The sequence below is a fragment of the Catenulispora yoronensis genome (genome assembly GCF_039531695.1).
Taxonomy (GTDB): domain Bacteria; phylum Actinomycetota; class Actinomycetes; order Streptomycetales; family Catenulisporaceae; genus Catenulispora; species Catenulispora yoronensis.
Genome location: NZ_BAAAQN010000067.1, coordinates 1 through 57,671, shown reverse-complemented (window position 1 = coordinate 57,671; position 57,671 = coordinate 1). Strand labels below are relative to the sequence as shown.

Below are 57,671 nucleotides of genomic sequence, written 5' to 3'. Positions count from 1 at the left end.
GCCTTCTTGAACGGCTCCGGCTCCCAGCCGTCGATCGCGATGGTGACCAAGGCGCCGAGCCGCGCGCCATGGTCCAGCACGCGGACGTTCGGCAGTCCGGCGAGCAGCTTGCGCAGGTCGGAGGACAACCGGGCGGCGCGGTCGGCGATCGCGGGCAGGCCGATGTCGCGGGCGTAACGGACGGCCTCGGCACTGCCGATCACGGCCGCGTACGGCATCTCCCACTCCTCGAAGCGGCGCGCCGTCGCAGCAGGCTGATATTCCTCGGCGGAAGTCCATCGCGCCCCGTGCATGTCGATGAACAAAGGCTCGTAGCCCTGTTCCAGAACACGATCGGAGGCGTAAAGGAAACCGGTCGCCCGAGGGCCACGCAGGAATTTGCGGCAGGTCGCAGTCAGGAAGTCGCAACCGATTTCCTGGACGTCGACCTCCAATTGCCCGACCGATTGGCACGCGTCGACAAGATAAAGCAGATCGAGCTCCCGGCAGTGCCGGCCGATCTCGGCCACCGGTTGTATGAGCCCTGAGTTAGTGGGAATCTGCGTGGCGGCCACCAGGCGCGGCCGCTCGCCGCGCATCAACGCGGCCATCGCCTCGACGTCCACGCCGCCCTCCGGCAGGTCCGGCGCGTGCACGATCCGCACCCCGAACCGCTTGCGCAGCGCCAGGAACGCGATCTGGTTGGAGATGAAGTCGTTGCGGGTGGTGAGGACCACGTCACCCGGCTGGAACGGGATCGCCGAGAGCGCGTTGGCGTAGGCGTGGGTAGCGCTTCCCGCGAAGGCGATGTTGCGCGGCGCGGCGTTGAGCAGCGCGGCGGTCTGGATGTGGAACTCGGCCACCTGCTCGGCCCGCGCCGCCGCGGCCTCGTAGCCGCCGATCTCCGACTCCAGCCGGAGATGGTCGATCATGGATTCCAGCACCGGCGTCGCCGGCAGACCGCATCCGGCGTTGTTGAAGTGGATGACCTTCTCGCAACCCGGAGTCTGCGCGCGTAGCGTCTCGATGTCGAGTAGCGGTTCTGCGTTACTGGCGAAAGCGCTATTCTTCCTTCTCATGTCAGACGATAGCACTCCCGCAGTGTTGGCGGGTCGGCTGCGGACCCTGATAGCCGAGCTCTCCGTCGGCGACCGGTTGCCCAGCAGCAGAGAGCTGATACGGCGGCATGGCGTGAGCCCGGTAACGGTCACGCGTGCGATAGCGCTTCTCGCCGCCGAGGGGCTCGTCACTACCCGGCCCGGCAGCGGAACCTATGTCGCGTCGCGGCGCGGGACGAGCGGGTCCGGCGGCCACGGCGGCTTCGGCAGCTTCGGCGGGGACGACAACCCCGCCGGCCCGGCCTTCGGCTCCCGGTTCGGCGGCGACACCGCCTGGCAGACCGTCGCGCTCGCCGACCGCGCCGTCGACACCCGGCCGGTGACCGACGTCCTCGGACCGCCGCCGCCCGGCACGCTCCGGCTCGACGGCGGCTACCTGCACCGCTCCCTGCAACCCACCCGCGCCCTGGCGGCCGCGCTGGCCCGGGCCGCGCGCCGCCCGGACGCCTGGGACCGCACCCTCGGCAACGGCCTGGAACCCCTCAGAGCGGTCTTCGCGCGGGGCGTGGGCGCCGGAGCGGGGCCGGAGGACGTCGTCATCACCGCGGGCGGCCAGAACGCCCTCTCCACGGCTTTCCGGGCCGTCGCGGCACCCGGCGCGGCCATCCTGGTCGAGTCGCCCACCTACCCCGGCGCGATCGCCGCCGCCCGCGCCGCCGACCTGCGCCCGCTGCCGGTCCCGGTCGACGAGCACGGCCTGCGCCCGGAACTGCTCGCCGACGCCTTCGCGCTCAGCGGCGCGCGGCTGCTGTACTGCCAGCCGACCTACCAGAACCCGACCGGCGCCGTCCTCGCACCCGACCGGCGACGGCAGATCGTGGAGGTGGCGCGCGCGGCCGGGGCCTTCATCGTCGAGGACGACTTCGCCCGGCTGCTGGGCCACGGCGGGCCGGTGCCGCCGCCGCTGCTGGCCGAGGACCGCGACGGCACCGTCGTGTATCTGACGTCGCTGTCGAAGCCGGCGGCGCCGAGCCTGCGGATCGGCGCGCTCATCGCGCGCGGGCCGGTGATGGAGCGGCTGCGCGCGGTGCGACACGTGGACGACTTCTTCGTCTCGCGGCCGTTGCAGGAGACCGCTGTGGAGCTCACCAGCGCCCCCGGATGGGTCCGCCATCTACGAACCCTGTCGGCGGCTCTGCGGGAGCGCTGTGCGGCCCTGGCGGCCGCTCTGGAGGCCGAGATCCCGGAGTGGACGGTGTCCCGGCTCCCCGGCGGAGGCCTGCACCTGTGGGTGCGGCCGACGCCGGGGGAGGACGACGCCGTGCTGGCGGCGGCGGCCCGCCGGCACGGCGTCTCGGTCAGTCCAGGGAACCGCTACTTCGCGACGGAACCGCCGGGACCGTTTCTGCGGCTGGGGTTCGCGGCTGCGGCGGACCGGACGGAACTGCGGGAAGCGGTGCGACGGCTGGCCGCGGCGCGGCGGGAGTCGGCGGGGTAGCGGGAGACGGCGCGGTAGCGGCCGGCGCCGCGCCAGCCTTCGCGCCGACCCGGAACCCGGCCGCGACCAGCACCGCGCTGATCCCGATCGCCGCCGCGGCCCAGACCATCCCGGCGTGCATCGCGTGGACGAAGGCCAGGTCCGCCTGGTGCCCGAGCCCGACCGGTCCGTGCTGCGCGGCGATGTGGCGGGCTTGCTCGGCCGACGTCTCAGCCTGCTGCCTCAGGGGCGCGGGCAGTTCAGCCGTCGAGCCGTGGAGCGCCCGCCGGTAGACGATCGACAGCACCGTGCCGCCGATCGCGATGCCGAGGACGCTCCCGGTCTGCCGCATGGTGGCGTTCACCGCGCTGCCGGACCCGGCCTGCTCCAGCGGGAGCGCGCTTAGCACCGCCCCGGTCAGCGGCGCGATCGTCATGCCGATCGCCGCCGCCTGCACGACGGCCAGGACGATGTAGAGCGCGATCGAGGTGTGCAGGCCGAACCGGGAGAACAGCAGCATGGTCACGGTCGACACCGACAGCGTCGTCCCCGTGACCAGGCGCACCGACGTGCGCCTGGCCAGGCGGACGGCCAGCGGCCCGCCGACGACGACCCCCAGCGCGCCGGGGATGCCGATCAGCGCGGCGTGCAGCGCCGAGTAGCCGCGCACGCCCTGAAGGTAGAACGCGAAGTAGTAGCCGCCCGCGCTCATCGAGAGGAACAGCATGGTCAGCGCGATGTTGCCGGTGGCGAACTGGCGCCGCGCGAACAGCCGGGGGTTGAAGCTGGGGTGCTTCAGCCGCAGCTCGACGACGACGAAGGCGGTGGTGAGCACGGCGCCGCCCAGGACCGCGCCCCAGACCGCGGGCTCGCCGAGGGTGCCGTCCTGCCCGGCCCGGATCAGGCCGTAGGAGAGCAGGCCCAGACCGGCCGTGGACAGCGCCAGGCCCGGGAAGTCCAGGCCGCGCCGCTGCGGCGGACGGGAGTTCGGCACCGTGCGGGCGATCGCGACCAGCCCGACGGCGACCACCGGGACGTTGATCAGGAACACCGAGCCCCACCAGAACCGGGCCAGCAGCAGCCCGGCCAGGACCGGCCCGGCGGCGATGCCGACGCCGGCGAAGCTGCTCAGCACCCCGAACGCGGCCGGGCGCCGGGCGGGCTCGAAGGTGAAGCTGATGGTGGCCAGCGTCGCCGGGATCAGCAGCGCGGCGCCCAGGCCCATGACCGCGCGGGCGGCGATCAGCTGGCCGGAGTCCCGCGAGTAGGCGGCGGCGACCGAGGCCAGGCCGAACAGCGCCATCCCGGCCAGCAGGGTGTTGCGATGGCCGAAGCGGTCGCCGAGGGCGCCGCCGGTGAAGGTGACGGTGGCCAGCACGAGCGTGTAGGAGCCGGTGGCCCACTGGAGCTGGCCGGGACTGGCGCCCAGGCCCCGGGCCGGGTCGGCGAGGGTCTCGTAGACGGTGGTCAGTGCGGTGCCGTCGATCCAGATCAGGACCTGGGCGAAGATCAGGACGGCCAGGATCAGGCGCTGGTGGTGTCCGTTCGGCGGGCTTTCGGGCATGACGGGACGACCCCCCAGGATCGGTTGCCGGTGGCGATGGCGCAGGTGACGGTGGGCGCGGGCCGATGGCTCACGCTAGGATCGACAGGTACCTGTCGGATATCAGCCTGACAAACTCGTCAGGTACCTGTCAATCAAGAATGCGGAGTGCCCTGATATGTCCTTGTCCGAGAAGGCAGGCGACGACGGAGTCGTCACTTTCCTGATCCGCCACACGTGGCTCGGCATGCGGGCCGCGATCGAGGACGAGCTCAGCGGGTTCGACCTGACGGTGCCGCAGTTCGCGACGCTGATGATGCTCGACCGCAGGCCGGGGATGTCCGTCGCCGAGGTGGCGCGGGCCTGCGGGACCACCCGGCAGGCCGCGAACGAGATGGTGGCCGGGCTCCAGGCGCACGGCCTGGTGGTGCGCTCGCCGCACCCCACCGACCGCCGGGCGCACCAGCTGCACGCCACCGAGGCCGGGCTGGAGCTGTACGGCAAGGCCAAGCCGGCGGTGCGGCGGCGCGAGGAGGCCTTGGAGGCCGGGCTCGACCCGGAGCTGCGGGCGTCGGCGCGGGAGTGGATGCTGCTGCTGGCGGCGGCGTGCGGGTTCCAGGAGCTGGACTGAGAATCAAGGCTCTGAGGTCAGAGCCTTGATTCTGAGCGGTGCTGTTCGGTTCCGGCCTTGGGCCCGGTTTCGGGCCCATTGCTCAGTGCTCGGTCGCCGAGCCCAGCGATTCTTTGCTGATGGCCCCCATCGACACCGCTCCGATCCGGCCCTGCGGGTCGAACTCGACGGTCGCGGTGGTGCCGCCCGGCAGGTCGGCGTAGACCGTGTCGCCCTCCTGCCGCCACGGCAGCTGGAAGTGGTGGAAGTACCCGGCCACCACCTCGAACGCCGACCGGTTGAAGAACTGCGCGCCGGACATCAGCAGCCGCGGCAGCGCCAGCGGGTCCGGACCGGCCACCGGCACCTGCGGATCGTCCGGCACCATGTACAGCCGCCCGGTCTCGTTGGCCTGCACGCCGATGTAGCCGTCGGCCCGCAGCACGCCCATCGCGCCGAAGGCCAGCATCTCGGCGGCGTACCGCGGGTCGTCGAACCCCGACAGGTCCACCAGCTCCTCGGAGAACTCCGGCACGCCCTGCTCCCGGCCGAAGCCGCGCAGCGCCTCGGCCGCCGCCACCACCGGCAGCTTCCCGAACCCGGGGTTGGCCCAGCCCCACAGCCAGGAGGCCTCGGCGGTGTCGAAACTGCCGAGCACGCTGATCCGCAGCTCCCTCCCGGACTGCCGGTACCGGCGCTCGTCCAGGTTCACCGTCCACGGCCCGATCGGCAGGAACTCGTTGAACTCCTCGATCTGGCGCATGCCCCAGGCCGCGTGGGGCTCCGCCATACGGAGGAAGGCATCGCTGAACGCAGAAGTCACGTGTCGACAGTAGCGGGGCTCGGCAGTTTCTGTCGGGGCGATGTCTCAAGCAGCGAGAACACGCGCAGGTGAACGCCTTGATCTTTGCCTTCGGCAGGTGAGGTCGGCCCGGGTGCCGCGGCCGCCGCGGACCGCACGCTGAACGAGCCGCCGGTCGGATCAGGATCCTGCGACCCAGAGCCGCCGGGAAACCCGCGTGCTACGAGCCCTCGGCCTCCGGCAGCGTCGCCGCGATCCCGGCGATGATGCGGCCCAGCGCGCGCTCGAAAAGCACCTGTGGATCGGACTCGTGCGGCGTGCGGGCCTCGAACACGATGCGCCGGACGTAGGGCAGCTCGCCGGACTCGACGAGGGAGACCACGTACGGCTGCCAGTCGGGATGCATGTTCGCGTGGTCCTCGGCGCCGGCGGCCGCCATCGCGCGGGCCGTGTAGTACTCCTGCTGCGCGTGGCCGACGGCGAACGTCCGCACGATCTCGGCGACGTCCATCATCTCGTCGATGTCCAGGCCCAGGCCGTCCAGGCCGGCCAGCGTCACGTCGACCATCCGCATGATGGTGGGCCCGAAGATCGGCCCGCGCATCATCACCTCGGCCCACCAGGGGTGGGCCAGCACCAGGCGGCGCAGGTTGGCCGCCATCCGCCGCATGGTCCGGTCCCAGTCGGGCTCCGGCATCGCCTCCCAGTGCCGCCAGTCCTGGCGGAGCACCTCGTCGGCCATCAGCAGGTGGAGCTCGTCCTTGTTCCGGACGTAGCGGTACAGCGACATCGGGCCGGCGCCGATCTCGGTGGCCACCCGGCGCATCGACGCCGCGTCCAGGCCCTCCGCGTCGGCCACCGCGATCGCCGCCTTCGCGATCTGCGCGCGGCTGTAGCCGGGGACCCGGCCGCGGCCGGTGACCTCGGGCCGCAGCCAGATGACGGCGTCGTCCTGATCGCGCATCCGTCCATCGTAGTCATTGCGTACGGCGCACGCATAAGCTACGGTCCATTGCGTACGACGTACCCATAGGAGGGCTGATGCCGGAGACATTGCTGGAAGCGGAAGGCCTGCGCAAGCGGTTCGGGGCGACCCAGGCCCTGGACGGCGTGGACCTGACCGTGCCGAACGGAGCGATCATCGGCCTGCTCGGCCCCAACGGCGCCGGGAAGACCACGATGCTGCGCATCCTGTCCACCCTCACCCGCCCCGACGCCGGCCGGGCGCGCGTCGCGGGCTTCGACGTGGTCCGCGACGCGGCGCGGGTCCGCGCGACGATCGGGCTGGCGGGCCAGTCCGCCGCACTCGACGAGAAGCTCACCGGCTACGAGAACCTGCTGATGTTCGGCCGGCTCTCCCGGCTGCGGGAACGCGACGCCAAGGCGCGCGCCGCCGGGCTGCTGGAGCACTACGACCTCGCCGGCGCCGCTGGCCGGCTGGTGTCGACCTACTCGGGCGGGATGCGACGCCGGCTCGACCTGATCAGCAGCCTCATCGTGGCGCCCCGGCTGCTGTTCCTGGACGAGCCCACCACCGGGCTCGATCCCCGCAGCCGCAACGAGATCTGGGAGACGGTCCGCCAGCTCGTCGCCGACGGCACGACGGTGCTGCTGACCACGCAGTATCTGGAGGAGGCCGACCAGCTGGCGGACCGCATCACGATCGTGAACCACGGCCGCGTGGTCGCCGACGGCACCTCGCACGCGCTGAAGGCGGCGATCGGCACCCGGGTGCGCGTCGTACTGCGCGACGGCGCCGATCAGGCCCGGGCCGTGCGGCTGCTCAGCGCGGCGACCGGTTCGCCGGCCCACGCCGGGGCGACGGCGCACGAGGTGGAAGGGGCCTGCGACCCGACGCTGAGGATCCCGGCCATCGTCCGCGAGCTCGACGACGCGGGGGTCGTCGCGGAGGACGTGACTTTGCAGACGCCGAGCTTGGACGAGGTGTTCCTGGCTCTTACTGGGAGTGGGAGCGGGGGCCGGAGCGGCGGCGCGGGCGAGAGCGGGAGCGGTGGCGCCGGCGACGGCGCGGGCGACGGCAGCCACAACTTCGTGTCCGCCCCGACCCCTGACCCGACAACCGTCCCCAGCCCGGAAAGCCTGAGCCGATGACTGAAAACGCCGTCCTCCCCCTCACCGCCGACACCCCGCTGCGCCGCGCCGCCCTGGCCCTCCGCGACGGCCGGGCCATCGTCCAGCGCAACCTCGCCCAGCTCCGCCACGCCCCCGGCGAGATCGTCGGCGCCGTACTCTTCCCCATCATCATGGTCGTGATCTTCGGCTTCATCTTCGGCAGCGCGATCACCGTGCCCGGCGGCGGCAACTATCGCGACTTCCTGATGCCCGGGATGTTCGCGATGACCGCCACCTTCTCCGTGATCGTGACGATGAACAAGGTCGCGGCCGACAACGGCAAGGGCGTGATGGACCGCTTCCGCTCCATGCCCATGGCCCGCTCCGCGGTCCCCTTCGGCCAGACCGGCGCCGACCTGGTCATGTCCACCGTCGGCTTCGCCATCATGGCGATCGTCGGCCTCGTCGTCGGCTGGCGCACCCACGACGGAACCGCCTCCGCCCTCACGGCCCTCGCCCTCATCCTCCTGTTCGCCTACGCCCTCCACTGGGTCGGCGTCCTCCTGGGCCTGATGTTCAAGAACGAATCCACCGCCGACCGCATGACCCCCCTGGTCTTCCCAGTGACAATGCTCTCGAACGCCTTCGTCCCGACCAACGGCATGCCCACCTGGCTCCGCGTAATCGCCGACTGGAACCCGGTCTCCGCCCTGACCCAGGCAACCCGCCACCTCTTCGGCAGCCCCGGCACCGTCACCAGCCACGCCTGGCCGATGCAACACCCGGTCCCGGCAGCACTGCTGTGGGCAGCGGCGATCCTCGTGGTGTGCGTCCCGGTCACTGTGCGCCGGTATCAGCACGCGGGTCGGTAGGCCGGCCGGTGGGCCGGTAGGCGGGGAAGGGATCCGGCGCCGCCGGGGGCCGGATCCAGGGACGGCGGTCGCGCGTGTGCGAGATCGCCGTCCCTGGCGTCGTGTAGGTAGCCGATTGTTCTGGCGGCGGGAGACTGGCTGGCCTGAGGAGTTGGTCTGCTTCCCAGTCCTGGCGGAGGGTCATCCGTCCCGTTCGGCTGGCGGAATATCTCTCGTTGCCAGGTTCGCGACATTCGTTCTGCTGAACGTGTGTACCGAGAACGTGCCAGATTGCTGCTCATGCTGGGACAGCCAGCAGATCTGGTGGAATTAATTCGTGGCACGGCAGGTGTCGTCCTGCTTGCATGTCGTCGTGGCTTTGGGCAGAGAGGAACTCCTCGCAGCGCACGATTCCACCTTGCGCGACCACGCCCCCGCACATCCGCGGCTCGGGACCGTCGTCGAACGGATCGGACCGCTGATCCTTACCCACTGTGGCACTCGCTGCATCGTCGAACACCCGGCCCTGGACGCCGAGGCATCGGCGTCAGCCGCGCAGCTTGTTGCGCAGGTACAGGCGTCCGCAGCTGAGCGTGTGGAACCACTGGAGTGGCGCGTGTTCGCCCACGACAGGGCGGCATCGCAGTTGGCCGAAGCGCTCGACGGGGCAGGGTTCACTGCGGGTTGGGAGCGTAGCGTCCTGGTCGGTGAGGCTGCCGAACTCGACTTGCCCCAGCCTGCAGCGGAGTGCAAGGTCGCCTCGTTCCGTTGGGAAGAGGCGGAGGCTCGGCAGGCACTCGAACTGTCTGCCCGCTCCGGCCCGCACCGGGTCCCCTTGGAGGCCTGGCACACGATGCGCTCCACTCCGAATTGGGACGTCGACATCCGCGTGCTTATCCACCGAGGCAGGGCGATTGCCGCCTGTTGGCTGGAGAACGTCAGGGATACTGCGTTCGTAACGGTCGGCGGCCTGACCGCGCCCCGATCTGAACTACTGGCGGAGCTTCCCCTGTGGCGGCTCCGGAAGCCGACCAAGAAGTTCCTCGTCGTCGATGCTGACGGCGACTTACGCGACGCCCTGCTTGCCGCCAGCTTCTGTGAGGTCACGACGGTTCAGTCGTACCACTGGGCCCCACCGGGCGAGCCCGCTGCAGCCCCACCCGCAAGACAGTCTCTCAACGACGCCGAGTACCTGCACATCGCGCGTCGCTGTGAGGCTCGCATCGGCTTCGACTACGCCAGCGGGAGCGGACGGTACAGCGTGCCAATCGACTCGCGTACCTGGTTCTATGGCATGTTCGGCGGATCCGGCGATCCGGTGATCGCGGCCGCCGAACGCGTCATCGAGCTTGGCCTGCGCGCCTGTGTCCCGCCAGGTGAGTGGGTGTACGAATACCGCCCCTATCTCAACGGCTGGGAGTTCGACCCGCATCGCGTGGGTAATCCGGGGCAGCCACGCTGGCCTGGAAACGCCCTCGCCGACCGCGAGTTCCAGTTTCTCACCACCGCTGACGCCCGCCTGGGCACCTTCGGTCAATACGCCGAACAAACTCTCGTCGTCTTCGGCAACGACCTCATCGAGCAAGTCGGGGAGGAACTGGACCGCCTGCTCGGCGGCGGAGCCTGGACGTTCGACTGAGCCGACTGAGCCAACCGGGGCGGCTGGGGCGGACGGCCATAATTCGGCTGCTGCCGAGAGTCTGGTGCGGCGTCTCGCGCCCGGCTGGGATGTCGATCCTGGCCGAAGGCACTGATCATCTGGACAGCGCCACCTTTTTCAGTTCAGTGGCGGATCCGCCTACGCCCCGCCATCAGAGCTGGGAATTCGCCACCCGAAATGGGTCCCTACAGACCCCTACAAGCCACCTCTCAGCTCTGCGCCATATCCACAAACCGCGAGTAATGCCCCTGGAACGCCACCGTGATGTTCGCGGTCGGGCCGTTACGGTGCTTGGCCACGATCAGGTCGGCCTCGCCCGCGCGCGGGGACTCGCGCTCGTAGGCGTCCTCGCGGTGCAGCAGGATGATGACGTCGGCGTCCTGCTCCAGCGAGCCGGACTCGCGCAGGTCGCTCATCATCGGCCGCTTGTCGGTGCGCTGTTCCGGGCCTCGGTTCAGCTGGCTGATCGCGATCACCGGGACCTCCAGCTCCTTGGCGAGCAGCTTCAGCGACCGGCTGATCTCCGAGACCTCCTGCTGCCGGTTGTCCGGCCGCTTGGAGTTCGCCGCGCTGTGCTGCATCAGCTGCATATAGTCGATGATCACCAGCTGCAGGTCGTGCCGCTGCTTCAACCGCCGCGCCTTGGCCCGGATCTCCATCATCGACATGTTCGGCGAGTCGTCGATGAACAGCGGCGCCTCCGACACCGGTCCCATCCGACGCGCCAGGCGGGCCCAGTCCTCGTCGGTCATGGTGCCGCTGCGCATGTGGTGCAGCGCGACCCGCGCCTCGGCGGACAGCAGGCGCATGATGATCTCGTTGCGGCCCATTTCGAGGGAGAAGATGACGCAGCTCAGGCCGTTCTTGATGGAGCAGCTGCGGGCGAGGTCCAGGCCGAGGGTCGAGTTGTGGGTCGGGATCCACGATCGGCCCGCCAGGTAGAGGTGGTCCTCGTTGTCGACCTCGACGCAGCGGACCGGGACGGACGCGATCGGGCGGACGTCGACGATGTAGCGCCGGCCAGTGGTCGGGTGGTTCCGGGCCGTCAGTCGCACGGCCTTGCGCGTCAGCCGGAACACCTGGTCGGCGGGCGTGAAGGTCACCGTGTACGCGGTGGACGTCGCCTCGCTCCGGCCGGCGACGCGCTTGGTCGTCAGGGTGGCCCGGTAGCCCAGGCTGAGGATCAGCTCGTGGGCGTCGGAGGCCAGCCGCCGGTTCGTCACCGAGAACTGCACGGTGCCCGTCCGGTTCACGTAGCCGTCGCTGTCCAGCAGCCCGGCCAGCAGGGCGCGTCGCTGGCGCACGGACGCCCGCAGGTACGCCGCTGGGATGTGCTTGTCCCCGAGCACCCCCATCGACCGCAGCAGGCCCTGGACGGTGCCGTGCGCGTTGTGGCAGGCCTGGCACCGCCGCAAGCCGCTGGAGGGCTGCCCGCAGTCCGGGCACGACGGTGCCGCGACCGGAGCGCTGAGTGACCGCGCGCGTCCGCCGCAGACCTTGCCGCAGATCCGGACCTGCGAGGTCTTCGGCACGAAGGTGACCCCGCACACCGCGCACGCGCGCTCGGTGGTCTCCGCCGCCGGGAACCGCAGCGAGTAGGCCAGCGGCCCGTTCGCCGTGACGACGAAGCCCTCGGCCTCCAGGTTCGCCACCACTTCCGGGTCGGCCGTGGTGAACCGGGCGGCATCGGTGTGCCCGTCGCCGAGCCAGATGCCGAGCGCGTAGGGCGACAGCGGCAGGTCGGCGTCCGGCAGCTCCACCGCCGCGGCCACGGGTACCGAGTGGTTCAGGCGCGGCTCCGCGGTCTCGCAGCGCAGAGTCCTGGCGATCTCCTCGGTGGTCTTCACCGATCCGGTGGCCCGTGGCGGCCGGGGTCCGCCCGCGCCGACCAGGGCGTGGGCTTCCTGGGCCGCACGCCGCGAGGCCCGGGTCTCGGTGAACCACTGGTGCTGCGCGTCGGCCACGATCACCGAGCCGTCGGAGAACTCGACCTCGTAGCAGGGTCGGCCGGTCATGACCTCGGTCGCGGCCACCACGCGGGTCGGGCGGCCGTCCGCGCCGAGCAGCCGGTCGCCGACGCGGACCGCGCCCATCGTGGTCCAGCCGGCCGGCGTCGGCAGCGGCGTGTCCAGCGCCAGGGCCTTCCCGATGGCCGGCCGCGCCGCGATGATGATCATCTGTCCCGGGTGCAGGCCGTTGGTCAGGGCGTCCAGGTCGTGGAAGCCGGTGGGGACGCCGGTCATCTGGCCGGAGCGGTTGGAGATGGACTCGATCTCGTCGAGGGCGCCTTCCATGGCGTCCGCCAGGGGGACGAAGTCCTCGCTGGAGCGGGCGTCGGTGACGTTGTACATCTCCTGCTGGGCGGCGTCGACGATCTGCTCGACGTCGCTGCCGTCGGTGCTGTAGCCCATCTGGACGATGCGGGTGCCGGCCTCGACCAGGCGGCGGAGGATCGCGCGTTCCTTGACGATCTCGGCGTAGTAGCCGGCGTTGGCGGCGGTGGGGACCGAGTTGATCAGGGTGTGCAGGTAGGGTGCGCCGCCGATGCGGTTGATGTCGCCTTTTTTGGTCAGCAGGGCGGCGACGGTGACCGGGTCGGCCGGCTCGCCGCGGCCGTAGAGTTCCAGGACGGCGCCGAAGACCGCCTCGTGGGCCGGCTTGTAGAAGTCGTTGGCCTTGACGACCTCGATGACCTCGGCGATGGCGTCCTTGGACAGCAGCATGCCGCCCAGCACCGACTGCTCGGCCGGGATGTCCTGGGGCGGGGTGCGTTCGAAGCCGCCCTGGTAGGCCTCGTCGGCGGTGTACGGGAGGTCGTCGATGCTCATGTCCCGCCTCCCTTGCCCGTGCCGTGCCCGCCATGAAACCGAGGTTGGTCCGTACGCCTCACCGTGGGTCCACGGTACGGCGGGGGACTGACAGTCGGGCCTCCAGCCTCCACGGTACGTACTCCGGGCCCGAATGGTCGAGACGGCCGTCCACACCCCCTGTGGATAACCTGTGGAAAACTTGGGGAAAGCTGTGGAGACACGCCGATGAGCCTGGGGACAGAGTGTGGAAGCCCCCTGTGAATAATGCCGCCGGCGGTTGATCGTGGAGTCCTGACGTGCACGGGAGCGTCGCCAAGTTGTCCACTGCCTGTGGAGAAAAATTTTCCGGCAAGAATCTTGCTGGGGGTCCGGTCCTTTGCTAGTCGGCGCCGGCCGTCCACAACCGGCAATGCCCGCCGATGCCGGCCCCCACACCTGGGGAAGGCCCCCGGCGGCGCCGGACCCCGGACCGCGGCGCCGAACGCCCGGCGCCGGACCCCCGGCGCCGGACACCCCGCCGCCCGATATCCGCCCGGCCCGCCCCTAAACCGCCTTCCCCGTCATCCGGTCCAGCAGGTTCCGCGTGGCGCCCTGGATCCGCGAGTCGACGAACCCCGGCGTCGACAGCCCATGGTTCCAGTAGAACGTCCCGGCGTTGAACACCCACGCCCCGGAGTCCCTCTGATGCAGCACGGTGTGCGCCGGCATCTTCGCCGGCTTGTCGTTCTTCCCGTTCCCGGTGAACGGCGACACCGCCAGATACGTGACGTCCGGCCCGTCCTTCCCCGGCCACACCTGGTCGGCCTCCCCGGCCACCAAGTTCGGGATCCGCTCCCCGTCCCGCACCCCGGTCCCGCGCCAGAACCAGTGCCCGGCGGAGTCCACCACCAGCGGCTGCGGCTTGGCGTCGGTCACCACCGACTTGTACATCGCCCCCAGCAGCGACTGCTCCGGCTGCCCGATCACCCGCCACAGGTTGGTCTGCACCTCCCGCGACCGCGCCCCCGGGTCGGCCCGCTCCTTGTAGCACGTCACCTGCCGGTGCTGGGCGCCCTCCGCCGACGCGTCCAGCCGGATGTGCCAGTACAGGTTGTTCGCGGCCATGAACGCCGCGCTGACGCCCTTGTCCAGCGCGGCTTCGAGCGCCGAGCGCATATCCGACGACCAGTACTCGTCGTGCCCGGAGAACACCAGTGCCTTGTACTTCGTGGGATCGATCCGCCCGGCGTGCAAATCGATGCTCGAAGCGTACGAAACGGTATAGCGCTGCGCTTCTACCCAACTCACGAATGCATAGTCAAGGTCGAAATATGTCGGAATCCCGTCACCGACATAAGGCCGGTCGAACGAAACCCGGGTCGAGCAGATGTCCGTCGACCCGTATTGTCCGGTGGGCGTCCAGGCATGGTAAAGACTTGATCCGATCTTCTCATCCCACGGATACATGTTGTATGCCTGGTAAGTGGTGAACGGCAACACCACCAGCAGGTCCGCACTCTGGCGGTCGTCGCGCACCACGAACGGCGCGACGCTCCGGAACTTGGCCTCGTTCTCGAACGTCGCCACGTACAGCCCGCTGGTCCAGTCCGCCGGCACCTCCAGCCGCCACGACGCCGTCCACGGCGCCAGCACCGTCCGCGTCGGCGCCACCACCCGCGGCAGGTCCTGTGTCGTCCCGGCCAGCGCCGGGCTGGTGGCGACCAGGTCCGAGGCCCGGTCGCGCGGCGTCTGCCCGAGCCGGAACACCTTGACCGTGAACTTCTGCGCCGGGCTCACCGTGACGTGGAAGTCGATGGACTCCCCGAGCCCGACGCTGGTCGCCGACGCGTACCCCTTGATCTGCTGCACATGGTCGTTCGACGGCTTGAACCCGAAAGCGCCGGGCCGCCAATTCACGTCGTCCCCGGCCGGAAGCGGCGTGGCCGGCGCTATCGGCCGTTCCGGCGGAGCGCCCTCGTGCGGGTCGTAAGGCTGGCTCGACGAGCCGTGGTTCTCCAGCAGATAGGCGCCGCCGGCCACGGCCGCCGTGCCCAGGCCGCTCAGTATGAGCAGCGATTGCCGGCGGGAAGGGTGATGCACGGCCCGAGTAAATCAGTATCGCGACATCTGGGTAAACGGACGAAAACAACAATCGCCCCACAGCGCGAAGCTGTGGAGCGACTGTTACAAAGCCAGAACCCGGTTGTCGCGAAAGACGCCCGGAATCGGCCTCAGTTGGCGACGACGGTGAGTTCCACCTTCGCCTGGACCTCCGGGTGCAGCCGCACCGAGACGGTGTGCGCGCCGACGGTCTTGATCGGGTTCCCGATCTCGATCCGCCGCTTGTCCACGTCCGGGCCGCCGGCCTTCTTGACCGCGTCGGCGACGTCGGCGACGGTCACGCCGCCGAACAGCCGACCGGACTCGCCGGCCCGGGTCGCCAGCCGGACCCGCAGGCCCTCCAGCTCGGCCTTCAGCTCGTTGGCGTGGGCCAGGTCGCGGACCGTGCGGACCTTGCGGGCCTTGCGGATCAGCTCGATCTGCTTCTCGCCGCCGCGGGTCCACGCGATCGCGTAGCCGCGCGGGACGAGGTAGTTGCGGGCGTAGCCGCCCTTGACCTCGACGACGTCGCCGGGCTCGCCGAGCCCGCCGACCTCATGGGTGAGGATGAGCTTCGTGGTAGCCATGATCTCTCCTCCCCTTCCTAGCGGGTGGTGCTGGTGTAGGGCAGCAGGGCCATCTCGCGGCTGTTCTTGACCGCCACGGCGACGTCGCGCTGGTGCTGGGTGCAGTTGCCGGTCACGCGGCGAGCACGGATCTTCCCGCGGTCCGAAATGAACTTCCGGAGCAGCGTGGTGTCCTTGTAGTCGACGTACGTGACCTTGTCCTTGCAGAAACCGCAAACCTTCTTCTTAGGCTTGCGGAGAGGCGCCTTGGCCATTGGATCTCTCCTGGTTTTACTTCTGTGCTACGAGTTCAAAGGGTCCGTTCGAGGGACCGAGCACTTAGAACGGGGGCTCGTCGTTGCCGTAGCCGCCCCAGCCGCCGTCGCCGCCGCCGGACGCCCAGGGGTCGCCGCCCCCGGAGTTCCCGCCGCCGCCACCGCCGCCGGAGTTGCCGGCATTGCCGCCGTTGCCGCCGCCGCCCCAGCCACCGCCGGAGTTGCCGCCGCCACCGCCGCCGCCGTTGCCGCCGCCGGAGTTGCCACTCCAGCCGCCGCCGTTGCCGCCACCGCCGGAGTTGCCCCCGGAGCCGCCGCCCCAGCCGCCGCCGCCACCGCCGCCACCACCCGGGCCGCCGGGCCGGTTGGCCTTGGTGACCTTCGCCGTCGCGTACTTCAGCGACGGGCCGATCTCCTCGACCTCCAGCTCGATGACCGTGCGGTTCTCGCCTTCCTTGGTCTGGTACGACCGCTGGCGCAGCCGTCCGGAGACCACCACCCGCATGCCGCGGGTCAGCGACTCGGCGACGTTCTCCGCCGCCTGGCGCCAGATCGAGCAGCGCAGGAACAGCGCGTCGCCGTCCTTCCACTCGTTGGTCTGGCGGTCGAAGGTGCGGGGCGTGGACGCGACGGTGAAGTTCGCGACCGCCGCACCCGACGGGGTGAAGCGCAGCTCGGGGTCGTCGGTCAGGTTGCCGACGACGGTGATGACGGTATCGCCTGCCATGCTCAGGTCCTCAAACGTGAGAGCGGAGTGTCTTACCGCTGGTCGGGACGGATGACCTTGGTGCGGACGACGGTCTCGGACAGGTTCGCCTGACGGTCGAACTCCTTGACGGCGTCCGGCGTGGCCTGCACGTCGACGACGGCGTAGATGCCCTCGCTGACCTTCTTGCCGCTCTTGGTCTTGATCTCGTAGGCGAGCCGGCGACGGCCCCAGACGTCGTTCTTCTCGATGCTGCCGCCCAGGTCGCGGATCACCTTGAGGAATCCGTCGAGGGTCGGGGTGATCGAACGCTCGTCGAGGTCCGGGTCCAGGATGACCATGACTTCGTACTGACGCATATGCGTAACCCACCTCCTTTGGACTATGCGGCCACGGTCTCTCCGTGGCAGGAGGGTTTTGCGCGTCTCCGCCGAGTCGGTGCCCGCTCCTGGTAGCTCGCCTGGCGGCACGCTACTCGGGCGGACTGACACACTCGGGGAACGGTCAAGAGTACCCCGGCGCGTCGTCCGGATTGAAATCCGCGTCGGATCATCGCAAGCTGGGTACTGGTGCGATCACCGTCAGTGATCCGTTATGCACAGGTGAGCGAGGTGGCAGGCAATGACACAGACGACCCCCGGCGCCGGCACCGGCGACTACGGCCCCGAGGTGGCCGGGCACCCCGGATCGACGGCCGCCGACTACGCGCTGGACCCGCACGAGCGACCCGGGTTCCACATCGGCTCGCACACTCAGGAAATGGCCCTTTCGGCCGCCGCTGTCGTGCTGGCCGTGATCGGCGCGGTGCTCATCGCCTGGCCCGCCGCGCACATCGTCGGCGGCTGGGTGTCGCTGGCCGGCATCCTCGTCGGGCTGTACGCGCAGCTGACGTCGGACACCACCTACGAGCGCATGGTGAACGTGTGCGCGATCGGCCTGGCGGCGGTGGCGTTCGCCTTCCACATCCACCACGGCGGGCTCTGGTAGCCCTGTCGGCGGCCGCGGTGTCGGACCGAGCCGTTAGCGTGGACGGCATGGCTATGCGCATCGGCTCCCACGTCGACCAGGAAGACCCCGTCGCCGAGGCGGTGGCCCGCGGCGCGGACACCGTCCAGATCTTCCTCGGCGACCCGCAGTCGTGGAAAGCGCCGACCGTCGCGTATCCCGGCGGCGCGGCCGCGCTGAAAGCCGCCGCCGAGGCCGCCGACCTGAGGCTGTACGTGCACTCCGCCTACGGCATCAACGTCGCCTCGCTGAACAACCGGATCCGCATCCCCAGCCGCAAACTGCTCCAGCAGACCGTGACGCTGGCCGCCGAGATCGGGGCCCACGGCGTCGTCGTGCACGGCGGGCACATCACCGCCAAGGACGATCCCGACGCCGGCTTCGAGAACTGGCGCAAGGCCGTGGACCAGTTGGAGCAGCACTGCCCGGTGTTCATCGAGAACACCGCCGGCGGCGACCACGCCATGGCCCGGCGCCTGGACGCGATCGCCAAGCTCTGGGACGCCGTCGGCCACAGCGGCGTCGGCGTGTGCCTGGACACCTGCCACGCCTTCGCGGGCGGCATCCCGCTGGAGTCCGCGGTCGCCGACATCAAGGCCATCACCGGCCGCGTCGACCTGATCCACGCGAATGACTCGCAGGGCGCCTTCGACTCCGGTCTGGACCGGCACGCCAACTTCGGAGCCGGCGAGATCGACCCGGCGGACCTGATCGCGCAGGTGATCACCGAAGCCGGCTGCGACGCGATCTGCGAGACCCCCAACGGGACCGAGGCACAGGCGGTGGACATCAAGTTTCTCCGGGAGCGCGTCGCATAAGGTGGCCCCATGGTCTTGAGGGTGCGGACACTGAGCCGCGAGGAGCATGTGGCGTTCATCGAGGAGCGCGCGGCCGAGAAGAACGCCGCCACTTCCGTCAGCTTCCTGCAATGCCCGTCCTGGGGTGACCTCAAGACCGACTGGCGCGCCGAGTCCGTCGGCTGGGTCGACGAGGGCAGCGGCCGGGTGGTCGGGGCGGGCCTGGTGCTGTACCGGGACCTGCCGATCCCCAAGCGGGACAAGCTGCCGGTGCTGCGGCGCTCCCTGGCCTACCTGCCCGAGGGGCCGATCCTGGACCTCACCGAGCCCGAGGCCGGGCAGGCCCTGAAGGCGCTGCTCAAGCACCTGCGCAAGCAGCGGGCGTTCACCGTGAAGATGGGCCCGCAGCTGGTCTCGCGCCGCTGGAACGCCGAGACGCTGAAGAAGGCGATCGCCGACACCGAGAGCGCGAAGGGCGGCGTCCGCCTCAAGGACATCAAGCCCGACTTCGAGGACCCGGCGGCGCTGCGCGTCATCGAGGCGCTGCGGGCCACCGGCTGGTCCCGCAAAGAGTCCGACGGCGCCGGCTTCGGCGACTTCCAGCCCCGCTACGTCTTCCAGCTCCGGCTGGTCGACGACGCGGGCGAGCCGCGCGCGCTGGACGACGTCCAGAAGGGCTTCAACCAGCTGTGGCGCCGCAACATCAAGAAGGCGGAGAAGAACGGCGTCGAGGTCACCGTCGGCGGCTACGACGATCTGCCGGAGTTCCACAAGCTCTACGAGGTGACCGCGCACCGCGACCACTTCACCCCGCGCCCGCTGGCCTATTTCCAGCGGATGTGGAAGGCGATGGAGGCCGAGGACCCGCGCCGGCTGCGGCTGTACCTGGCCCGGCACGAGGGCGAACTGCTCGCCGCCACCACCCTGGTCACCGTCGGCGACCACGCCTGGTACTCCTACGGAGCCTCGGCCGACCACAAGCGGGAGCTGCGGCCGTCCAACGCCGTGCAGTGGCGGATGCTCAGCGACTCGCACGCCGCCGGGTGCAAGGTCTACGACCTGCGCGGCATCAGTGACACGCTGGACCCGGAGGACCACCTGTTCGGCCTGATCCAGTTCAAGCTGGGGACCGGCGGGCAGGCCGTGGAGTACCTCGGCGAATGGGACTACCCGCTCAATCCGCTGCTGCACCGGGCTTTCGAGCTCTACATGGCGCGGCGCTGAGCTCCGCTCGATCGGCCCGACCGCACAGCTCGACTGCACAGCTCGACCGCTCGGCTCGGCTGCTCGGCTCGACTGTTCAGCCCGATTGCACAGCCTGACTGTTCAGCCCGACTGTTCAGCCCGACCATCCGTTCTGCTCGTTCTGTCTAAGGAGTCGGCACCTTGTCGCTGACGTTGCACGTCGCCACCGACCGCTGGCGCGCCCACCAGGACGGCGTGCTGGCCCGGCACCCCGACCTGGTGCCGGTGGTCAAGGGCGTCAACGGCTACGGCCTGGGCCTGCCGGACCTGATGGAGGCGGCCTCCGAGCTGGCCGCCCGGGGCGTGGACATCACGGCGGTCGGCACGGCCGCCGAGGCCGAGGTCGCCAAGAACCACTACTCGGGCCGCCTGCTGGTGCTGATGCCGTATCTGCCCGGCGAGGAAGTGCACGACCTGCCGGACCGGGTCATCCGCACCGCGGCCGGCGTCGAGGCGCTGGAGGCCCTGGCGGGTCGCCGGGTCGTGGTGGACCTGATGACCGCGATGCGCCGCTTCGGGCTGGACAAGTCCGAGATCCCCAAGCTGGCCGAGGCGCTGGAGTCCGACCAGGTCCGCCTCGAAGGGTTCTCGGTCCACATGCCGCTGAACCGCGTCGGCGGCGGCCGCGGCGGCCGGGATTTTGTCCGTGAGGTCAGCGACTGGATAGACGCGCTGGTGGCGGCCGCCATCCCGGTGCGGACCCTGTACGTCAGCCACCTGTCGCCCGAGGAGATCAGCACTCTGGCCAAGCGCTACCCCGGCACTGCGGTGCGTCCGCGCATCGGCACCGAGCTCTGGCTCGGTGACCGCAAAGCGTTGCAGGCGCGCGGCACGGTGCACAGCGTGCAGAAGGTCAGCAAGGGCGACCGGTTCGGGTACCGGCAGAACAAGGTGCGCGGCGACGGGTATCTGGTGGTTGCCTCCGGCGGCACCGCGCACGGTGTCGGCCTGGAGAACCCGAAGAACTTCCCCCGCGGCCTGGGCGGGCTCGCGCCGCGCGCGAAGTACGTGGCGCGCAACGGCCTGGCGCTGCTCAACCGGACGATGTCGCCGTTCGCCTGGCAGGGCAAGACGTTGTGGTTCGCCGAGCCGCCGCACATGCAGGTTTCGGTGTTGTTCGTGCCCGCCGGGGTGACGCCGCCGGCGGTCGGGGACGAGCTGGCGCTCGAAGTGAGTCCGGTGATGACGCACTTCGACCGGGTCGTCTTCGATTAGGCCTAACCCAGCACCACGATCCCCTAGGCCTAACCCAGCACCACGATCCCGAGCGGCCGCTCTCCGACGTCCAAGCGCTGGGTCGCGCCAGTGCCGAGGTCGACGACGGTGATCCCGTTCCAGTAGCCGTCGCGGGTGAACCCGCCGCTCACGTACGCGGTCTGCCCGTCATGGCTCACGGCCACGTCCTCGTGCGCCCCGTCGAGTTTGTAGACCTGCTCCTGGCCGTCCGGCCCGCGCACCGTCAGCGATGCCGGTCCGTCGACCGTGCCGTCGCTCCCGGTACCGACGACCAGCAGCCGGCCGTCGGCGGCCAGGGCGGTGCCGTGCTGGTGCGTGCCCGCGGTCATCGGCTCCACCCGCACGCCGCCGGTGGCCGGGTCCAGCACCGCCAGGCGCTCGCCCTCGAAGGGCAGCAGCAGGCGGCCGTCGGCGCGGACCTCGGCGTAGTGCGGCTTCAGCCAGCCGCCGAGGCCGCCGGCCGTGCCGTACGGCGCCACGGTCATGCGGCGGGCCGCCAGGTCGGTGGTGCGCACGGCGGTGACGTCGTAGGAGTCGTGGTCCACGGCGTAGGCCTCGGCCCCGTCGCGCGCCATGACGACGTCGAACGGCCGCCGTCCGGTCGCCGCCTGGCCCACGATCGCGTTCGTCCGGGCATCGATCGCCACGAGGACGCCGTCCGCGCCGGGGACGTTGACGCCGACGAACACGCGGGAGCCGTCGGGCGTGATCGCGATACCCATGCCGCCGCCCCGGTACTCGCCGTACGTGGCGCGCCCGGTGTCGACGCCGTAAGGGATTCTCGCGAGCAGCTTCCGTTCCCGGGTGTCGACCACCGCGACCGCCTCGGCCGTGGCCACCCACGCCCGGCCGTCCGGGCCGACCGCGACGCCGTAGGGAGCGGTGCCGACTTCCACGGTGCCGGTCGCGCCGCGCGCGGGGTCGACGAAGGTGACTGTGGTGCCGCCGAAGTCGGCGACGAGGAGCGCATCGGTGTCGGAGGCCGAGGCCGGCTCGGAAACAGGGGAGGTTGGTGCGCTCTGAGCGCTTTGAGCGCTCGGCGTGGCCGGTGTGACCGGTGTGGTCGACGAGCATCCGGCCACCAGCGCGGCAGCGGCCAGCAGCGGCACCACGCCCGCCAGCAGCCGACGCCTGCCGTTCGCGATGCGCATAGTGACCACCTCCCGGGCCTGTCGAACGGATAACGCTGTCTTCCAGCATCACCCAGCCCGACCCCGGCTTGGATCATCCGATCGGATGATCCCCGGATATGAACCTACCCCCGCACCCGCCCCAAGAAGTTCGCCATCGCCCTGGTCACCCGCTTGTCCTGGTACGTCGGATGCCCCAGCGCCAACGGCCACAGGAACGTCCCCGCCGTGAACACCCAGGCCCCGCTCGGCGCCCGGTACACGCTGGTGTTCTGCACGAACCGCGTCCCGTTCGAGATCGTGTAGGGCGAGGCCGTCAGCAGCGCCTGCTCCTCCGCCTTCGCCCTCGGCATCGCCTCGAACAGCGAGTCGGCCTCGCCGCCGAGCAGGCCCGGCAGCTCGTCGCCGTCCTTCAGCCCGGTCCCGGCCCAGAACCAGTGCCCGGACTCGCGGACCACGAGCGGCAGCCGGCCCTTGATGATCCCGCTGTACTGCACGCCCATCAGCTGCTGTTCCGCCCGCGGATGCCCGTCGCCGGCCCGCCACATGCCGGTGGGGAAGTCCTCGACATGCGGGTCCTCGAAGCCCTTGTAGCAGGACATGGTGCGCGTGGCCTCGTCGTAGCGGACGTGCCAGTAGGCGTTGTTGGCGGTCAGGAACGCCAGCGAAGTGCCCGCCGTAACGGCCTCCTCGGCGTGCCGGTACATCTCGGTGGACCAGTACTCGTCGTGCCCGGCGAAGATCAGGCCCTTGTACTTCGACGGATCGATGCGGCCCGCGTGCAGATCCAGGCCGGTGGCATAGGTGAGGTCGTAGCCCACGCCCTCGGCCCACTGGATGAACGACTGCTCGCGGACGAAGCCGTCCGGCAGACCGTCCGCGAAGTAAGGCCGCGCGAACGACACCTGCGTGGCCCGCGCCGGATTCGAGATCCAGCCTCGCGCATCGGCCGAGAACTTGGCCTTCAACGCCGGGTCGCCTTCGGCGTCATCTTTGCTGACGTAGCCGTAGTAGACGTTCCGGCCGGTGGCGCCGTCGCGCGGCCACCAGTTGTACGCCTGCCAGCTCGTCGACGGCAGCACCACGAGGAAGTCGGCCGTCGCGGCGTCGTCGCGGACCACGAACGGGACGTAGTTCCGGAACCCGTCGGCTTTGTCGAGCACTGCCACGTACGTCCCCGAGACCCAGTCCGCGGGCACATCCAGCGTCCACGCCACCGGCCACTCCACCGCGATCCGCCCGGTCTCCGGATCCGGCGTCGGTACCGGCTGCGGCCCGGCCTCCAGGCGCGGCGACACCAGCACGCGCCGCCCGGCGGCGCCGCCGTAGTACCCGAGCCGATAAACGGAGACAGTGAAAGCCCCCGCCGGCTCCACTGCCACATGGAAGTCGATCGACGACCCCGCGGCCACCGAATCGGTCGACGCGTAGCCCTTGATCTGGCGCTCGTAGTCGGTCGCGGCCCGCGACTTCCCCGCGCCCATCCGCCAGTCCGCCGAACCCGGACGCGCGTTCTCAGCCGTGACCCGGTTGCCGTCGGCCGGAAGCACCGCCGTCGGCAGCCCCGCGCGCGGATCCCCGAGCTTGCTCGGCCCGGCCTTCACATGAGCGGCACGCAACACGGCGCGCGCGGCCGAGGCCGTGTTGGTCTTCTTGGCCAGATCGCGCAGGAATCTCGACGGGCTCGACATGCCGTCGATCGTAGTTTCTCGCCGCCGGACTCGTCGCGGCGGCCCGCGTCCGCGACGGGCACCGGACCGTCGGCGGCCGTGCCGGCCCGGACTTCAGCCCGCCCACTGCCCGGACAGGAACAGCACCGCGACCCCGACCATGATCGGCGCGGCACAGCACAGGTAGAGTGTCTTCACCACCGGCCGGCGCACGGCCCAGGCCGCGAGCATCGTCCACAGCGGCCACCACAGCAGCATCGCCCGGGGCACCGACATGAACCAGGTGGTGGTCCCCAGCGCGAACAACGACAGGCCGACGTAGACGGCCTCCGGCCAGCGGCGGCGGACCAGCAGCACCGCGGTCAGCGCCAAGCCCGCCACGACCGCCAGCAGTTCCAGCTGGAACACCCAGGCGGTGTGGCCCTCCTGCGTGCCGCCGAACGCGGCGCGCCAGGTCTGGTCCCAGGCCGACTTCGGGTCCTTGAACGTCCGGAACCAGCCCGCTGCCTGCGCGTGCTGCCAGGCGAGCCAGTCGCCGGTCTCGCTGTGCAGATAGAGCATGTAGCCGGCGGCCGGGAGCACCGGGACCACCAGCAGCGGCAGCTGTTCCCGGCGGCGCCGGCCGGGTCCGGCGAGCAGGAACTCCAGCGCGATCGCCGCGGCCAGGAACAGCCCGTTGATCCGCACGGCGCTCGCCCCGGCCGCCAGTACGACGGCCAGCACCCACCTGTCCCGCCGCGCGGCCAGCCACGCCGGGAACGCGAACGCCACGAAGAGACTCTCGCTGTAGCCGGCGGCCAGGAACACGGCCGCGGGCGCGAGGGCGAAGAACAGTGCGGCGTTCGCAGCACCCTGAGCACCTGCGCGCTCCGGCTCCGGCTCCGGCTGCGGCTCCGGCTGCGGTTCCGGCTGCGGCTCCGGTTCGGCAGCGGCGCCGGAATGCTCGCTGGAACCCTCGCCGGAACGCTCGCCGCGCTTCCGCGCCAGATTCTCGTCCCCCGCGAGCTTCCCCAAAGCCACCACGGCGACGGTCCCGGCCACCAGCGACACCAGCAGCCCGGCGGCGGTCCAGTTCCACACCACCAGGTGCACGAACCACATCGCTGTCGGGAAGCCGGGGAAGAACGCCACATGTGTGGATTCGGTGCCGGCGCCGAAATAGCCGTCCCGGGCTATGGAGACGAAGATCCCCGCGTCCCAGCGGTCGAACCGCGCCAGCCACGGCCCCGGCGGCTCCGGGCCGCCGGCGAACAGCCAGGCGGCGATCCATGCCAGCACGATCAGCCCCAGCCGGGACGGCCCCCACACCGCCAGCGCAGCCCGGCCGTCCGCGCCCAACAGGTGCTTGAGCCCTGATCCGGCTTCAGCTTCCGGTCTCGCTCCTCGCTCCGCTGCGCGCCCTGCTCCCCGCTCCGCTGTGCGCCGCGTTCCCGGCTCCGCTGTGCGCCCCGTTCCCCGCTCCGCTACCGACCGCGTCCTCGGGCGGACCGGTATGCCACTCGGTTCGCCGGGCGCACCCGGTTCGTCCGGCTCGCTCGGTTCGTTCGGGACGGCGGACGCGACGGCGGCGGAACCCCCGCTCACGTCCTCATTCCGGGCTCACACCGAGGCCAGTTCGGGCTCGCCGACCGCCCCGTGCTGCGCCCGGTGCGACCGCGGCTGCGCCCACGCCCACACGTCCGGGCTGTCGGAGAGCGCGCCGCCGGCCGGGTCGTCGTCGACGCCGTCGGCGCGCACCGGGTCCCGGCGCGGGTCGAGCACGTCCCGGATCACCTGCACCATCAGGTACAGCACGCCGGCCAGGTGCAGCAGGATCGCCCAGACGTAGAAGTTGTCCGGCAGGCCGCGGGTGTTGCCGTTGGACGGCCCGGACTGCCACACCAGGTAGTACCAGACCGCCAGGTAGTACACGACCTCGCAGCACTGCCACACCAGGAAGTCGCGCCAGCGCGGCCGGGCCAGCGCCGCCAGCGGGATCAGCCAGAGCACGTACTGTGGCGAGTAGACCTTGTTCAGCAGCACGAACACCGCGATGGTGAGGAACGCCAGCTGCGCGAACCGCGGGCGGCGGCGGGCCATCAGGCCCAGCAGCGCCACGCCCAGCCAGCCGGCCAGCACCAGGGCGATGATCACCACGTTCTTGTTCGGCGGCTCCCAGTCCCACCAGTGGCGGATCGCGAACCACGGCGAGCCCAGGTCGATCGGGCGGTTGTCGTTGAAGGTGAAGAAGTACTTCCAGCCGTGGTAGGCGAAGATCATCACCGGGGCGTTCACCGCCAGCCAGGTCACCACCGCGGCGCCGGCCGAGGTGCTCCACTGCCGCATCCGCCCGGCCCGCCAGCACAGCACCAGCAGCGGGATCAGCAGGAACACCGGGTACAGCTTGGTCGCCGACCCCAGGCCGAGCGCGATCCCGGCCACCACCGGTTTGCCGCGGGCCCAGGCCAGCATCCCGACCGAGGCCAGGGTGACCGCGATCAGGTCCCAGTTTATGGTTCCGGTCAGCAGCAGCCCCGGGGCCAGCGCGAACATCGCCGCGTCCCAGGGTCTGCGTCCGGCCAGCCCGATCACCGCCACCACGCAGACCAGTGAGAACGCGACCAGGAACCAGGTGGTCACGTTGTAGAACCAGCGCACCTGGTCCGGCGTGTTGTCACCGAGCTGCCGGGCCAGCAGCGCCGCGGTCTCCATGGTGGCCCCGGCCACGACCGGGTACTCCAGGCCGTAGTTCCCGGTCGCGGTGTCGGTCTGCCGGTAGGGCGTGAGCCCCTTGTCGAAGCCCCGGCCGTAGTACATGTACGGCACGTCGGTGTAGCACAGGTGGTTGTACTGCTGCTTGCCGCCGGCGTTCCACGCCGACTTGTAGCACGGCGAGCGCTGGGCCACGCCCAGCCCCAGCGTCAGCAGCGTGAGCAGCACCAGCACCCGGGCCACCGTCGTGATCGCCCGCCGGGACCCCACGCGGGGCCGGAGGGCGCGCACGCCCAGCGGTCCGCCGAGCGCGTCCGAGGCGGCGTTCACCACCGGATCGTCGAGCGAGGGGGCGACAAGAATGGGTGCCAGGGCGTCCCGGCCCGTCGGATCCCCCGACGAGCCGGCCGCCTCCTCGTTCACGTCCGAACTCACTCGGACATCGTGCCCTACCGGGCCGTTCCCCGTCTGCATGTCCCGGCAAGATTCCCGGCGCGCTACTGGCCCGTGGTCGACGTCGGCGGACCGCCCGACGTCGAGGACGAGGTCGGTGCCGACGACGAGGACGACGAGGACGTGTACCACTCACAGCCCGGTTCGCCCGGATGCGCCTTGCAGTACCGGGACGAGGACGTGCTCGGATTCCCGGTCGGCCCGGTCGGGGTGCTGGTGTTCTGCGTCCCGGTCGCGGTCGGCTGGGTCGGCTGGGTGTCGGTGTTCGTCGGCGGCAGCGGCACGCACATCTGCGCCCCGGGGTCCCACTTCCCGTTCGGCCCGCAGTCCTGCGGCGGCGGCGCCGGCTGGTTGCTGCTGGTGGTCGGGGTCGGCGTGGGCGTCGGGGTCGGGGTCGGCACCACCACGCCCTGGCAGTTCGGCTCCGAGCCGGTCGGCGTGCCGGGCAGCGAGCTGCCGCCCACCGTGCCGGGCGCCACGGACTGCCCCAGGGACACCAGCTGGCTGACGCCGGAGCAGACCGGGGCGTAGGGCGCGAACGGCGGCGCGAAGTTCTTGCTCCGGCCCATCTCGATGGTCATGAACTTGGACCAGACCGTGGTCGGCCAGTCCATACCGTTGATCCGCTTGCTCTGGTCGTTGTAGCCCAGGCCCTTGATCGACTCCAGGGTCTTGCCCGGGGTCTGCCGGAAGATCGTCACCGCCGTGGACAGCGTGCCGGAATACCCGGTGAACCACGCCGAGTGGTTGCTGTCGGTGGTACCGGTCTTGCCGGCCAGGTTGCCGCCCGCGGCGTCCATGACCTTGCGGGCGTCGGTGTTGCCGTACGCGGTGCCGCCGGGCTTCAGCACGCCCTGCAGCGCCTCGGTGACGCCGGCCGCGGTGTTGGCCGAGATCACCTGCTTGTTGATGGTGGCGCCGCGCCGGTCGGCCGGCGGCGTCCAGACCACCTTGCCGGTGCGCTGGTCGATGATCTCCTTGACCTGGATCGGCTCGTGCGAGACGCCGCCGTTGGCGAAGGCGCCGTAGACGTTGGCCATCCGCATCGGCGTGATCTCGGCGGTGCCCAGGGTCAGCGAGGCGACCGGCAGGAAGTCGGTGGTGTTCTCCTTGATGCCCAGCGCCTGCGCCATGTTGTAGACCGCCGGCAGGCCGACCGCCGGGTCCAGCTCCAGCGCGGCGAAGACCGAGTTCAGCGACATCGCCATGCCCTCGCTCAAGGTGGCCACGCCGTTGGGCGCGGCTTCCTCGTCCTCGTTGGGCGGCCAGAGTTCTTCCTTGTGCGTCTTCTCGTTGAGGAAGGTGATCGGCTTGGTGGCGCCGGGCAGGAACAGCGGCACGGTGTTGCTGCCGGGCTTGGTGCTGTCCAGGGAGAACTTGCCGGACTGCAGCGCGGTGGCCAGGGTGATCGGCTTGAACGTCGAACCGACCTGGACGCCACCCTGCAGGGCGTAGTTGAAGGCGTCCTTGCTGTAGTTCTCCTCGCCGTCGGTGCCGGTGTAGAACGACTTCAGGTAGCCGTTCTTCGGGTCCACCGAGGCGAAGGCCAGGTGCACGTCGTGGTCGGAGGTGTGCTTGGGGTTCAGCTTGCCGCCCCCGCCGCCGGAGGTGCCCTTCCACAGCGCGTCGGCGGCGGTGACGGAGTCGTCCATCATCTGCTTGTTGTAGGTGGTGACGATCTTGTAGCCGCCCTTGGACAGCGTGTCGATGTTGGCGAACTCCGCGGTCTGCTGGTCGCTGCCGCCGTAGGTGTTGAGCTGCGCCGTCAGATAGGCCGTGGCGGCGTCCTTGAGGTAGCCCTTGTAGCCGGACAGGTCCTCGGACTTCTGGTCCACGACCTTGGGCAGCTTGTCCTGGAACTGGTCGGTGACCGTCTTGGGCTCGAACTTGTAGTCCGACATGTTCTTCAGGATCGCGTTGTAGCGGCGCTTGAAGCGGTCCATGGTCTTGGGGTTGGCGGCCTGGGCGGCCGGGTTGGCCAGCGCGTGCGAGAAGTTGCTGGGGTCGTTGACCAGCGCGGCCAGGAAGGCGGCGGCGCCGACGTCGCTCTCGCTCACGTCCTTGATCGGCTTGCCCAGGTAGAGCCGGGACGCGGCGTCGATGCCGTAGGCGCCGCGGCCGAACGAGATCTGGTTCAGGTAGCCCAGCAGGATCCGCTGCTTGCTCCAGCTGTGGCTGAGCTTTATCGAGATCAGGACCTCGTTGATCTTCCGGGCCAGGGTCTGGTCCTGGGTCAGGAAGGCGTTCTTGACGTACTGCTGGGTGATCGTCGAGCCGCCCTGGGTGTTGCCGCTGCCGAACAGGTCGTTCAGCGCCGAGCGGGCCACGCCGGAGAAGGACACGCCGGGGTCGGTCCAGAAGGAGTAGTTCTCCGCGGCCACGAAGGCGTTCTGGACCACCTTCGGGATCTGGTTTATGTCCTTGACCTCGAAGTAGTTGATGCCGATCGTGGTGATCGGGGTGGCGCCGTCGTCAAAGGTGAAGATCGTCGGGTCGCCCGCGGCGATGCTGTTGTGGACGTTCGGGATCGTGGTGTTGGCGTAGGCGTACGCCACCAGTCCTATGACGCTGAACAGGAACGCCAGGAAGACCGAGAGCAGCTGCTTGATGGAGGGCATCCAGTGCCGCCACCCGCGCTTGCCGTAGCGCGGGTAGTCGATGAACTTCATCCACCAGTCCTTGGGCGGCAGGCCGCCGTCGGCGCCCGCGCGGGCGCCGCGGGCTCCGCCGCGGGCGCGACCGCGCCGACCGCCGGGCGCCCCGGTGCCGCCGGTGCCGCCGGAGACCGTGGCGTGGTCGCCGCCCCGGTCGTAGTGGTCGCCCTGGTCGTACTGGCCGTACTGGTCGTCGTGGGCGCCGCGGCCGTCGCCGCCGTCGTCCCAGTCCTCGTCCCGGGCACCGCGTCGGCCGCCGCGTTTGGCGAACACCCCTGAGAGCTGGTCGGCCAAACCCTCGAGCTTGTCGCCGACACCGCCGGCGCTGGCCGAACGACGGCCGCCGCCGCGCGACCCGCCTGCTCCGGCACGTCGACTGCCGTGCTCGCTCATCCCTGAAGTCCGCCTCACTGAAGTTCTCGGTGCAGCTTCGCTTTCCCCGCACCCCCGCGGACCGGCAGGCGCGGCGGCGCCGGCCGCCGCACGCCGGCTTGCTCGCGGAGACGCCCGGAACCGTACAGCCGGTTGCGATCGGGGCCCCGCCGGGCGCGCTACCGGCACAGGGTACGCCACCGACCCGTGAGCAGAGCAGGATCGAGGCGTTGTGTCCGATTCATCCCGATCACCTGGGGACTTGTGCGGCGGCGCGGATACCGGCTACGGTTTCGATGTATCGGAGCGATACATCGAGCGGCTGTATCGGCACGGTGTATCCCGACGATGTATCGAAGGCGACCGGGTGCGAGTACCGTACGCGGCGACGGACAGGTGAGGAAGGAGCGGCCATGGCGAAGCGGTCCCAGATCCTGGAACTGGCTGTGCTCGGCCTCCTCCACGAGCACCCGATGCACGGCTACGAGCTGCGCAGGCAGCTGAACGTGCAGCTCGGGGCCTTCCGTGCGCTCTCCTACGGCACCCTGTACCCCTGCCTGAAGGACCTCGTCGCCCGCGGCTGGATCGCCGAGGACGACACCCAGACCGCCAGTGTCGCCGCCTCGCGCCGGGCCAAGATCAGCTACAAGCTGACCGCGGAGGGCAAGGAGCGGTTCCAGGAGCTGATGACCACCTCCGGCTCGGCGGCCTGGGAGGACGACAACTTCGGCGTCCACTTCGCGTTCTTCGGGCGGACCAGCGCCGGCGTCCGGATCCGGATCCTGGAGGGGCGGCGCAGCCGCCTGGAGGAGCGGATGGAGGCGGTGCGCGGCTCGCTCGCCCGCAGCCGGGACCGCCTGGACTCCTACACGCTGGAGTTGCAGCGGCACGGCCTGGAGAGCACCGAGCGCGAGGTCCGATGGCTCAACGAGCTCATCCGGACCGAGCACGAGCAGGCGTTCCCGGTGCCGCCGCAACAGCAACCGCAGCAAGGCTCCCCGGAGCCCCGGCCCTCTTAGCGCCCCTGGCGCCAGAGAGCTTGAGCGGCCCGGTCAGCCCGGCCGGCCACTGTCCCCAGTAAAGAGATGCAGGAAGCCCGTGCCCGAATCCCCCGGGTGCGGCAGAAGAAGGAGAAACCGCCCATGGGTTCGGTTCGAGTAGCGATCGTCGGCGTCGGTAACTGCGCCGCCTCGCTGGTGCAGGGCGTCGAGTACTACAAGGACGCCGACCCCAACGCCAAGGTCCCCGGTCTGATGCACGTCCAGTTCGGCGACTACCACGTCAGCGACCTGGAGTTCGTGGCCGCGTTCGACGTCGACGCCAAGAAGGTCGGCCTGGACCTGGCCGACGCCATCGGCGCCAGCGAGAACAACACCATCAAGATCGCCGACGTGCCGCCGACCGGCGTCACCGTGCAGCGCGGCCACACCCACGACGGCCTGGGCAAGTACTACCGCCAGACGATCGTGGAGTCGGACGCCGAGCCGGTCGACATGGTCGCCGTGCTCAAGGCCGCGCAGGCCGACGTCCTGGTCTGCTACCTGCCGGTGGGCTCGCAGGCCGCGGTGGAGTTCTACGCGCAGGTCGCGATCGACGCCAAGGTGGCGTTCGTGAACGCGCTGCCGGTGTTCATCGCGGGCACCAAGGCCTGGGCCGACAAGTTCGAGGCGGCCGGCGTGCCGATCGTCGGCGACGACATCAAGTCCCAGGTCGGCGCCACCATCACGCACCGCGTGCTGGCCAAACTGTTCGAGGACCGCGGCGTCATCCTGGACCGCACCATGCAGCTGAACGTCGGCGGCAACATGGACTTCATGAACATGCTCGAGCGCGAGCGCCTGGAGTCCAAGAAGATCTCCAAGACCCAGGCCGTCACCTCGCAGCTGTCGCACGACCTCGGCGCCGGCAACGTGCACATCGGCCCGTCGGACTACGTGGCCTGGCTGGACGACCGCAAGTGGGCGTACGTGCGCCTCGAGGGCCGCGCCTTCGGCGACGTCCCGCTGAACCTGGAGTACAAGCTCGAGGTCTGGGACTCCCCGAACTCGGCCGGCGTCATCATCGACGCGGTGCGCTGCGCCAAGATCGCGCTGGACCGCGGCATCGGCGGCCCGATCCTGTCGGCCTCGTCCTACTTCATGAAGTCCCCGCCGGTGCAGTACTTCGACGACGAGGCGCGCGACGCGGTCGAGAAGTTCATCAAGGGCGAAGTCGAGCGCTGAGCGCGAGTCCGGGTGCCGAGCCCCGGTTCGGCACCCTGACATAGCCAGGTCGCGGACCTCAATGCGCACCGATCGGACAGATCCACGCGCATGCGTCTAGACCATAGGCCGTAGACGATTTACGCCTTATCCACACGCCCCGGGCCTTCCGCAGGCCCGGGGCGTGTCGCGTAAGCTCCCGCGTGGCATCACAACGCAAGGAGCTTTACATGGGTCGCAGTCGCGAAATATCGGTCATATCGAGTCTCGCGGTGGCAGGCGCGGCCTTCGGCGGGACCTTGGTCTCGGCGCCCAGCGCCTCAGCCGCCAGCAACCGCATCGCCGCCTCGGGCAGCGATGTGGTCGCCATCAACCCCGCGCTGTTCTCCGGCAGCGCACCCGGAGGCAAACCCGGTCAAGACCTGGGCCAGATACTGCGGAACTCCTCCCGGTACCTGGCCACCACCTGGTATACGAACACGTACAAGAGCGGCGTCGCCTCGGACGGGTACCTGAACCTGGACCTTCCCGGCGCCATCCCCGAGCAGACCTTCCGGCTCCCCGGCATGGCGGCGCTGTCGATCGCCACCGCGGTGAAGCTGAACGTCTGGGACGCGGGCGCCTCCGGCATCAGCGCCGACGAGGCCGCCAACCGGGCCGCCATCATGGTGCGGGCCCTGGCCCACCGCTACTACGCCAACAACTCGCTGGCCGGGGTGTCCACCTGGGGCAACGGCTGGCAGACCCCGCTGTGGGCGTTCTACACCGGCCAGGCCGCGTGGCTGGTCTGGGACAAGCTGAAACCTTCCGAGCAGGACGACGTGGCCCGGATGCTGGCCAACGAGGCCGACCGGCTGACCTCCGGCAACGACGTGTCCCTGACCTCGGACCCGGCCAGCCAGAAGCTGTACCAGTACGACCGGAACGGGACCGACCTCACCCCGGGCGACACCAAGACCGAGGAAGACAACTACGACGCCCAGCTGCTGGGCCTCGCGGCCGCGATGATGCCCAACCACCCGCACGCCGCGGACTGGCAGCGGCGCAACGAGGACCTGCTGATCGCCACCGGCGCCATGCAGTCCGACCTGCAGAACCCGGCCACGGTGAACGGTCGGCAGCTGTCGAGCTGGCTCCAGGGCTGGAACATGCAGCCCGACGGCACGGTGCAGAACCACAACATCCTGCACCCGCTGTACATGACCGCGCTGGACCAGTCGCTCCAGCAGGTCGGCACCTTCGCGCTGGCCGGGCAGTGCGCGCCGCAGGCCGTCCAGATGAACGTCAGCACCCTGTACCACGCGCTGGCCGCCACGAAGGCCTTCAAGTACGCGCCGGACCCGAGCAACCCGTCCGTCAATGTGCCGCAGATCACCATGCCGGCGCCGATCTACCAGTCGCCGACGGACGCGAAGATCAACTACCCGCAGGGCAACGACTGGGGCACCCAGTTCCCGGCCTACTACGGGTCCTTCGACGCCCTGGTCGGCGCCTACAACCTGGCCGCGCCCGGCGACAGCGCGAACACCAACGCCGGCACCCACCTGGACGCCGAGATCGGCCTCCAGGGCCGGTTCGGCACCGGCCAGACCTACGTGCCGTGGGACCCCGCGACCACCCCGGGCAATCTGGCCGAGAACTCCTACGTCGGCGCCGAGCAGCGCGTGGGCCAGATCGCGGCCCAGGCCTACATGGCGCTGTACCTCAACAACCTGCACCCGGCGTGCTTCGACAACTCCGGCACCCCGCGCCCGCCGAACGTCCCGCCGCCGCAGCCCATCGCGGTGTCCCGGATCGCCGGCAACGACCGCTACACCACCGGCGTCGCGGTCTCCCAGCGGCAGTGGGCCAACGCCGGCGGCGACAACACGCCGCGGGCCGAGGCCGACGCGGTGGTGCTGGCCCGCGGCGACAACTTCCCGGACGCGCTGGCCGGCGTGCCGCTGGCCAAGCGGGACCGCGGACCGCTGCTGCTGACCGAGACCGCGACGCTGACCAAGGCGACGGCGGACGAGATCACGCGGATCCTGCCCAAGGGCAAGACGGTCTACATCCTCGGCGGCAACGTCGCGGTGTCCCCGAACGTGCAGAACCAGTTGCAGAGGCTCGGCTACACCGTGCAGCGCTTCGGCGGGGCCGACCGCTACGGCACCGCGCTGGACATCGCCAACCGCGGCATGGGGGCCCCGCACCAGGTCATCGTCGCGACCGGTCTGGACTTCCCGGACGCGCTGGCGGCCGGCCCGCTGGCGGCCGGCGAGGGCAACGCGATCCTGCTGTCCGACGGCAAGACGCTGGACCCGTACACCAAGGCCTACATCGCGGCCGCGCAGCGGAAGGCCGACGGCACCCCCGACCCGACGTTCCACGTCAACGCGGTGGGCGGCGCGGCGGTCGCGGCGACCGCCTACGTCAAGCGGAACCCGTTGATGGGCAACGACCGCTACGCCACGGCGGCCGCCGTCGCGAAGCAGTTCGCCGCCGACATGCCGGTGACGCAGTTCGGCGTGGCGACCGGCATGGCCTTCGCCGACGCCCTGACCGGCGGCGCCTACATGGCCAACGCCGGGCAGCCGCTGATCCTGACCGACCCCGCCGGCCTGTCCCCGGCCGACGTCCCGCTGCTGACCACGATGCGCAACCAGATCTCGGCCATCTCGCTGTTCGGCGGGCCGGTCGCCATCAAGCAGACCGTGATGGACCAGATCACGCGGGCTGTCGGCGGCGTGGAGAAGTAGCGGCGGAACGGGACGGAACCGCACGACCGCGAGACAGTACGACTGCGAGACAGTACGACGGCGAGACCCACGGCGTCCGCCGCCCGGATCCAGATTCCGGGCGGCGGACGCGTTTTCCGTTTTTCTCGCGGGCTTCTGCCGTGGTCGGGCGAGGGCTTCGGTCACCGCTCCGGCCCACATCCGGCCCACATCCGGATACGGAAACGGCCATGGAAACCGTTCCGCGACCGGAATGTCGGCGCTATCCCGCGTTGTTGCTCTGAATAGCAAACGGCCATAAAGGAAACAGGGAGCGCAGCATGCCCGAGACCGAACCGGCAGCCTCAGCCGCGGTCGCCCCGCCGGACTGGCGGCACTGGGCCCAGGCCCGCGAGGCGTCGGTGTCCCGCCCGCACGGCCCGCTCGCCCTGGTGGCCACGCACTGGCTGAACGTGGGCCCGGGTGTTCAGCTCGAAGGCGTGCCCGGTCGCTGGGCCGCCGCGGGCCGCCGGGTCCGCGTCACCGCCGAGGCCGCCGAGGACCTGCGCGTCGGCGGCGTCCCGGTCGAGGGCCAGCGGCTGCTCAACCCCGACCTCGCCGAGGACCCGACCGTGCTCACCCACGGCGCGCGCAAGCTGGTCCCGATCCTCCGCGACGGCGCGGTGGCGCTGCGGGTCTACGACCCGGAGTCCGCCAACCGCCGGAACTTCGCGGCCATCGACCGCTTCCCGCACGACCCCGCGCTGGTCCGCGCCGCCCGCTACGAGCGCTACGTACACGGCCACGTCGAGCAGGTGTTGAACGCCGACGGCCGTGAGCGCGGCCTGGAACTGGACGGCGACCTCGTCTTCGAGCTCGGCGACGAGGAGTACCGGCTGGCCGTCACCCGCGACGGGGCGATGCTGTCGATCACCTTCGGCGACGCCACCAACGGCCCGGACACCTTCGGCTTCCGGCAGCTCACGGTCGCCGCACCGCGCCCCGGGACGCTGGAGACCGTCCTTGACTTCAACCGCGCGACGCTGCCGCCGTGCGCCTTCAGCGACCACTTCATCTGCCCGGTGCCGCCGGTCGGGAACCGGCTGCCGGTGGCGGTCGCCGCCGGGGAGCGGCGGCGGCTGGACCGGGACCCGGCGCCGGGTTCGTGACCGGCTGGAGTCGGTGACGGTGACGGTGCCGTTGGTGGCGGTGGAGCATCCCGCGCCTGTGAACCGGCCGGTGCCGGTGCCGACGCCATTACTCACACCAGCACCAACACCAGTGCCGACATCCCTGCCACCACCTGCCCAGATGAGTCAGAAGCCTTCCTGAGAACGACATACGACTGTGGGCGGGGGCCGAATCGGCCGCCGCCCACAGCTTCTGTGGATGAGTCCTGTTTACCCGAGCGTCTTCTTCGGCTTGGTGGTCGCGGGCGGTGCCGGCTTGTAGGAGGCGAAGTACTCCACCGTCGGCGACCCGAGGCCGGTGGCCGTGTCGTAGCCAGCCGCCGCCGTCAGCCCGTGATCGGCGTCGAGCCGGTACAGGCGCGCCTCGTGCACGCCGTCGGCGGTGCCGTGGTCGACCACCGCCGAGATCGGGTCCGGAGTCCCGGCCGGGTGCTCGACGACGTCGTTGAACTGCTTGGTCCCGGACCGCTTGTACAGCGCCGGGTTCGCGAAGCCGAGCGGACCGCCGGCGGCCTGCGCCGCGACGGCCTGGATCGCGGCGAACATCGGCGCGGCCGCCGAGGTGCCGCCGACCTCGTCCTCGCCGTAGCCCCCGAGCGTGGGGTCGGTGTGGCCGGTCACCACCGCGGTCAGCAGGTCGCCGTTCAGGGCCACGTCCGGGACGGTGCGCATCGCGGCGTCGGTCTTGGTGCCGCCCGCCACGGTGTGGGCGAGGGCGTCCGGGACCACGCCCTTCTGATAGCCCGGCTGGTAGAAGTCCTCGTTGGTGCCGCCGCCCCCGCCGAAGTAGAAGACGCCGGGGAGCGGGACCCAGGACCGGCCGTCGTCGGACAGGTCCGAGCGCAGATCCCCCATCGGGACCTCCCACTGGCGCTGCCCGGCCGCCGACGCCGCCAGTGCCGTGCCGCCGACCGCGGTGACCCAGGGGGAGGAGGCCGGCCACTCGGTCTGGACCCGGGCGGTCGCCGGGTCGCAGGCCGGCCCGGCCAGCCCGGGCGCCTGGTCGCCGCAGTCGCCGCTGGCGAAGGAGAAGCCGATGCCCTCGACGGCGCCGGTGATGAAGATCCTCTCCTCCTGATCGACCAGCGCCGGATCCAGCTCGCCGTCGCTGAAGTGCATGATCTCGCCGAACGCGCCGGTGACGGTGTCGGCCGAGTGCTGGTCCACGATCTGCGCCAGCGTGGCCGCGATGTCGTGGTCGTCGCAGGACGCGGCGCTGAAGTAGTGGACGGTGGCGTCCGGCGCCAGCCCGTGCGCCATCTCGACGTCCAGCGCCTGCTCGCCGCCCCACGTCGCGGGCGTCTCGCAGACGCCGTCGCCGACGTGGGCCCACTTCGAGGTGTCGATGGTCTCCAGGTACTGGCCGTCGGCGAACGGCTGGTCGCCGACGGAGGAGGCGAACTGGTCGGCGTCGGCGCGCATGGTGGGCGAGCCGTAGGCGTCGACGATGCCGATCACGGAGCCCTTGCCGGTGAAGCCGGAGGCGGTGACGCCGTAGGCGGCGCGCAGCTGGCTGGGGACGTAGGCGCAGACGGCGAGGGACTCGGGGTCGTGGTACCCGGCGGGGAAGCCGGCGGCGGGGGCCGCGCCCCAGGCGGGGGAGCAGCCGCCGGGGGAGTCGGTGGGGGAGTCGGTGGGGGCGGGGCCGGTCGTGGCCGCCGCTGTGCCTGGTGCGGTGCCTGGTGCGGTGTCCGGTGCCGTGCCCAGTGGCGTGTCCAGTGGCATGTCCGGCGATGCGTCCGGCGATGCGTCCAGTGGCGTGTCCGGCGACGCGTCCGGCGACGCATCGCCGGGCGTCCCGTCCGGTCCCGTCGGCAGCATCGGCCCACCCGGGTTCAGCCCCCGGAGCCCCCGCGTCGGGCCGACCCGATGCGAGAACAGCCGCACCCCGTGATGCCGGCGCCCGAGCCCCGCGACGCTCGACACCGCGCCGGCCAGCTCGGACGGCACCGTGGCGGCGGCCGCGGACGCCATCGTGGTCCCGGGCACCCGCCGCCGCGCGATGCCCGCTGCGAAAGCCTTCGCGACCTGGTCCGGCGTACCGGACACGTCGATCCAATGGCTGTTCTCGGCGGTGATCCTCAGCTCGGAGTCGGAGATCCACCGGTGCACCTTCCGCACCTGCGCGGGAGTCGGTCCGAATCGTTTGCGCACCTCGGCCGGGGACAGGAACTGCCGGTACCGCGTGTTGTTCGGATCCGACACCGCGAGCGCGTAGGACTCCAACCCGTTCGGGTCGGCGCCCGCCAGCCCGATCCGCACCGTGGCCGTCTCAGTGGCCGTCTCGGTGGCCGCGGTCGCCACCAACGTCGAGTCGGCGCCCGCGGCCACCGTGCACGCCACCATCGACAGCGCCGCGGGCCACACCGCGACGCGTCGGAACAGTCCCGCCATGGAAATGTCGCCTTCTGCTCGTCGACCGCTGATCGGGCAGATCGAACATTAGCCATGTCAAGGGCGTAATCGGCGTATTTTGATAGCTCGCGTGTCGGTGATGGCGGAGCACCGGGCTTCCCGGCCTCCGCCATCACGGCACTTCGCTTCTTCCGCCCCGCTATGCCTCCACCCTCACCGGCGGCGCCGCCTGGGCACCGGCCCCGTGCGCTCCCGCGCCCTGCGCCGCCGCCGGCTTGCGAACCAGCAACAGCGTCGCGATCCCGCCGACCGCGCCCATCACCGCCGCGGCCAGCACCGCCGACCGCAGCCCCGAGGCGAACGCCGCGTGGATGAGGTGGTCCAGCGCCGCCCGGCGTTCCGGCGCCGTCTGTGCCAGCACCGCGCCGGACTGGCCGGAGGCCAAGCGGTCGGTGAGGTCGCCGATCCCGGCGTCGTGAGCGGAATTGGACAGCCCGCTGTGGAACAGGACTCCGAGGACGGCGATGCCCAGGGCGTTGCCGAGCTGGCGGGCCGTGTTGACCGCGCCGCTGGCCATCCCCGCGCGCTGATACCCGACCGCGTTCACGGCGGCGCTGACCAGCATGGGAGTGGACAGGCCGACGCCGACGCCGGTGGTGGCCAGGCCCAGGACCAGGACGGTCCAGTCGGAGGTGGCGTCGACCATCGCCTGGGCCGCCGCGCCGCTCCCGATGAGGAGCAGGCCGAGGCCGATCTGGAGCCCGGCGGGCACGCGTTCCTCCAGGAAGCGGCCCGCCAGCGCGGCGGTGAAGAAGGCCGCGACGCTCATCGGCAGGAAGCAGAGCCCGGCGGTCACCGGGCCCATGCCCAGGACGGACTGGAGCCACAGGGACTCGTACGCCAGGTAGGAGAAAGCGGCCCCGGACAGGAGCAGGGCGCCGATCATCACGCCGGTGAACGTGCCGCGGCGGAACAGGCTCAGATCGAGCAGCGGCGCCCGGACCACCAGCTCGGTGACGACGAAGGCGATCAGGGCCACGGCGGCTCCGGCGAAGACGCCGATGGTGCGGGTGGACCCCCAGCCGTAGTCGTTGCCCTTGATCAGCGCGTAGGTGGCCAGGGCCGCGGCGGCGGTGAAGGTCACCAGGCCGGTCAGGTCGAGGCGGCCGCGCTGTTCGCCGCTGGACTCGCCGACGTAGCGCAGTGTCATGGCGATGGCGACGACGCTGATCGGCAGGTTGACGAAGAAGATCCAGCGCCAGTCCAGGTGCTGCGTCAGCAGGCCGCCCATGATCGGGCCGGCCGCGGCGGCGGCGCCGTTCACCGCGCCCCAGACGCCGAAGGCGGTGCCGCGGTCGCGTCCCGAGTAGAGGTGGCTGATCAGGGCCACGGTGGTCGCCAGCATCGCGGCGCCGCCGACGCCCTGGACGGCGCGGAAGGCGATCAGCACGCTGGGATCGGTGGCCAGACCGCAGGCCAGGGAGGCGCCGGCGAAGATTACGAGCCCGACGGTGTAGACGCGCCGGTGGCCGGAGCGGTCGCCGAGCGAACCCGCCGCCAGCAGGAGCGCGGCCAGCACCAGGGCGTAGACGTCCATCACCCATTGCAGGTCGGCGAACGATGTGTGGAGGCTGCGCGCCATGTCAGGCAGGGCGACGGTGACAATGGTGACGTCGACAAGCAACATGAACGTGCCGAGGCAGACCGCGACCAGCGGTAGCCATTTACGCATGGGGTCCTCCCCCGGGACGGAGTTCTTCGGGACGTCTCGACGGTGGCATCCGATGGCGGGAACCGGGGAGCCAACCGAGGTGTGGTGACGGTTTCCGATACCGGATATCGATGTGATGATGGATTCCTATGAACCACAACCATCCCGTCGACCCGGTGATCGCGCCCTTCGACAGCCTGGACCGGCAGGTGGTGCAGGCGCTGATGATCGACGGTCGCGTGCCGTTCAGCCGGCTGGCCGAGGTGCTGGGCGTCAGCGACCAGACGGTGACGCGCCGCTACCGCCGCCTGCGCGGCGAGGGGCTGCTGCGGGTGATCGGGCTGCCTCTGGGCCTGCGGGTCGGGCTCTATCAGTCACAGGTGCGGGTGAACTGTGTTCCGGGAACGGCGGGCGCCATCGCGGAGGCCTTGGCCCGGCGCCCGGACATCGCCTGGGTGACGATCAACGCGGGCGGCGCCGAGGTGTCGTGCATGACGCGCTCCCGGAGCCGGCGCGAACGGGATTCGCTCTTGCTGGACAAGCTGCCGGGGACGCGGCAGGTGACCGGCGTGAGCGCGCGCACCATCCTGCACATGTGGACGGGCGGCCCCGGCGGATGGCGCGGCCTGGACGAGCTCGACGACGACCAGATCTTGGCTCTGCGACGCCCGACCGACTTCGGCACCATGGGCGGATTCGAGCTCGATCCCGCCGACCGCGCCATGCTCAACGTCCTGGAGCGGGACGGCCGCGCCACCTACCCCGAACTGGCGGCGGCCACCGGCAAGTCCGAGTCCACCGTCCGCAGACGCCTGGACCACCTCACGGAGGAGGGCGTGGTCTTCTTCGACGTCGAAGTCCTGCCCATCCACCTGGGGTTCAACGTCGAGGCGTTGATGTCCGCGGCGGTGGCGCCCTCGGATCTGGAGGCGGTGGGGAGCACCGTGGGCTCCCATCCCGAGGTCCCGTTCGCGGCCGCGACCACGGGCGCGACGAGCTTGTTGGCCGTGGTCGTCTGCCGCGACATCGAAGGGCTGTACCAATACGTCACGATGCGGCTCGGCGCGATCAAGGAGGTCGCGCAGCTGGAGATCACACCGGCGTTGCGGACGGTGAAGCGCGCGGGCCTGATGACCGATGGAGTGCGGCTGTTCGATCCGCCCGCTGTGGCCTGAGGCCGATCAAGCCCGCGGTGGCCTGAGGGCACTCGGCTGACCGAACGAGTTCGGACACCCGGGCCTACTCCCAGACGAGTTCGGACACCGCCTGGTCGAACGCCGCCACCGCCGCGTCGACCTTCGCCTCGTCGCCGCCGGGCCCGGCCTGGCCGGTCAGGGCGATCGACAGCCACCGGTGCTGTGCGTCCCCGGCCACCGGCAGCACGTATTCGATGTGCCGCGGACCGCCCCGGGAGCCGCTCTCGTCCTCGTCGTCGTCCGCGTCGGTCGGCACGCTGTCGTCGACGCCGGTGCTGCGGTCGATGCGGACCGCGGGCATCCCGGCGATCACCCCGGTGCGCGCGGTCGGGTTGGCGGCGGCGACGCGGGCCACGATGTCGGCCGGCTCCGGGACCGTGACGGTCGGGATCTTCACCTCGGCGACCATGACGGTCAGCGCCGGGAGCGGACCCGCCCCCACCTTCGGCGCCGGGATGTAGAAGTCGATCCCGCCCTTGGCGCGCCCGGCCATTATCTGCGTGGTCAGCCGGGCCTCGATCAGGCCGCGGGCCGCTTCGGCGGCCTCGGCGGGCACCGAGGCGAACACCGCGTCCAGGTACGCCTTCGAGTCCGCCTCGGCGTTCTCGTCCAGGCGGATCCGCTGCCACGCCTCGCCGAGCGTGAGCTGGTAGCGGATCGGCTCGCCGCCGCCGGTGTTCTCGTCCGTCGTCGCCATCTCTTCTGTTCCCCCGCAGGTAGAAGCGGATATGCAGGCACCGAGTCTACAAAGGCGGGCGCGTCTGTGGTACCGCGACGGCGCCCTGACGCAGAGTTCTGTCATGCTCTCGGCGACCGGAAACCGCTGCCGGGCCCGTGGTTCAGCTTTCGAGCCCCCAGCGGACGAACCGCAACCCGGGTACGAACCCTGCCTTCTCGTAGATGCCGAACGCCCCGGTCGGGGTGGCCGAGCCCACGCGCAGGACCGCACGGTCGTAGCCCTGGTCGGCAGCGGCCCGCAGCGCATGGCCGATCAGCGCGCCGGCGACGCCGCGCCGCCGGTAGTTCCGCAGCGTGCCGATGAGGAAGAAGGTCGCGTCGCGGAAGCCGGTGGCCGCCGCGTCGGCCTCCCAGCACTTGGTCAGCAGCACGCCCGCCGGAGCCCCGTTCGCCACGTCCCGGAGCAGGAAGCTGGCTTCGGGCCGGAACGTGTGGTCGGTCATCCTGTTCTTCCAGCTGTCCACGGGCATCTCCGCCAGCCCCGCGTCCTTGAACGCCTCGTTCCGGATCATCCGGAACTCCTCGTCGTTCTGCTGCGACCAGGGCTCGACCCGCAGCCCGTCGGGCACCGCTGTCTCAGGGATCGCGTCACCGAGCGGGTGCTCCATCTGCTGGTCGTACCAGGCCGGCGCGAAACCCTGGGAACGGAAGAGTTCGGCCGCGCCGGCGATGTGCTCGGCCCAGTGCAGGTCGATCGCGAGCCGCGTTCCCGGATCGTGCTGTGTGTGCAGTGCCTTCGCCGCCGCCACCCCGGCTTCCACGAGCGCGGTGCCGATCCCACGGCGGCGGTAGTCGGGGTGGACCCCGCCGTTGATCAGGACCCGGTGGACCTCTTCGGTGGCCGGCTTGTAGCTCACCTTCATGTCGCCGACCATCACGTCGTCGTCGAAGACGCCGAAACTCGCACGCTCCAGATCCAGGTAGGGATCGATCAACTCCTGCAGAGTGTCCTCTTCGGTATAGAGCTGGCCGATCTGGTCGACGGCCTCCATGGCGTTCAGGAGGTCGGCCGCCGCTTTCGCGTCCCCGGTGGTGAGCGACCGCCAGGTAAGGGAGCTGGATTCCTCGGGCATGCGGCCGACCGTAACCGCTGCCCACGCGGGCTGCCATCCGGTTTTTTGGGCGAGTCCGAATTCCCTCGTGCGGACGCATCGGGGATGCGGGCCCCGCCGCGGGCTTGCAGGCTCGGACGGGTGGCCGCCGAAGCCCGGGGGTCGCACGAACGAGCGAAAGGACCCGATCGCCATGCTCTTTACCCCCGTCGCCCCGCCAACCCCGGCCACCCCGACAAGGGACCCGCGCGCCGACGTGATCGAATGCCGGTTCCGACATGAACCGCCGATCCGGTGAGTCACAAACGCGGGCCGAGGCTGCTGCGGGTGGTCGCAGCCACGGCGTTCACGCTCATCGGACCCGCGGCCGCCACAGCCGCCGCGGACACCGCCCCCGGCCCCTCCTCGGCCCCCGCCCAGCCCGGCCTCACGGTCGCGGTCCTCGGCGGCGGCACCCCCGAGGACGAGCGCGCCGCGATCGACTACACGATCGAACTCCGCAACGACGGCCGTCTGCCCTACCGCCACCTCGCGGTCAGCGCCCTGCTCCCGGCCGGTTTCCACGTCCTGAGCGCCAGTCCGGCCCTGGCCGCCAGTCCGGCCCTGGCCGACGCCGCCAGACTCCCCACCTGGATCGCCGACCTGGCCCCCGGCCAGCGCCTGGACCTCCAGGCCCGGATCGTCGCCGGCACCGTCCAGGACCTGGCCGAAGGCACCCCGGCCCCGCTCTCGGAGGCCCCGCTCGACATCGTCGACACCACCGCTCCCGGCGCCGAGGTCTGGTACTCGGTCACCGCCTGCGCCCGCAGCAGCCCCGGCGACCCGCCCGCCGCCTGCGGCCAGTCCACCCAGCTGCTGGTCAAGACCGACGACGACACCCGCCGCGGCATCGACGCCATCGTGCTGCTGCTGGGCCTGCCGGCCGTCGTCGCGGGCCTGGGCGCCTACGCCTGGCGGGCGCGCCGCGACCCGGGCGTCGACCCGTGACGCCGGGCGGCGGGCGCTCGCCGACCTGAAAGTCGTATCGCCGATACCACTTAGACCGGCGGGCGACGTAAGCTCGACACCATGCGCCTGATGAAGTCCACGGACCTGGCCCTGCGCCTGCTGATGCGCCTGGCCGTGGTCCCGCCCGACGCCGAGCCGGACGAACTGCCGACGACCCGCGACGTGGCCGAGGCGATGGGCGCCGCCACCACCCACATGGCCAAGGTCGTCGGCAAGCTCCAGCACCTCGGCCTGGTCCAGGCCCGCCGCGGGCGCGGCGGCGGCCTGGTCCTGACCGCGGCCGGCCGCGCCGCCTCGGTCGGCGCCGTGGTGCGCACCTTCGAAGGCTCCGGCGACCTCGCGGCCTGCGTCGACGACGACGAGCCGTGCCCGATCAACGCCGCCTGCCGCCTGCGCGGCGCGCTGCGGGCCGCCCAGGAGGCGTTCTACACCTCACTCGATCAGCTCAGCATCGAGGATGTCACCGCGGCGCCGACCGGGCCGCTGCTGCTGACGCTCAGCCGTCGGCCGTAGGGCCGGGGCCGGCCGGAAGCCCGGCCCCGGCCCCGGCCCGGCTCAGGCGGAGGCCAGCCACAGGTCGGGCCCGAAGACCTCGTAGTGGATGTCGGCCGCCGGCACGCCCTTGACCAGCAGCTGCTCCCGCACCGACTTCATGAACGGCATCGGCCCGCACAGGAAGGCCGCGGTCCCGGGCGGCACCTCCAGGTCCGACAGGTCCGCGTAGCCCGTCCGGCCCAGCTCGCCGGCGTCCTCCTCGTACCAGTAGTGCGTCGAGCCCGCGGGCAGCTTCTCGGCCAGCGCCGCCTGATCGTCGCGCAGCGCGTGCGCTGCCGGGCTCCGGTCCGCGTGCACCACCGCCACCGGGGCCGGGTGCTCCCGGTCCACCAGCTCGGCCAGCAGCGAGACCATCGGCGTCACGCCGATGCCCGCCGAGGCCAGCAGCAGAGGGCGCTTTGTGGCGGCCGCCGCACCCTCGGACTCCGCGCCATTCAGCGCCGCCTCCAGCACCAAGTCCCCGAACGGCGCCGACAGCCGCAGCACCTGACCGGGCCGGACGTGATCGTGCAGGAAGTTCGAGACCTCGCCCGCCGGGCTCTCCTCGCCGCCGCGCTCCCGCTTCACGCCGATCTGCCGCACCTCCGCGTCCGGCGCCGAGACCAGGCTGTACTGGCGGATCTGGCGCGCGCCGTCAGGCAGCTCGACCTGCACGGAGACGTACTGCCCGGCCTGGAACGGCTGCGGGGTGCCGCCGCCGACCGGCCGCAGCAGGAACGTCGCCACGTCGGCGGTCTCTTCGCGCCGGCCGACGACCTCCCAGTCGCCCCAGGTGCCGCCGACCAGGTAGCCGCGTTCGGCGTAGAGCCGCTCCTCCAGCGCGATCAGCGCGTTCGCCATCAGCCAGTAGACCTCGTCCCAGGCCGCTGCGACGGCGGGCGTCACGGCGTCGCCCAGCACCTCGACGATCGCCTCGAAGAGGTGCTGGTGCACGACCTTGTACTGCGCGGCGCTGACGCCGAGGGAGGCGTGCTTGTGCGCGATCCGCGACAACAGCGCGTCCGGCCGGGTGCCGGGGTGCTCGACCAGGTGCGTGGCGAAGCCGGCTATCGAGCCGGCCAGCGCCCGCCGCTGGGTGCCGGCGGCCTGGTTGCCGCGGTTGAACAGGTCGCGCAGCAGCTCGGGGTGGGCTTCGAAGAGGCGGGCGTAGAAGCGTTCGGTGATGTCCCCGATGGCCGCGCCGACGGCGGGCAGGGTGGCGCGGACGGTGGCGGTGGATTCCTCGGAGAGCAAGGTGACTCCTGACGTGGTGCGGTCGGATCTTCGAACCGCTCGCCACGTTAACATGCATCTGGGATTCCACTTTTAGCGGGGGTCGTTCGGTTGCTGTTCCGTCGCCGGCCGGCGGTCAGTTGAGCATGTCGTCCTTCAGCCCGAGCAGCTCCAACGCGGCGTGGTAGTCCTCCAGCCGGGCTCCGCGCGCCAGCCCCAGGCTGATCGCCGTGCCGACCGCCTCCAGCAGTCCGGCCACCGTCGATCCGTGGCCGCCGGCGGTCAGGAACACCTCCCGGGCCCGGCCGTCCTCGCGGGCCACGGTCACCCGCCCGCCGTACCCGCCGACCACCACGCTGACCGTCTCCGACGAACGTTGACGGGGCAGCCTGACCTGGGTCATCGAGGATCTCCTCAGGGTTCTGGCACCGGTCGTGGCGGCCGGCGCCGAAGGATGAGGACGGCAGGCTATCGCCTCGCCCGGGCCCGTCCCGCGTCGTCCGGTCGAACTGGCGTGTCGGGTTGCAGGGCCCTGATGAACACGCGAAAGACCGCCGGGCGGATGGCCCGGCGGTCTCAAGCGGTGCTTCGCGGTATTCAGTTCTTTCGGAGCCCGCCGTGTCCCGCTCACGCGGCCAGCGCGTGCGCCTGCCCGCCGCGCCCGGCGGCCATGCCCCGCTTGGCGGCCATCGCGCCGGTCCGGCCCAGCAGCATCGCGATCGCCATCACGACCAGCGTGTCGGTCAGCGCGTCCACGGTCACCTGGTGCTCGACCATCCACCGGCCCAGGCTCTGGGTGAACCAGTGCTGCGCGCCGTAGGAGAAGGCCAGCCGGGCGCCGATGACGCCGGTCCACAGGGCCGCGTAGGCCGCGCCGGTGTGCGTGTAGACCTTGCCGGTGGCCTCCTCGCGCCGCACCTTCAGCAGCGCCGCCGCGGCCAGGCCGAGCATCAGGCCCAGCGCCGCGCCGCCGAGCTCCAGCGCCAGCCCGGTCCCGGTGGTCGCCGGGTGCTTGACGTAGATCGGAACGATCACCGCGGCCACGATGGCCGGCCGCAGCAGGCGCGCCTTGGTGACCTCCCGGCGCCCGAGGTCGGTCCCCAGGACCGAGGCCAGGACGACGATGTTGACGATCCAGACGCTGATGTCCATTTCCGTTTTCCCCTCTAGTGCCGCTCCGTGTCTTGCCGACATCTAGAGATTCGCAGCTCAGAGGGTGCAACGGCGTCCACCCGGGGGTGGAAGGGGGGTGGAACCCGGGTGGATGGAGCGACGGTCAGCTGCCGCCGCTGTCCTTGCTGTCGCCGGCAGCGTTGCTCTCGCCGGTGTCCTTGTTCCCGCTGGTGTCCTTGGTCGGGCCGGCCGTTTCGCTCCCGCTGGCGGCTCCGCTGCCTCCGCTGCCTCCGACGACGAACACGCCGGCCCCACCGCCGCCACCGCCGCCACCCGCGTTGGCAGCGGCCGCGGCTGCGGCGGTCGCGCCACTGGCGGTCGTCGACGGATCCGGCAGGTGCGTGAGCTTCGAGGTGTCGAGGAACAGGCCGCCGAACGCCGTCGTCAACGCCGTCAGCGCCGCGGCCGCGTTCACGTGCCGCTGGCCGTCGATCCCCAAGGCCAGCGCCCCACTGACGATGGCGCCACCGCCGATCGCCACCGCGGCGAGCCACAACGCGTCGAACTTCGTCTGCAACCCCTCCGCGGCGCCCCTCGCGGCCGCCACATCCTTGATCGGATTCAGCACGCCACCCAGAAACGCCGAACCGGCGATCCCCGCGAACTGCCCGACATCCGGCAGGTTCAGCGGCGTGCACCGCCACGAGACTGCCCCCAACGCGACCGCGACGGCCCCGAACGTCAGCAGTTGGATGGCGCGGGAGATCCGGCTGCTCGGTGCGAAGGCGTTGCCCATACTCACCCTCCCTGGTCTGCGGTAAACCACATCGTTGTCCTACGCCGCGTCGCGGACAAGGGATGGATTCCCTACTGAATCAGGGAGTTGGGAAAGAGGAGATCAGGATTCTGTTACGGAATGATGACGGCCCGGGGGCGGCGCGCCCCGCCCGATCGCCCGAACCCGCCGGTCACCACCCCTTCTCCCCAGGGTTACCCATGAGTACGATCGCCGGTCATGACGATCACCGACCTGCCCCCGGCGGCCCGCCGCGCAGCCATCGCCTACGCGGTGCTCAGCGTGACGAACATCGTGCTGTCCGACGCCGGCGTGCGGGTCGGCGACTGGATCACGAAGCCCATGCTGATGCCGCTGCTCGCGGTCTTCACCTGGTACGCCGCCAAGGCCGCGACCGGCGCTTCTGCTTCTGCCACTGCTTTCACCTCCACCTCCAACTCCACTTCCGCTTCCACCTCTAACTCCGCCTCCAACTCCGCTTCCGCCTCTGCTTCCGCTTCTGCCTCCGTCTCTGCCTCTGCCTCTGCCGGTTCTCTGGCCGTTTCTTCCGGCGCTTCCGGCGCACTTTCTCCCGCGTTCCTCCGCTCCGACCTCCGCCTCCCCCTCGCCGGAATCCTCCTCGGCGGCGCCGGCGACACGGCGTTGATCGGCAAGGGCAACTGGTTCCTCGTCGGCATGGGCTGCTTCGCCGCCGGCCACGTCTGCTATCTGCTGACGCTCCGCCGCCGCGGGGCGCTCGCTGCCGTCGGTCGCCCCGCGCTCGGCGGCTACGCCGCCGCCTGGGTCGTGCTGCTCGCCCTGTGCTGGTCGGGCCTCGGCTCGCTGCTGGTGCCCGTCGTGGCCTACAGCCTGCTCCTGGTCGGCATGGCGCTGGCCGCGTCCGGCTTGTCCCGCACCGCTGCGATCGGCGGCGCGCTGTTCCTCATATCGGACGCCTTCATCGCCCTCGATCTGGCGAAGGTTCACCTGCTGCCGCACCAGAGCACCCTCGTGATGCCGACCTATGTCGCCGCACAGTTCCTTCTGGCGCTGGCCTGGTCCGGTGTCGCCCCGGCACGGCGATCACAGAACCCTGTTCTCAACTACGCAGTCTGATACGCCGCTCTACTGCCTACCGCCCTACCGCCCTGCCGTCGCCGCAGCGCCGGATCGAGCAGAGCTGGCGGCGTGTCGCTTTTCTCCCCCGGAGCCAGGTCGACGCCCGGTGCGACGACGCCGTCGATGGCGTCCAGCACCTCCGCGGACAGCACGACATCGGCCGCGGCGAGCTGCGAACGCAGGTGCTCCACGGTCCGGGGACCGATGAGCGCGGACGTGACGGCCGGATGCGCGGTCACGAAGCCCAGCGCGAGCTGGACCAGCGCCAGTCCGGCGTCGTCGGCGATCGCCGCGAGCTGCTCGACCGCCGCCAGCTTGGCCTGGTTGGCCGGAACGGTCAGGTCGAAGCGGCCGGCGGTGAACGCGTGCCGCGACCGGTTGGTCGCGATCTCCCGGCCCTCGCGGATCGCCCCCGACAGCCAGCCCGACGCCAGCGGGCTCCACGCCAGGATCCCGAGGCCGTGGTCCTCCGCCGCGGGCAGCACGTGCGCCTCGACACCGCGCTGCAAGATCGAGTACGGCGGCTGCTCGGTGACGAACCGTCCCAGACTGTGCTCCCGCGCGGCCCACTGGGCCTGCACGATCCGATAGGCCGGGTAGGTCGAACTGCCGAAGTGCCGGATCTTGCCCGCGCTCCGCAGATCGGTCAGCGCGGACAGCGTCTCCTCGTCGCTGGTCGTCGGGTCCCACCTGTGAATCTGATACAGGTCCACGTGATCGACGCCGAGCCGGCGCAGGCTGTCCTCAAGTGCCGTCACGAGCCACCGCCGCGACGCCCCACGCCGATTGCGGTCCTCGCCCATCGGCAAGAACGCCTTGGTGGCCAGGACGATGTCGTCCCGCCGACCACTGATGGCCTTGCCGACCATCACCTCCGAGTCGCCGCCGCTGTAGGCGTCGGCGGTGTCGATGATGTTGACCCCGGCCTCCAACGCCGCGTCGACGATCGCGGTGGCCTCCTCCTGCGTGGTGCGGCCAATGGCCCCGAAGTTCATCGCGCCGAGCGCGAGCGAGCTGACCTGGATCCCGGTACGGCCAAGAGTGCGGTACTGCATGGGTGTAGTCCTCCATGGCAAGATGGAAACGGAACAACGTTCCGCTAAGAACGATACGGAACAACGTTCCGTTTATCAACCGCCCCCGCGACCTCCTGGGAGACGAGCGCCTTGACCGACCTGAAACCCAAGCGCGCCGACGCCCGCCGCAACGAGAAGTCCCTGCTCGAAGCCGCCGCCGCGGTCTTCGTGGAACAAGGCGTCCAAGCCCCGGTCCGCGACATCGCCGCCAAAGCCGGCGTCGGCACCGGCACCATCTACCGCCACTTCCCGACCCGCGGCGACCTTGTCACGGCCGTCTACCGTCACCAAGTGGAAGCCTGCGCCGAAGCCGGCCCCACCCTGCTGGCTGGCAGCACCGACCCCCACACCGCCCTCGCCCGCTGGATCGACCTCTTCGTCGACTTCCTCGTCACCAAGCACGGCCTCGCCGCCGCCCTCCACCCCGACAACACCGAGTTCGACACCCTCCACACCTACTTCCTGGACCGCCTGGTCCCGGTCTGCGCCGACTTGATCACCGCGGCCAAAGCCACCGGCGACATCCATCCCGACACCACCGCCTACGAACTCATGCGCGCCGTCGGCAACCTGTGCATCGGCGCGGGCGAGGATCCGCGCTATGACGCGCGGCGAGTGGTGGGGTGGTTGGTGGGCGGGTTGCGGATGGTGGAGTGAGGGGTGCGGGGTCCCCGAGAATGGCGGAGTGTCGGACATCCTGAGCCTGGATCAGGCCATCGCAGCATTCGACCGTGCCGGCCGTGCTCACCTTCTGCAAGCAGCCGAAGAGGAACGAGCGCGGGTCATGAAGGAGTTTCCTCTGGCCCTCTGGCACGATCTGCCGTTGCACAGATACGCGCTCGGCACGACTCCCGACGACGGTCTGTTCGGGTCCCCGTTCTGCAAGGTCATGGAGTACGAGACGCCGACGCTCGGCTCCATCAAGGGCGGCAGCGCCAGCAAGCACATCATGTACCTGGCCAGGTCCGGGGGCTGGCGCCTGGCCAGACCGTTGGAGGGCATGGTCCCGGATCGGGCGTGGCAGGAACTGCGGTCCTGCTTCGACCTCGCGTTCCACGTCGTCGGCCTCAGGAATTTTGATCGGCTGGACGACGTGCCGCTGCTCACGTACGGGCAGGCGTTGGTGACCAAGACTCTGGCGACGTATTTCCCCAACGATTTCATGCCCATCTACTCGCATGCGCACTTGCGTGACTTCATCTACCTCTTCGATGAGGACGCACGCATAGGCCAACAGCAGGACGAACGGACGTGGCGCCTCAACCGCCGTCTGCTGCACCTCGCCGAGAGCCATCCGGTCCTGGCGGAGTGGAGCCCGCTAGAGGTCGCGGTCCTGCTCTACGAGTACTTCTCCCCGGCGGCCGAACGACCGGTCGTGATCAAAGTCGCGCCCGGGGAGAACGCGGTCTGGTGGGATGCCTGCCTGGCGAACGGTTACATGTCGGTCGACTGGCATGAAATCGGTGACCTGTCGCAGTATTCGTCGAACGTCGAGGTCCGGGATGCGCTCTCCGCGCTGTGGCCCAACGTCAACCACACGCGCACCGCCAACTCGCTCATCCAGTACCGCGACCTGCGCCCCGGAGACCGGATCGTCGCGAACAAAGGGCTGTCGGAGGTCCTCGGCATCGGGACCGTCACCCACGGCTACTCGTTCGACCCCGGCCACAGCGGCGGCCATTTGGTCGCCGTGGACTGGGACACCTCCTACGCCCAGCGGCTGCGCCAACCACAGGGCGGCTGGCGCGGCACCTTCGCGAAGGTCGATGACCGGTTGCTCCGCCAGCTTGAACGCGGACGCGCGACGCGGCCCGTTTCCCAGCAGCACGCGCTCTTTGACGCCCAGCTGCATCGCCGTTCGCGAGCGGTTCTGTCCGATGAGACGGCCGTCAGCGAGGCCATCGGCGTCGGCCGGGTCGTCGGCCAGGCTGGCAACCGGGCCGGCAATCGGGTCGTCAACCGGGTCGTCAACCGCAACGAGCTTCCCGAAGCGGTCCGCCGGGTCTGGAACGCCTTGGACCGCAAGGGCCAGGTGATTCTCTTCGGACCTCCCGGCACGGGGAAGACGCGGCTCGCGTTCGATGTGGCGCTGGCCATGTCGGGCGACCCGGAAACGATCGAGGCGTCGCCGGCCGAGCGCGACGAAGCTGTCCGACGCTTGTTGTCCGACGACGCCGGCGGCAACCGCGCCGTTCCGCCGGTGCAGCTGGTGACCTTCCACCCGTCCTACGGCTACGAGGACTTCGTCGAGGCCTACAAACCCGCGGAATCCGCTGCCGGGGGCTTGGCGCTGAGGCGGACCGACGGCCTGTTCCACAGGCTGTGCAAGGAAGCTGAAGGCCATCCCGACACCACGTACCTGCTCATCATCGACGAGATCAACCGGGGCGACCTGCCGCGGATCTTCGGCGAGTTGGTGACCTTGCTGGAGAAGGACAAGCGCGGGATGGCCGCGCGGCTGCCTTTGTCGGGCCGCACGCTCACGGTGCCTTCGAACCTCCGGATCATCGGCACCATGAACACCGCCGACCGCAGCGTCGGCCACCTGGACGCGGCGATCCGCCGCCGGTTCGCTTTCGAGGAGGTCCCTCCGGATCCGGAGGCCGTGGCCGGCACGGTCGGTCCGCTGGACCTGGCCGACTTCCTGGTCGGCCTCAACGACCGGATCGCCCGCGAGATCGACGCCGATCACCAGCTCGGCCAGGCCTTTCTGCTGGACGGCAGCGAGCCGTTGTCCTCGGAGGAGCAGTTGGAGGCCGCGTTCTACGGCGACATCGTGCCGCTGCTGGAGGACTACGCGTTCGGGAGCCGTGATCTCTTGCTCCGGCTTCTTGGTGAGGGGCTGCTGGACCCGGCGACGGGTCGGCCGGCGCGCCTGGGCCCGGGCGAGTTGGCGGCGGCGCTGGACGCGGAGTTCGCGGACAGTGCCGCCGGGCCCGGGCGCTTCGATGACTTCGGTGGGTGAGTTTGGTGACTTCGGTGACTTCGGCAGCTTCGGTGACTTCGATGTCTGACGGCGTGCCGCTGGGCCGGTCGGCCGGGAGTCGAGCGGCGTCGGGTGCGGACGACGATCGCCTCGAACTGCGGCTCGCGGAGTACTCGTCAGCCATCGTTCCTTACGACCGGCTGACGTCGGCCGACCGGCGTCGCCTCGCCGATCTTGAGGCGAGGAAGGCGTTGCGGGTCACCGAAGCACGTCATGGTTGGCAGATCACCGCTGACGCCGTGGTGGGTGTCCTTGTGCTCGACCGAGTCCGGCTGGTGATCGACCCGAAGTTGGCGATCAGCGGCGACCAGCTCATCAGGTGGCTCCGGTATGCGCTCGCCACGCCGGTCCCGCATCAACCCTCCCTCCGCCGTTGGCAGACCAGCCGGCATGGCATCGCGGACCTCATCGCCGCGGAGCTGGTTGCCGAGTGCCGCGAGCTGCTGCGCGGCGGCCTTCGGCGAGACTATGTGCCTCGGTCGGGCGTCGACACGGTCCTTCGGGGACGTCTCGACGTCACATCGCAGATCACACGGCGGTTCGGTCAGATCGACAGGCTCCATGTCCGTACTTTTGACCGTGAGACGGGAATCTGGGAGAACGAGCTGTGCGGGGCGGCGCTACGCGTCGCCGCGCGCATCACCAGCAACGAGGTTCTGGCTCGGGATATCGCAACCATCGCGACTCAGTTTCCTGATTCGCCGCGGCTCGAACCGGTCCTGCGAAAGCTCGATCGCTCCCGCTATAACCGGCTCAACTCCCGCTATCGCGTAGCCCACACCTGGTCTGAACTGATTCTGCGTGGTGGGGGAGTGACCGATCTGCTGGCGGACACCGGGCAGGCTGCCGATAGCTTGCTGCTTCGTATGAGCGCGCTCTGGGAGGCGGTTGTTCGTGCACTGGTACAGGACGTTGTCCGTCCTCTTGGGGGCGTTGTGACGGACAGCAGCCGGGGGCAGGGCATCACTATGACTGGTGACCTGGCCTCCCGATCGCCGTTCAGGCCTGATGTTCTCGTCCGATTCGGGCCCAGCTCGGCGCCTGCGTATCTCCCGCTTGATGCGAAGTACAAGTCCTATGACGCGCGGCGCGTCAGTTCTCGTGACGTCCATCAACTTCTTACTTATGTTGACGGCTACACGGCCACTGGTTCGGCTGCAATCGTCTATCCGTCAGAGGCCGGTGCCATTCAACGCCGTCTTGATGTCAAAGGCCCGCGCGGGAAGCTCGGCACGATCGCCGTGCTTGGTCTCGACGTCCGACAGGCGCCGATCGATGCTGCGGAGCCGCTTCGTCGGTTTCTGCGCGCGGCAATGGACCAGCATCAGTCCTAGGCCGCGCGCCAGGCCCGCCACTCCAGCGTCCGCGGCAGATCCGCCGCATCGATCCGCGCCGTGTACAGCGCACCATCCGGACCCACCGCTGCCACCACCGCGAGTCCGTGCGCGTCGGTCGCCAACGCCGGCCGGTGAATCGGCCCGGGTCCGCCGACCCAGCGTCGGACCCCCTTCTGCTGTCCGAGGTTCGGCTGCCACACGGTCTCGACCAGACCGTGGCGACCGCGCTGAGCGACGAACGCGCCGTTTCCGTGAGGTTGAAGGGCCATCACGCCGAAGCCGCCGGTGCCGCCGAGGTCGACGGGGACTTGTCCCCAGGCGCCGTCCGGCGGGCGGGATCGCACGGTCAGCTCGCCGGTGTTCGCCTGGCGGGCCGCCATCAGCATGCAGCCGTCGTGTCGGGTCCTGACCGTCGGCGGATCGCCTAGCGGAGGCAGGTAGGTCCGGACCGCTCGCGGCTCGCCGTCGGCGCCGATCCGCCAGGTCCAGAACGCGTGGCCGTTGGCGTGCAGCTCGACGTCACCCGTTCGAGTGATGGTCGCGGTCAGGCCGTCCCGGACCTGGTGGCCGCCGATGTCGCGCCAGTCGCTCCAGGGTGGCGCGTCGGGGGCCGGGCCGTTTGCCGGGCCGTTTGCCAGGTCGCGATGGCGCCACGACACCGAGTTGTCGGCGTTGCGCGCGAAGACGTGGAGCACCCCGCGGCCGTCCACCGCCGCTTCCGGACAGCCGACGGCGTGCGCGTCCATCGACCTCGGCCCGGTCGGGGCGCCGAGGCTGGTCCACGGCTGGAACGTGCCGTCCGCGCGCTCGCTCGTCACCACGATCTCGTGCGTCCAGGTACCTCGATCGGGGTCGGTGATCGCCCGCAGGCCGGCGAGATGGGCCCGGCCGGAGCCGTCGACGGCCACGGACACGTGCGGGGTCAGCGCTGCCGCGGTGTTCTGGTCGGGGCGCCGGGGCGTTACGCCGAATGGGGAACTTTGGGAACCTTGCGCGCCGCCCTCGACATTCGCGGCGCTTGCCACACTCTCGATGCCGACCGCCACGTCGAACCGCCCGCTCCCGGCTGCTGTCTCCCGCCACACCACCGCCTGCCCGCCGACCACCGCGAACGCCCGCAACCGCCCCGCCGGATCGAGGCGGAGCCAATCGGTGGTGCCCGGATGCCGCAGGTTCGTGCTCTGGGACCACCCAGGACGTGCCGCGTCGCCCCCGACCGTCTGGTCCCCGCAGCCCACCGGATCCCCGCAACGCCGCCGGTCGGCCCAGCCGTAGACCCCGAGGAACTTCAGCTTCTCCCGGGCGTTGGGCCCACCGAGGTTGTGCTTCCAGCGGGCGTTCCCGTAGCCGATGTACGAATCCAGGCCCACCTCGGACGGGCCGCGGCGCGCGCGGTGGTCCGCGTACGCCGCATAGGTGAACCAGGCGGTCGCGGTGTGGTCCTCGTTGTCGGTGTGGACGCCGGAGTCGGTCGCCCAGACCCGCTCCTGCGGGCCCATGCCGCGCCGCTCGGGGTCCGGGTCCATGGTGCGGATCACGGTCGGGGCGAAGCGGTCCATCAGGTCGGTCAGCGTGCCGACGAGCTGGTCCCGGGTGTAGACGCCGCCGCTGACCGCGTCCTCGTCCGGGCGCAGGACCGGGCGGGTGGTCTCGGTCCCGTGGTAGAGCGCGGCCAGCGGGGTGTGGTTCTCGTCGCCGGGGACCGAGCCCCAGTAGCCGCCCATCGAGATGTCCAGGAAGACCAGCCGGACCTGCGGATTCGCCCGCAGCTCGCACAGCCGGGCCGCACCCCCGCGGGTGACCAGCGCCGTGGTCCGCCACGGGTCGTCCTCGTCCGCGCCGGCCATGCGGGCGTATGCGGAGCGCAGGCCGTGCTGCCGGGCCGCCGCGAACCGGGCGCCGCCGCCGGCCTCGGCCGCGGTCAGCACCACGGTGGTCACCTCGCCGCCGGTGCGGACCGAGTCGGCGACGTCGGGGTTCAGGAAGTAGAGGTCGTCGTCGGGGTGGGCCACGACCTGCAGGAACGCGACGCGGCCGGTGAGCCGCGCGGGGCGGGGGAGCCGCTGGTCGGCGGCGTCCGTGACCGCGCCGTCGGCGCCCAGGACGCCGGTCGCGAGCAGGCCCATGCCGAGCAGTCCCACCTCGCGTCGCGACACGTTGGGCATCTGGACTCCCCGTGATTGCTGGCTTCCCCCTGACCTTCCCCGGACGATAAGCCAGACGCGCAGGTCAGCCACGGGGTTGCTCGGGGTGCGTCACCCCACACGGGGACTCGGCGTCCGCCATAGGGGTGAGGGCACAAAAGCGACGCCCCCGATCCGGCGATCCGGATCGGGGGCGACGGGGACGTCTTTGTCGCTGGTTCAGCTGGTGTCGTTCAACTGGTGGCGTTCAGCCGGGGCCGGTCAGACCTGGCCGGCCTTCTCCAGCGCGCTGCAGCAGGTGTCGACGATGAGCCGCGTCACGACGTACGGGTCGATGTTCGCGTTCGGGCGCCGGTCCTCGATGTAGCCCTTCTTGTCCACCTCGACCTGCCACGGGATGCGCACCGACGAGCCGCGGTTCGACACGCCGTAGCTGTACTCGCTCCAGGGCGCGGTCTCGTGCTGCCCGGTGAGGCGGTCCTCGATGCCGGCGCCGTAGGCGCGGACGTGCACGGCGGGCTTGTCCCCCTCGCCGAGGGCCTCGCACGCGGTGATGATCGGGTCGTAGCCCTCGCGCATCGCCTTGGTGGAGAAGTTGGTGTGCGCGCCGGCGCCGTTCCAGTCGCCCTTCTGCGGCTTCGCGTCGAAGGACACCGTGACGCCGAACTCCTCACCCGTACGGAGCAGCAGGTACCGCGCCACCCACAGGTGGTCGGCCACCTCCAGCGTCCCGGCCGGGCCCACCTGGAACTCCCACTGCCCGGGCATGACCTCGGCGTTGATGCCGGAGATCTTCAGCCCGGCCGCGATGCAGTAGTCGAGGTGCTTCTCGACCAGCTCGCGCCCGAACACCACATCGGCACCCGCACCGCAGTAGTAGGGACCCTGCGGGGCGGGGAAACCGCCCTCCGGGAACCCGAGCGGCCGGCCGTCCCGGAACAGCGTGTACTCCTGCTCGATCCCGAACCACGACTCCTGCTCGGCGAACCGCTCCGCGACCTCCCGCGCCTCCGCCCGGTTGTTCGACTCGTGCGGCGTGAAGTCGATGTTCTCCACCTCGCACAGCACCAGCACCGAGTCCCCACCCCGAATCGGGTCCGGACACGTGAACACCGGCCGCAGCACCCGGTCCGACGACCGCCCCTCAGCCTGCGACGTCGACGAACCGTCGAAGCCCCACACCGGCGGCACAGCCCCGTCCTCCAGCACCCGCGTCTTCGACCGCAGCCCAGCAGTAGGCCGCACCCCGTCGACCCAGATGTACTCAGCCTTGTAGACCATCAGTCGTCCCTCACCACTAGTGAACCCACCGGCCCGGACCAGCCCCGCGCCCCACCGGCAGCATCACCACCCCCCAAGTCCCCCCCGTTTCACCCGTGTTAACGGCAGATCAACTGACCGACGATGACCCCACCACCACCCACGGTGATCACCACCACCCCCTCCCCGTCCCACCCCCCACACC

General features: G+C 70.6%; 45 protein-coding genes and 1 pseudogene (1 of these 46 running past the window's edge). 20 read left to right on the top strand and 26 right to left on the bottom strand.

Annotated elements, in window-relative coordinates; genetic code table 11:
• A protein-coding gene (locus tag ABD481_RS38475) for an aminotransferase class V-fold PLP-dependent enzyme (protein WP_344670813.1) crosses the window boundary here: on the bottom strand, positions 1 to 1,058 show its 5' portion. The gene continues 223 nt to the left of window position 1, outside the view; 1,058 of the gene's 1,281 nt are visible here — the first part of the coding sequence; its start codon is at positions 1,056 to 1,058; its stop codon lies beyond the left edge, outside the window.
• Here ABD481_RS38475 and ABD481_RS38470 point away from each other — a divergent pair.
• The gene (locus ABD481_RS38470; RefSeq protein WP_344670812.1) at positions 1,057 to 2,535 is read left to right on the top strand and encodes an aminotransferase-like domain-containing protein; all 1,479 of its coding nucleotides are present in this window, start codon (positions 1,057 to 1,059) and stop codon (positions 2,533 to 2,535) included. The two genes, ABD481_RS38475 and ABD481_RS38470, sit on opposite strands and share 2 nt — an antisense overlap.
• Positions 2,536 to 2,899: 364 nt before the next feature.
• Here the strand turns inward: ABD481_RS38470 and ABD481_RS38465 are convergent.
• Positions 2,900 to 4,078: pseudogene (locus tag ABD481_RS38465) on the bottom strand (MFS transporter); the annotation flags it as partial.
• 157 nt (positions 4,079 to 4,235) lie between these two features.
• Here ABD481_RS38465 and ABD481_RS38460 point away from each other — a divergent pair.
• Positions 4,236 to 4,688, top strand: a complete 453-nt coding sequence (locus ABD481_RS38460) for a MarR family winged helix-turn-helix transcriptional regulator (RefSeq protein WP_344670811.1) — start codon at positions 4,236 to 4,238, stop codon at positions 4,686 to 4,688.
• Positions 4,689 to 4,770: 82 nt separating this feature from the next.
• Here the strand turns inward: ABD481_RS38460 and ABD481_RS38455 are convergent, their stop codons facing one another.
• Complete coding sequence (locus tag ABD481_RS38455) at positions 4,771 to 5,490, bottom strand: DUF6882 domain-containing protein (protein ID WP_344670810.1); 720 nt, start codon at positions 5,488 to 5,490, stop codon at positions 4,771 to 4,773.
• A gap of 199 nt (positions 5,491 to 5,689) precedes the next feature.
• Positions 5,690 to 6,433, bottom strand: a complete 744-nt coding sequence (locus ABD481_RS38450) for a TetR/AcrR family transcriptional regulator (protein WP_344670809.1) — start codon at positions 6,431 to 6,433, stop codon at positions 5,690 to 5,692.
• Between the two features lie 77 nt (positions 6,434 to 6,510).
• On the opposite strand from ABD481_RS38450, the gene ABD481_RS38445 reads away from it, so the two are divergent.
• The 3 genes from ABD481_RS38445 (at position 6,511) to ABD481_RS38435 (ending at position 10,032) form a co-directional block, all read left to right on the top strand.
• Positions 6,511 to 7,581: an ATP-binding cassette domain-containing protein gene (locus ABD481_RS38445; protein ID WP_344670808.1), complete on the top strand. Its 1,071-nt coding sequence runs from the start codon at positions 6,511 to 6,513 to the stop codon at positions 7,579 to 7,581.
• The gene (locus ABD481_RS38440; RefSeq protein WP_344670807.1) at positions 7,578 to 8,414 is read left to right on the top strand and encodes an ABC transporter permease; all 837 of its coding nucleotides are present in this window, start codon (positions 7,578 to 7,580) and stop codon (positions 8,412 to 8,414) included. The genes ABD481_RS38445 and ABD481_RS38440 overlap by 4 nt, the downstream gene beginning before the upstream one ends.
• 316 nt (positions 8,415 to 8,730) lie before the next feature.
• Positions 8,731 to 10,032, top strand: coding sequence for a DUF2716 domain-containing protein (locus ABD481_RS38435; protein WP_344670806.1), 1,302 nt, complete (start codon positions 8,731 to 8,733; stop codon positions 10,030 to 10,032).
• A 230-nt stretch (positions 10,033 to 10,262) separates the two neighbouring features.
• Here ABD481_RS38435 and dnaB read toward each other — a convergent pair whose 3' ends face one another.
• The 6 genes from dnaB to rpsF all read right to left on the bottom strand — a co-directional run bounded on the left by dnaB (position 10,263) and on the right by rpsF (position 16,848).
• Positions 10,263 to 12,881 carry a replicative DNA helicase gene (gene dnaB / locus ABD481_RS38430; protein WP_344670805.1) on the bottom strand — a complete coding sequence of 873 codons (2,619 nt, stop codon included), beginning with the start codon at positions 12,879 to 12,881 and terminating at the stop codon, positions 10,263 to 10,265.
• 525 nt (positions 12,882 to 13,406) lie between these two features.
• Positions 13,407 to 14,942, bottom strand: coding sequence for a N,N-dimethylformamidase beta subunit family domain-containing protein (locus ABD481_RS38425; RefSeq protein ID WP_344670804.1), 1,536 nt, complete (start codon positions 14,940 to 14,942; stop codon positions 13,407 to 13,409).
• A 131-nt stretch (positions 14,943 to 15,073) separates the two neighbouring features.
• Positions 15,074 to 15,529, bottom strand: a complete 456-nt coding sequence (gene rplI / locus ABD481_RS38420) for a 50S ribosomal protein L9 (RefSeq protein WP_344670803.1) — start codon at positions 15,527 to 15,529, stop codon at positions 15,074 to 15,076.
• Between the two features lie 17 nt (positions 15,530 to 15,546).
• Positions 15,547 to 15,783 (bottom strand): 30S ribosomal protein S18, encoded by a 237-nt coding sequence (rpsR, locus tag ABD481_RS38415; RefSeq protein WP_344654925.1) that lies wholly within the window; start codon positions 15,781 to 15,783, stop codon positions 15,547 to 15,549.
• Between the two features lie 64 nt (positions 15,784 to 15,847).
• Entirely contained in the window at positions 15,848 to 16,510 is a 663-nt protein-coding gene (locus tag ABD481_RS38410) for a single-stranded DNA-binding protein (protein WP_344670802.1), read from the bottom strand.
• A 32-nt stretch (positions 16,511 to 16,542) separates the two neighbouring features.
• A complete protein-coding gene (rpsF, locus tag ABD481_RS38405; RefSeq protein WP_344670801.1) occupies positions 16,543 to 16,848 on the bottom strand; it encodes a 30S ribosomal protein S6 in 306 nt (101 codons plus the stop codon).
• A 262-nt stretch (positions 16,849 to 17,110) separates the two neighbouring features.
• On the opposite strand from rpsF, the gene ABD481_RS38400 reads away from it, so the two are divergent.
• The 4 genes from ABD481_RS38400 to ABD481_RS38385 all read left to right on the top strand — a co-directional run bounded on the left by ABD481_RS38400 (position 17,111) and on the right by ABD481_RS38385 (position 20,751).
• Entirely contained in the window at positions 17,111 to 17,476 is a 366-nt protein-coding gene (locus tag ABD481_RS38400) for a hypothetical protein (RefSeq protein WP_344670800.1), read from the top strand.
• A gap of 47 nt (positions 17,477 to 17,523) precedes the next feature.
• Entirely contained in the window at positions 17,524 to 18,312 is a 789-nt protein-coding gene (locus ABD481_RS38395; RefSeq protein WP_344670799.1) for a deoxyribonuclease IV, read from the top strand.
• Between the two features lie 9 nt (positions 18,313 to 18,321).
• A complete protein-coding gene (locus ABD481_RS38390) occupies positions 18,322 to 19,515 on the top strand; it encodes a lipid II:glycine glycyltransferase FemX (protein WP_344670798.1) in 1,194 nt (397 codons plus the stop codon).
• Positions 19,516 to 19,677: 162 nt separating this feature from the next.
• Complete coding sequence (locus tag ABD481_RS38385; protein WP_344670797.1) at positions 19,678 to 20,751, top strand: alanine racemase; 1,074 nt, start codon at positions 19,678 to 19,680, stop codon at positions 20,749 to 20,751.
• Positions 20,752 to 20,780: 29 nt separating this feature from the next.
• Here ABD481_RS38385 and ABD481_RS38380 read toward each other — a convergent pair whose 3' ends face one another.
• From ABD481_RS38380 to ABD481_RS38360, 5 genes are all read right to left on the bottom strand, one after another.
• Entirely contained in the window at positions 20,781 to 21,923 is a 1,143-nt protein-coding gene (locus ABD481_RS38380) for a YncE family protein (protein WP_344670796.1), read from the bottom strand.
• 104 nt (positions 21,924 to 22,027) lie between these two features.
• A complete protein-coding gene (locus ABD481_RS38375; RefSeq protein ID WP_344670795.1) occupies positions 22,028 to 23,593 on the bottom strand; it encodes a N,N-dimethylformamidase beta subunit family domain-containing protein in 1,566 nt (521 codons plus the stop codon).
• A gap of 93 nt (positions 23,594 to 23,686) precedes the next feature.
• Positions 23,687 to 24,910: a mannosyltransferase family protein gene (locus tag ABD481_RS38370; protein WP_344670794.1), complete on the bottom strand. Its 1,224-nt coding sequence runs from the start codon at positions 24,908 to 24,910 to the stop codon at positions 23,687 to 23,689.
• A 261-nt stretch (positions 24,911 to 25,171) separates the two neighbouring features.
• Positions 25,172 to 26,698 carry a glycosyltransferase family 87 protein gene (locus ABD481_RS38365; protein WP_344670793.1) on the bottom strand — a complete coding sequence of 509 codons (1,527 nt, stop codon included), beginning with the start codon at positions 26,696 to 26,698 and terminating at the stop codon, positions 25,172 to 25,174.
• Between the two features lie 62 nt (positions 26,699 to 26,760).
• The gene (locus ABD481_RS38360; protein ID WP_344670792.1) at positions 26,761 to 29,763 is read right to left on the bottom strand and encodes a transglycosylase domain-containing protein; all 3,003 of its coding nucleotides are present in this window, start codon (positions 29,761 to 29,763) and stop codon (positions 26,761 to 26,763) included.
• 392 nt (positions 29,764 to 30,155) lie between these two features.
• Between ABD481_RS38360 and ABD481_RS38355 the strand changes: the two genes are divergently transcribed.
• From ABD481_RS38355 to ABD481_RS38340, 4 genes are all read left to right on the top strand, one after another.
• Positions 30,156 to 30,761 (top strand): PadR family transcriptional regulator, encoded by a 606-nt coding sequence (locus ABD481_RS38355; protein ID WP_344670791.1) that lies wholly within the window; start codon positions 30,156 to 30,158, stop codon positions 30,759 to 30,761.
• Positions 30,762 to 30,884: 123 nt separating this feature from the next.
• Positions 30,885 to 31,964: an inositol-3-phosphate synthase gene (locus tag ABD481_RS38350; RefSeq protein WP_344670790.1), complete on the top strand. Its 1,080-nt coding sequence runs from the start codon at positions 30,885 to 30,887 to the stop codon at positions 31,962 to 31,964.
• Positions 31,965 to 32,215: 251 nt separating this feature from the next.
• Complete coding sequence (locus ABD481_RS38345) at positions 32,216 to 34,681, top strand: cell wall-binding repeat-containing protein (protein WP_344670789.1); 2,466 nt, start codon at positions 32,216 to 32,218, stop codon at positions 34,679 to 34,681.
• Between the two features lie 299 nt (positions 34,682 to 34,980).
• Positions 34,981 to 35,808 (top strand): DUF1684 domain-containing protein, encoded by an 828-nt coding sequence (locus ABD481_RS38340; protein WP_344670788.1) that lies wholly within the window; start codon positions 34,981 to 34,983, stop codon positions 35,806 to 35,808.
• Positions 35,809 to 36,039: 231 nt separating this feature from the next.
• Here the strand turns inward: ABD481_RS38340 and ABD481_RS38335 are convergent, their stop codons facing one another.
• Together ABD481_RS38335 and ABD481_RS38330 are read right to left on the bottom strand one after the other, a co-directional pair.
• The gene (locus tag ABD481_RS38335) at positions 36,040 to 38,223 is read right to left on the bottom strand and encodes a S53 family peptidase (RefSeq protein WP_344670787.1); all 2,184 of its coding nucleotides are present in this window, start codon (positions 38,221 to 38,223) and stop codon (positions 36,040 to 36,042) included.
• 160 nt (positions 38,224 to 38,383) lie between these two features.
• Positions 38,384 to 39,916: an MFS transporter gene (locus tag ABD481_RS38330; RefSeq protein WP_344670786.1), complete on the bottom strand. Its 1,533-nt coding sequence runs from the start codon at positions 39,914 to 39,916 to the stop codon at positions 38,384 to 38,386.
• A gap of 128 nt (positions 39,917 to 40,044) precedes the next feature.
• Here ABD481_RS38330 and ABD481_RS38325 point away from each other — a divergent pair, with 128 nt between their 5' ends.
• Positions 40,045 to 41,070 (top strand): Lrp/AsnC family transcriptional regulator, encoded by a 1,026-nt coding sequence (locus ABD481_RS38325; protein ID WP_344670785.1) that lies wholly within the window; start codon positions 40,045 to 40,047, stop codon positions 41,068 to 41,070.
• A gap of 64 nt (positions 41,071 to 41,134) precedes the next feature.
• Here the strand turns inward: ABD481_RS38325 and ABD481_RS38320 are convergent, their stop codons facing one another.
• Positions 41,135 to 41,788 carry a hypothetical protein gene (locus ABD481_RS38320; RefSeq protein ID WP_344670784.1) on the bottom strand — a complete coding sequence of 218 codons (654 nt, stop codon included), beginning with the start codon at positions 41,786 to 41,788 and terminating at the stop codon, positions 41,135 to 41,137.
• Between the two features lie 142 nt (positions 41,789 to 41,930).
• Positions 41,931 to 42,902: a GNAT family N-acetyltransferase gene (locus tag ABD481_RS38315; RefSeq protein ID WP_344670783.1), complete on the bottom strand. Its 972-nt coding sequence runs from the start codon at positions 42,900 to 42,902 to the stop codon at positions 41,931 to 41,933.
• 273 nt (positions 42,903 to 43,175) lie between these two features.
• On the opposite strand from ABD481_RS38315, the gene ABD481_RS38310 reads away from it, so the two are divergent.
• Both ABD481_RS38310 and ABD481_RS38305 read left to right on the top strand, forming a co-directional pair.
• On the top strand, positions 43,176 to 43,868 hold the full coding sequence (locus ABD481_RS38310; RefSeq protein ID WP_344670782.1) for a hypothetical protein: 693 nt from the start codon (positions 43,176 to 43,178) through the stop codon (positions 43,866 to 43,868).
• A gap of 81 nt (positions 43,869 to 43,949) precedes the next feature.
• Positions 43,950 to 44,402, top strand: a complete 453-nt coding sequence (locus ABD481_RS38305; protein ID WP_344670781.1) for an RrF2 family transcriptional regulator — start codon at positions 43,950 to 43,952, stop codon at positions 44,400 to 44,402.
• A gap of 42 nt (positions 44,403 to 44,444) precedes the next feature.
• Here the strand turns inward: ABD481_RS38305 and ABD481_RS38300 are convergent, their stop codons facing one another.
• The 4 genes from ABD481_RS38300 to ABD481_RS38285 all read right to left on the bottom strand — a co-directional run bounded on the left by ABD481_RS38300 (position 44,445) and on the right by ABD481_RS38285 (position 47,565).
• Entirely contained in the window at positions 44,445 to 45,677 is a 1,233-nt protein-coding gene (locus ABD481_RS38300; RefSeq protein WP_344670780.1) for a globin domain-containing protein, read from the bottom strand.
• Positions 45,678 to 45,792: 115 nt separating this feature from the next.
• Complete coding sequence (locus ABD481_RS38295) at positions 45,793 to 46,059, bottom strand: TSCPD domain-containing protein (RefSeq protein WP_344670779.1); 267 nt, start codon at positions 46,057 to 46,059, stop codon at positions 45,793 to 45,795.
• Positions 46,060 to 46,283: 224 nt separating this feature from the next.
• Entirely contained in the window at positions 46,284 to 46,808 is a 525-nt protein-coding gene (locus tag ABD481_RS38290; protein ID WP_344670778.1) for a hypothetical protein, read from the bottom strand.
• Positions 46,809 to 46,932: 124 nt separating this feature from the next.
• Positions 46,933 to 47,565, bottom strand: a complete 633-nt coding sequence (locus ABD481_RS38285; protein ID WP_344670777.1) for a hypothetical protein — start codon at positions 47,563 to 47,565, stop codon at positions 46,933 to 46,935.
• Between the two features lie 219 nt (positions 47,566 to 47,784).
• On the opposite strand from ABD481_RS38285, the gene ABD481_RS38280 reads away from it, so the two are divergent.
• The gene (locus ABD481_RS38280; RefSeq protein WP_344670776.1) at positions 47,785 to 48,660 is read left to right on the top strand and encodes a lysoplasmalogenase; all 876 of its coding nucleotides are present in this window, start codon (positions 47,785 to 47,787) and stop codon (positions 48,658 to 48,660) included.
• Here ABD481_RS38280 and ABD481_RS38275 read toward each other — a convergent pair.
• Entirely contained in the window at positions 48,648 to 49,718 is a 1,071-nt protein-coding gene (locus tag ABD481_RS38275) for an aldo/keto reductase (RefSeq protein ID WP_344670775.1), read from the bottom strand. The genes ABD481_RS38280 and ABD481_RS38275 overlap by 13 nt on opposite strands.
• 111 nt (positions 49,719 to 49,829) lie before the next feature.
• On the opposite strand from ABD481_RS38275, the gene ABD481_RS38270 reads away from it, so the two are divergent.
• The 3 genes from ABD481_RS38270 to ABD481_RS38260 all read left to right on the top strand — a co-directional run bounded on the left by ABD481_RS38270 (position 49,830) and on the right by ABD481_RS38260 (position 54,059).
• Positions 49,830 to 50,396: a TetR/AcrR family transcriptional regulator gene (locus ABD481_RS38270; protein ID WP_344670774.1), complete on the top strand. Its 567-nt coding sequence runs from the start codon at positions 49,830 to 49,832 to the stop codon at positions 50,394 to 50,396.
• A 127-nt stretch (positions 50,397 to 50,523) separates the two neighbouring features.
• Positions 50,524 to 52,704 carry an AAA family ATPase gene (locus tag ABD481_RS38265; protein ID WP_344670773.1) on the top strand — a complete coding sequence of 727 codons (2,181 nt, stop codon included), beginning with the start codon at positions 50,524 to 50,526 and terminating at the stop codon, positions 52,702 to 52,704.
• A 41-nt stretch (positions 52,705 to 52,745) separates the two neighbouring features.
• A complete protein-coding gene (locus tag ABD481_RS38260; RefSeq protein WP_344670772.1) occupies positions 52,746 to 54,059 on the top strand; it encodes an McrC family protein in 1,314 nt (437 codons plus the stop codon).
• Here the strand turns inward: ABD481_RS38260 and ABD481_RS38255 are convergent.
• On the bottom strand, positions 54,056 to 56,227 hold the full coding sequence (locus ABD481_RS38255) for a PIG-L family deacetylase (protein WP_344670771.1): 2,172 nt from the start codon (positions 56,225 to 56,227) through the stop codon (positions 54,056 to 54,058). The two genes, ABD481_RS38260 and ABD481_RS38255, sit on opposite strands and share 4 nt — an antisense overlap.
• A 240-nt stretch (positions 56,228 to 56,467) precedes the next feature.
• On the bottom strand, positions 56,468 to 57,487 hold the full coding sequence (gene glnII, locus ABD481_RS38250) for a glutamine synthetase (protein ID WP_344670770.1): 1,020 nt from the start codon (positions 57,485 to 57,487) through the stop codon (positions 56,468 to 56,470).
• Between the last annotated feature and the right edge of the window lie 184 nt (positions 57,488 to 57,671).

Bases quoted from the DNA above. Each gene is read 5' to 3' on its own strand.
- ABD481_RS38470 (WP_344670812.1), top strand. From the start codon at position 1,057: ATGTCAGACGATAGCACTCCCGCAGTGTTGGCGGGTCGGCTGCGGACC.
- ABD481_RS38460 (WP_344670811.1), top strand. From the start codon at position 4,236: ATGTCCTTGTCCGAGAAGGCAGGCGACGACGGAGTCGTCACTTTCCTG.
- ABD481_RS38450 (WP_344670809.1), bottom strand. From the start codon at position 6,433: ATGCGCGATCAGGACGACGCCGTCATCTGGCTGCGGCCCGAGGTCACC.
- ABD481_RS38445 (WP_344670808.1), top strand. From the start codon at position 6,511: ATGCCGGAGACATTGCTGGAAGCGGAAGGCCTGCGCAAGCGGTTCGGG.
- ABD481_RS38440 (WP_344670807.1), top strand. From the start codon at position 7,578: ATGACTGAAAACGCCGTCCTCCCCCTCACCGCCGACACCCCGCTGCGC.
- dnaB (WP_344670805.1), bottom strand. From the start codon at position 12,881: ATGAGCATCGACGACCTCCCGTACACCGCCGACGAGGCCTACCAGGGC.
- rplI (WP_344670803.1), bottom strand. From the start codon at position 15,529: ATGGCTACCACGAAGCTCATCCTCACCCATGAGGTCGGCGGGCTCGGC.
- rpsR (WP_344654925.1), bottom strand. From the start codon at position 15,783: ATGGCCAAGGCGCCTCTCCGCAAGCCTAAGAAGAAGGTTTGCGGTTTC.
- ABD481_RS38410 (WP_344670802.1), bottom strand. From the start codon at position 16,510: ATGGCAGGCGATACCGTCATCACCGTCGTCGGCAACCTGACCGACGAC.
- rpsF (WP_344670801.1), bottom strand. From the start codon at position 16,848: ATGCGTCAGTACGAAGTCATGGTCATCCTGGACCCGGACCTCGACGAG.
- ABD481_RS38400 (WP_344670800.1), top strand. From the start codon at position 17,111: ATGACACAGACGACCCCCGGCGCCGGCACCGGCGACTACGGCCCCGAG.
- ABD481_RS38395 (WP_344670799.1), top strand. From the start codon at position 17,524: ATGGCTATGCGCATCGGCTCCCACGTCGACCAGGAAGACCCCGTCGCC.
- ABD481_RS38390 (WP_344670798.1), top strand. From the start codon at position 18,322: ATGGTCTTGAGGGTGCGGACACTGAGCCGCGAGGAGCATGTGGCGTTC.
- ABD481_RS38380 (WP_344670796.1), bottom strand. From the start codon at position 21,923: ATGCGCATCGCGAACGGCAGGCGTCGGCTGCTGGCGGGCGTGGTGCCG.
- ABD481_RS38375 (WP_344670795.1), bottom strand. From the start codon at position 23,593: ATGTCGAGCCCGTCGAGATTCCTGCGCGATCTGGCCAAGAAGACCAAC.
- ABD481_RS38360 (WP_344670792.1), bottom strand. From the start codon at position 29,763: ATGAGCGAGCACGGCAGTCGACGTGCCGGAGCAGGCGGGTCGCGCGGC.
- ABD481_RS38355 (WP_344670791.1), top strand. From the start codon at position 30,156: ATGGCGAAGCGGTCCCAGATCCTGGAACTGGCTGTGCTCGGCCTCCTC.
- ABD481_RS38350 (WP_344670790.1), top strand. From the start codon at position 30,885: ATGGGTTCGGTTCGAGTAGCGATCGTCGGCGTCGGTAACTGCGCCGCC.
- ABD481_RS38340 (WP_344670788.1), top strand. From the start codon at position 34,981: ATGCCCGAGACCGAACCGGCAGCCTCAGCCGCGGTCGCCCCGCCGGAC.
- ABD481_RS38335 (WP_344670787.1), bottom strand. From the start codon at position 38,223: ATGGCGGGACTGTTCCGACGCGTCGCGGTGTGGCCCGCGGCGCTGTCG.
- ABD481_RS38330 (WP_344670786.1), bottom strand. From the start codon at position 39,916: ATGCGTAAATGGCTACCGCTGGTCGCGGTCTGCCTCGGCACGTTCATG.
- ABD481_RS38325 (WP_344670785.1), top strand. From the start codon at position 40,045: ATGAACCACAACCATCCCGTCGACCCGGTGATCGCGCCCTTCGACAGC.
- ABD481_RS38320 (WP_344670784.1), bottom strand. From the start codon at position 41,788: ATGGCGACGACGGACGAGAACACCGGCGGCGGCGAGCCGATCCGCTAC.
- ABD481_RS38315 (WP_344670783.1), bottom strand. From the start codon at position 42,902: ATGCCCGAGGAATCCAGCTCCCTTACCTGGCGGTCGCTCACCACCGGG.
- ABD481_RS38305 (WP_344670781.1), top strand. From the start codon at position 43,950: ATGCGCCTGATGAAGTCCACGGACCTGGCCCTGCGCCTGCTGATGCGC.
- ABD481_RS38295 (WP_344670779.1), bottom strand. From the start codon at position 46,059: ATGACCCAGGTCAGGCTGCCCCGTCAACGTTCGTCGGAGACGGTCAGC.
- ABD481_RS38290 (WP_344670778.1), bottom strand. From the start codon at position 46,808: ATGGACATCAGCGTCTGGATCGTCAACATCGTCGTCCTGGCCTCGGTC.
- ABD481_RS38285 (WP_344670777.1), bottom strand. From the start codon at position 47,565: ATGGGCAACGCCTTCGCACCGAGCAGCCGGATCTCCCGCGCCATCCAA.
- ABD481_RS38280 (WP_344670776.1), top strand. From the start codon at position 47,785: ATGACGATCACCGACCTGCCCCCGGCGGCCCGCCGCGCAGCCATCGCC.
- ABD481_RS38275 (WP_344670775.1), bottom strand. From the start codon at position 49,718: ATGCAGTACCGCACTCTTGGCCGTACCGGGATCCAGGTCAGCTCGCTC.
- ABD481_RS38265 (WP_344670773.1), top strand. From the start codon at position 50,524: ATGAAGGAGTTTCCTCTGGCCCTCTGGCACGATCTGCCGTTGCACAGA.
- ABD481_RS38260 (WP_344670772.1), top strand. From the start codon at position 52,746: ATGTCTGACGGCGTGCCGCTGGGCCGGTCGGCCGGGAGTCGAGCGGCG.
- ABD481_RS38255 (WP_344670771.1), bottom strand. From the start codon at position 56,227: ATGCCCAACGTGTCGCGACGCGAGGTGGGACTGCTCGGCATGGGCCTG.
- glnII (WP_344670770.1), bottom strand. From the start codon at position 57,487: ATGGTCTACAAGGCTGAGTACATCTGGGTCGACGGGGTGCGGCCTACT.